We start from the raw sequence: 57,671 nt of genomic DNA on the forward strand, positions 1-57,671 counted from the left end.
TTCACTGTACAAGCGAACACACAAGCCCTCTTCGATTCGCCCAGCACGACCCGCTCTTTGTTCCGCTGAGGATTGTGAGATTTTTACTTGCTCAAGTTTGGTGATTCCAGTTTTAAGATCGAACTTTGCGACCCTTTCCAATCCCGAATCAACAACTAAGCGAATCCCCTCAATCGTCAAAGAAGTTTCCGCGATATTGGTGGCTAACACCACTTTTCGGCGACCTTGCTTTGACGGCGCAATGGCTCTCTGTTGCTGTTCAAAACTCAACTGGCCATACAACGGACACACATCAATATCACTAGCAAGTTGTCCAAGCTGTGATTCCACTTGTTTTATCGCCGAGACACCCGGTAAGAAAGCCAAAAGTGAGCCCGATTCTTTCTCCATCAGAGATTGAATCACCTTGGCCATTTTAGGTGCTAAATATTCATTCGAGCCTAGCGGCTGATAACGGAAATCGACAGGGAAAGTTCGGCCTTGTGATTCAACATACTTGGCATCAGGCAGCAAAGATTGCAGCGCGTGTTGATCCAATGTCGCTGACATCACGATCACCTTGAGATCATCTCGCAGCGCTTCTTGGATCTCTAAGCTAAACGCTAATGCGGTATCGGCATGAATGCTGCGTTCATGAAATTCATCAAAGATCACCATGTCCACACCTGTCAATTCAGGGTCGCTTTGGATCATTCTGGTCATGATCCCTTCAGTGACGATTTCCAAACGCGTTGCACTACTGGTTTTAGATTCACCACGAACTCTAAAACCAATGCTCTCTCCCACCTTCTCTCCCAATTGACTCGCTAGGTAAGTCGCAATATTCCTAGCCGCTAAGCGCCTTGGTTCGAGCATGATAATTTTCCCTTTAACAGCATTAGTCTTAACCAACTGCAGAGGGAAAAACGTTGACTTACCCGCACCGGGAGCGGCCTTTAGAATAAGTTGAGTATGTGTTTCTACGCCAGTGAGCAGATCTGGCATCACAGCTTCTATGGGCAGTTGTGGCAATGGGAGAACCTTGTGGTGTAATGTTGGCAACATTGTACATAAAAACCCACCTGTCTAAATAAGTAATATGCACTTCAATCCCCCTTTAGAGCCAGCGACTCTTATTAAACGCTATAAACGTTTTCTTGCTGATATCACACTGCCTGACGACAGTGAGCGCACGATCCATTGTGCGAACACGGGAGCCATGACTGGCTGCGCCACACCCGGTAATACGGTTTGGTATTCAACCTCAGATAATGCAAAGCGAAAATACCCAAACAGTTGGGAGATCTCAGAAACAGATAAAGGTCATCGAATTTGTGTAAATACTGCGCGAGCGAACCAACTGGCAGTGGAAGCAATTGAAAATAAGACTATAGTTGAACTCTTAGGCTATGACGCTTTACGAACTGAAGTGAAATATGGCAGTGAGAATAGTCGAATTGATATTCTGCTGGAAGACAGTGAAAAGCCACCTTGTTATATCGAAGTAAAAAGTGTCACTTTGCTTGATGAGCAACAAACATCAACTAAGCAAGGGACCTCAACCAAAGGACAAGGCTTTTTCCCTGATGCGGTCACCACCAGAGGCCAAAAACACCTGCGTGAACTCACAGAAATGGCAGAATCTGGAAATAGAGCCGTACTTTTATTCACTGTTTTACATTCAGGTATTGAAAAAGTATCTGCAGCACACCATATAGACGCCAAATATTCGTTATTACTAAAACAAGCACAAGACGCTGGGGTTGAAGTGCTTTGCTATAAAGCAGAGCTCAGCAGTACTCAAATACAACTAAAACAGGCTGTTGAATTTATCAATAGCTAGACAAAGATGATGAAGTAATCACTTTGACTACAAGTTTGGATAAGAGTATTTGCCAGAACCAGATCTTTCTGCTATAGATACCCGCCTTAAAATTAGCTGCTTTGCAGTTGACTAGGTGTAAATAGGAGATGCTGTATGCCAGAATCTAAGAAAAAAGCGCTAGGCATCCTAGCCATCGCAGGTGTTGAACCGTACCAAGAAAAGCCAGGTGAAGAGTACATGTCACCTGAGCAAACGGAACATTTTACAAAAATTTTAGCAGCTTGGCGCAACCAGCTCAGGGAAGAAGTTGATCGTACTGTGCACCACATGCAGGACGAAGCAGCGAATTTCCCAGACCCAGTTGACCGTGCTTCTCAAGAAGAAGAGTTCAGCCTAGAGTTACGTAACCGTGACCGTGAGCGTCGTCTTATCAAGAAGATTGAAAAGACACTAGATAAGATTGAAGAAGATGATTTTGGCTTCTGCGATTCTTGTGGTGTTGAGATCGGCATTCGTCGCCTTGAAGCTCGTCCAACAGCTGACCTTTGTATTGACTGTAAAACACTTGCAGAGATCAAAGAGAAACAAATGCAAGGTTAATTCTTGCTGATGTAAAAAAGGGAGCTTTCGCTCCCTTTTTTGTTTGTATTGAAAGCTATTTTCAACATGCGCTATCTCATTGTCATCAAATAGCTACCAATACCAACAAACGGTTACTGTTGTTCTATCTAGACTAGGTTTTCACTCATGAGTTATATCGGGCGCTTTGCACCATCACCGTCAGGTCCTCTTCATTTTGGCTCACTGGTTGCCGCACTTGGCAGCTACTTTCAAGCGAAATCAAACCAAGGAGAATGGTTGGTTCGTATGGAAGATCTTGATCCACCGAGAGAAATGGCTGGCGCCGCAGATCTCATCCTCAAAACTCTTGAGGCTTATCATCTATTTTGGGATGGTGAAGTGGTGTATCAAAGCCAGCGTCATGATTTGTACCAAGCTCAAATAGATGCATGGGTAGCCGATAACCAAGCCTACTATTGCCAATGCACTCGTAAACAGATCAAAGCCCTTGGCGGCTTTTATACTGGGACTTGCCGCCACGCTGCGTTAATGGATTCAGGTGACCAAGCCGTTCGCTTACGTATGGCGCACCCTATTGAATCGTTTACCGACATTCGCCATGGTGACATTCATATACCGAAAGCACTGGCTGAAGAAGATTTCATCATAAAGCGTAGAGATGGCTTATTCGCTTACAACTTGGCTGTCGTGCTCGATGATATCGACCAAGGCATCACAGAGGTTGTGCGAGGAGCGGATTTGATTGAACCAACAGGCCGTCAAATTAGTTTATATAAAACACTCAAACAAAAAACCGTCAGTTACTTGCACTTACCATTGGCAACCGATGGCTTGGGTAATAAACTGTCAAAACAAAATCATGCAACTGCGATAGATCTCGACAATCCGAAACCGACGCTAATTAATGCGATGCGATTCTTAGGTTTTGATATTACCGAAGCCCTTTTGAGTGCTTCAATTGACGAGATTTTGTTTTGGGGCTGCCAGCAATGGAGCATTGCTCAATTGCCTGATAGTTTACAAAAAGAACACCGTGATTAACCCGAGTTCAGAGCTAAATAGCAAAAACGACACATAAAAATGCCATAACCAACAACTGTGGTTAAGCAGACGATGTTCTCAAATGGCTCGCGCTAAGCTATTATTAGCCGCAATTAAACTCTGCACTACCACTTTGGACTAAGAGAAAAACAAAGTTGGCGATACCTACTTTGTTCTAAACTAATGAATACAAACGACAATACCCCAAGCGAACAACGCGGATTCCACGAATTAGCACTGAATATTTATACTCGTCAAGAGCACAATATTTCACGCAAGCAGATCAGCGACAACGCACTAAAAGTATTATATCGCCTAAATGGGGCGGGTTTTGATGCATTTTTAGTCGGTGGTGGTGTGCGCGACATCTTATTGGGTTCTCAACCAAAAGATTTTGATATCGCAACCAACGCTACGCCAGAACAGATCAAAAACCTGTTTAGAAACTGCCGCCTAATTGGCCGTCGTTTCCGCTTGGCACATATCATGTTTGGTCGCGACATCATCGAAGTTGCAACTTTCCGTGGTCACCACCAAGAGCCATCGAAAAACGTGTCTGCGCAATCTGATGAAGGCATGTTGCTACGCGATAACGTGTACGGCAATGTTGATGAAGATGCAGAGCGTCGTGACTTCACTATTAATGCGATGTACTACAACATTGCAGACTACAGCATCCACGATTACGCGGGTGGTGTGGAAGATTTAGAAGACAAGCTGATCCGCTTAATTGGCGATCCAGAAACTCGCTACCGTGAAGACCCAGTACGTATGCTTCGTGCTATGCGTTTCGCCGCTAAACTGGATTTCGATATTGAAGAAGATACTGCCGACCCAATCGAAGAGTTAGCACACCTTCTAAAAGATATTCCAGCTGCGCGCCTTTACGAAGAATCACTTAAGTTACTGCAATCAGGACACGGTTTAGAAACTTACCACTTAATGCGTGAGTACAATCTATTCCAACAGATGTTCCCAGCTGTGGCTGAGCACTTCACTGAAGGTTATGATTCTCATACCGAGCAGATGCTTGATTTAGTGCTCGATTCAACTGACCTTCGTATCGACGATGGCAAGCGAGTAAACCCAGCCTTCATGTTTGCTGCAATTCTTTGGTACCCAATGAATAAGCTAGCGGACAAGCTGGTCGCTGAACAAGGCATGGCGCACTACGATGCAATCATGGAAGCAAGTAACATCATCCTTGATCAGCAAGTAAAGTCGATTGCTATTCCTCGTCGTCACACCGCGACTATTCGTGAGATTTGGCAGCTACAAGTTCGACTTCCACGTCGCAACGGTAAACGTGCTGTACGCCTAATGGAACTGAACAAATTCCGTGCAGGCTACGATTTCCTAGAAATGCGTGGCGAAATCGAGGGTGGCGAAACCAAAGAGTTAGCAAAATGGTGGGAGCGTTATCAAACAGCTGGTCGCAATATGCGCCAAGCTATGGCTAATGACGTTGCCGCACCATCAAAATCAGGTCATCGTCGCCGTAAGACTTACCGTAATAAAAAAAGTAAGCAATCCGAATGATAACGGCTTATATTGCGGTCGGCAGCAACCTTGCCGACCCAGTTAGCCAAGCAAATTTGGCTATCGAAACACTAAAAAGCCTACCGCGATCAACGTTTATTGCGACCTCCAAGCTATATAGTAGCACTCCAATGGGGCCGCAAAATCAACCCGACTACATCAACGCGGTAGTGGCAATCCAAACCGAATTAACGCCAACTGAACTGCTTGATTGCACTCAAAAAATCGAGTTAGAGCAAGGGCGTGTCCGTAAAGACGAACGTTGGGGACCAAGAACCTTGGATCTCGACATTGTACTTTACGGCAATGAGGTGATCGATTCAGAGCGCTTAACCGTTCCTCATTATGGAATGAAAGAACGAGAGTTTGTACTCTACCCGCTTGCTGAAATCGCACCAAGTTTACAACTCCCTGATGGGACTGAGCTGAGCGAACTACTCAAAGTAGTCGATCAAAATGGGCTCAATGTTTGGCAACAATAGCCAAACGCATTAAGGAAACCCAATGAAAAAAGTAACCATTAACGACCTTATCAAGTGCAAACAAGAAGGCCGTAAATTCGCGACGTCGACAGCTTATGATGCGAGCTTTGCTCAATTATTCGAAAGCCAAGAGATCCCTGTATTACTTGTCGGTGATTCACTAGGCATGGTTTTACAAGGCCAAACTGACACGTTGCCAGTGACAGTTGACGAAATTGCTTACCACACTCGCTCAGTGCGTGCTGGTAGCCCAAACTGTCTTCTTATGGCTGACATGCCGTTCATGAGCTATGCCACACCTGAGCAAGCTTGTGAGAGCGCTGCAACCATAATGCGTGCTGGTGCAAACATGGTTAAAATCGAAGGCGGAAGCTGGTTGGTTGATACCGTGAAGATGCTAACAGAGCGCGCGGTTCCCGTTTGTGCTCACTTGGGGTTAACACCTCAATCAGTGAACATCTTTGGTGGTTACAAAGTTCAAGGCCGTGACGACGAACAAGCAGACAAAATGGTTGCTGATGCTCTAGCTCTGCAAAATGCTGGCGCTCAAATCGTATTACTTGAATGTGTTCCGGCATCATTAGCCAAACGCATTACTGAAGCTTGTGATGTACCAGTGATTGGTATTGGCGCAGGCAACGTTACCGATGGTCAGATCTTAGTGATGCATGACATGTTCGGTATCTCTGCGACTTATATGCCAAAGTTCTCTAAGAATTTCTTAGCGGAAACAGGCGATATGCGAAAAGCCGTCGCTCTATACAAAGAAGAAGTAGAGAGCGCGCGTTTCCCTGATGAAGCTCATACAATAGCTTAGGAGTTACTATGCAAACTTTTGCTGAAATAGCGGCTCTTCGCGAGCAGATTAAACAGTTTAAGCGTGATGGACGTACCGTTGCTTTTGTACCAACAATGGGAAACCTTCATGAAGGCCACCTGACGCTGGTAAAGAAAGCGCGTGAATTAGCAGACATTGTTGTGGTGAGCATTTTTGTTAACCCAATGCAGTTTGACCGTGCGGACGACCTGAACAATTACCCTCGAACGTTAGAAGCTGATTTAAGCAAACTAACAGGCGAAGGTGTTGAGCTTGTGTTTACTCCAACGCCAGAAGTGATGTACCCAGATGGACTAGACAAACAGACGTTTGTTGAAGTACCTGGTATTTCGCACATGCTTGAAGGGGCATCTCGCCCAGGCCACTTCCGTGGTGTGGCGACGATTGTTGCTAAGCTATTTAATATCGTTCAGCCAGACTTTGCATGCTTCGGCGAGAAAGACTTCCAACAGCTTGCGGTCATTAGTCATATGACGACGGATCTTGCTTTAGATATCCAAATTATCGGCGTACCAACCGTTCGTGAGATGGATGGACTTGCGATGAGCTCTCGCAATAGCAACCTGACTATCGACGAACGCCAGCGCGCACCTGTACTTGCTCGCACTATGCGTTGGATCAGTAGTGCTATTCGTGGCGGCCGTGACGATTACGCATCTGTCATTGAAGATGCAACTGACCAACTTCGTGCTGCAGACCTGCAACCTGATGAGATTTTCATTTGCGATGCTAAAACGCTGCAAGCCATCACTTCAGAATCGACTCAAGCGGTTATCTTGATGTCAGCTTTCTTAGGTAAGACTCGTCTTATCGACAACCAAGTTCTCGATTTGGTCACGGAAACGAAAGAAGAAGTGAAAGAAGAAACAGCGGAATAATCGCTCTCTTCTCTAAATGCGAAACAAAAGCACAAAACGCAGAACATAAAAAAGGTCGATGTAATATCGACCTTTTTCTTTGCCTTTCATTCCAAGACTTACAAGGAAGACATTAGCTACGTAAGCCGATGCCCTTCGTCACTAGGTAGTGTGCAACGCCATACAGCGCTACGATAAACACACCCAATACAGTAAACGACGTTACAATACCAACATCAGACACTCCCAAGAAGCCATATCTGAATGCGTTAACCATGTACACAATTGGGTTCAGTTTCGACACACCTTGCCAAAATTCAGGCAATAGACTGATCGAGTAAAACACACCCCCAAGGTATGTTAGCGGTGTCAGAATAAACGTTGGGATAATAGAAATATCGTCGAACGTGCGTGCAAATACCGCGTTGATTAAGCCACCCAGAGCGAACACAATCGACGTTAGAAATACCGTCGCAATAATCACGCCCCAATGATCAACTTGCAGGTCAACAAAGAAAAGCGATACGAAGGTTACAATCGTACCCACTAACAAGCCACGCACTACACCGCCCATCACGAAACCAGCAATAATCACATAGTTAGGAACTGGCGCTACAAGCAGCTCTTCAATGTTCTTCTGGAATTTGGCACTAAAAAACGACGAAGCGACGTTAGAGTACGAGTTGGTGATCACCGACATCATAATCAAACCCGGCACAATGTATTCCATGTAGCTAAAACCGTTCATTTCACCAATACGAGCACCAATCAGGTTGCCGAAGATGATGAAGTAAAGTGTCATAGTGATCGCAGGTGGAACCAGTGTTTGCACCCAAATTCGAGTGAATCTGTTCACCTCTTTGGTCAACAAACTACAAAAGGCTGTCCAATATAATTTATGCATATTACTTGCTCCCCTCACGCACGATGCTCACAAATAGCTCTTCTAGACGGTTCGCTTTATTACGCATAGAAAGGACTTTTATCTGTTGCTCTGTCAGTTGAGCAAAGATAGCGTTTAAACCTAAGTTCTTGTCGATTTCGATCTCTAGCGAGCCATTGACCATTACTTGGCTATTGACGCCATCAAGCTTAGGCTCTGCAGTGCCCTCTTCAAGATCAAGAACAAACGTCTCAGCACTTAACTTACCCAGCAGCGCTTTCATGGTCGTATTCTCAATCAACTCGCCACGGTTAATAATACCGATATTGCGACACAGCATTTCCGCTTCTTCTAGGTAGTGCGTAGTCAAGATAATGGTAATGCCCTGCTTCTCGTTGATCTCTTTCAGGAATTCCCACATAGAACGACGCAACTCAATATCAACACCCGCTGTTGGCTCATCAAGGATCAGCAAATGAGGTTCATGCATCAGTGCACGAGCGATCATCAAACGACGCTTCATACCACCAGACAAGTTACGCGCACGTTCGCCACGCTTTTCCCACAAATCGAGTTGAGATAGGTACTTTTTCGCGCGTTCTTTAGCAAGAGTTTTAGTCACGCCGTAATAACCCGCTTGTTGTAGCACAATCTGCTCAACGGTTTCGAAAGGGTTAAAGTTAAATTCTTGCGGTACTAAGCCTAAGTTCTGTTTCGCTAACTCCAGATCGGTATCAATGTCGTAACCGAACACCTTAACCTTGCCTGATGTTTTGTTAACCAGAGAAGAAATAACGCCAATGGTCGTAGATTTACCCGCACCATTTGGACCAAGAAGCGCGTAAAAGTCGCCCTTTTTTACTTGTAAACTGATGCCTTTGAGAGCCTCAAAGCCCCCAGCATAAGTTTTTCTTAATTGCTCAATTTCTAATGCATACATAGAGATAGACTGCCATTTGCGATAGGTAGATGTTGATGACCGAGTCTGAGGAAGAGAGTGAAACTTAAAACGAGCTAGTTGAACCTAACCCAAAACTTGTTTACTCGGCCATTTTGCAAGCAAGTTTATCGTTGATTAACGATTAATACAAATGCCGAGTGAGAGTTTCTTTCGAAAGCGAACAAGGATATCAGCTATGTGAAGACCAATTCAGTGTTCAGTAAACATAAAAATGCCGTTAAGTTATTCACTTAACGGCATTAATCACAAATATTAGATTTGGCGTCTATAACTGATTCATGTCAGATTATTGCTGAAAATTAAACTGACTCAAATTGATGTTCATCTCTATCAACATAGCTTGTTGCAGCTGTCAGGGCTTCATATCTGAATCGATAGGTGTTGGATTCCGGCACAAGATCAAGCACGTGGAATTTCTCTAGCTGCTGACGGGTATTCTCGTTTGGACACAACAGATAAACCTCACATTCAGCATCGAGGGCATCTTTGATTGCGTTTTCTAGCGCGAGGCCGACCGTCACATCAATCATTGGCACATCCGTCAGATCTAAGATCATCGCTTCGTAATCAGAGATACTTGAGTGCTGACGCGATATCGCCTTCGAAACACTAAAAATCATCGGTCCAGAAAGATAGAAGAACAACACCTTACCGTTAGCGGTATCTAACAACTGACGTTCGCTGTCCGTCAGCGGGATATCGTCTTCGTCATCACCGTCACTGATGGACTTTACTTGTCTGGCTTGTTCACGGCTCAAGCGTTCAATAATCAGGATGTTCGATATAAAGACACCAAGACCAACTGCAATTATCAAATCAACAAATACAGTAAGGAGCATCACGCCATACATCACACCCATGCCTGCATAACTCACCTTGTGAGCACGCTGAATAAAACTCCAATCAAGAATATTGAAGCCGACATACATGGCGATACCCGCAAGCACAGCCATTGGGATCGGTTCGGTCAAACCACCCGCGACTAATACCACCAGCGCTAAAACTAGCGCTCGAATAACACCAGAAAGCGGTGAACGAGCACCTACTTGGATATTCGTCACAGTGCCCATGGTAGCACCTGCGCCCGGCAGAGCGCCGAACAAGCCAGAAATCATATTGGCGATGCCCTGTCCGCGAAGTTCCTTATCAGAGTCATGCTCTTTACGGGTTAATGAGTCCCCTATCACCGCGGTAAGCAGCGTATCAATACAACCTAACGTACCCAGCACCAAGGCATCGATTACCATGGTTGTGAACAACTCTGGGCTAATCGTTGGAATCACTAAAGAAGGTAAGCCAGCCGGGATTTCACCAATACGACGGATAGAATCCGTATCGAAGATAATGACCGATAATAAGGTCACAGCAACTAGGGCAACCAATTGTGCTGGGACATACTTGCGGTATTTAGTCGGAAAACCAAAAAGGATACCGAGCGTTAATACACCTAAAAACAGCTCGCTGAACTTCAGATTTGCCAGCGTATCGGGAAGCCCAGAAAGCGTCCCCATCACCCCACCCGATGGTGCTGCGTGTCCTAACAATGGAGACAGTTGCAAGATAATCAGAATAACGCCAATACCTGACATAAAGCCGGAGATCACGCTATATGGCATCAAAGTAACGTATTTACCGAGCTTTAATGTCCCAAGTAATATCTGAAATGCACCCGCCATCATCACCACGGTAAAGGTCATTGCCATTCCAGTTTCAGGATATTTAGCGACCATGCTGGTCATCACCGCCGTCATGATCACCGTCATTGGTCCGGTCGGCTCTGAGATCAAACTGCTGGAACCGCCAAATAGTGCAGCAAACAGGCCAACCATAATGGCGCCCCATAAGCCCGCTTCCGCACCCGCTCCAGAAGCAACACCAAATGCTAACGCTAAAGGCAGTGAGATGATGGCTGTAGTGACACCGCCAAACATATCTCCTTTGAGATTGATATCCGCAAAACGACTTCCAAACAAAACACACCTTCCTGATGATGAAATGACAAACCTTATTACTTTAACAAATGAGTCTGTAACACAGAAAGTGTTAATTCAATCACATTATTCATGTCTTATAACCAGATACTAGCTTCTACGCTAAGTTAATGATTTTAACAGCTAGAACACGTCAGATGAGTGCGAGTTGACACAGTTTTTACGAGATTGAATTTGTAACATTGTGTATAGTTATAACTCTTAATTAAGGGACGTAAGACGCAAAATGCCAGAGATTAAACAGCTTTTTGAAAACAACTCTAAATGGTCTGAAGAAATTCGTTCTCAAAGACCAGAGTATTTTACAACGCTTGAAGAGGGTCAAAACCCTGGTTTCCTATGGATCGGCTGCTCTGATAGCCGAGTACCGGCCGAGCGTCTCACTGGTTTGTATTCTGGCGAACTGTTTGTTCATCGAAATGTAGCAAACCAAGTGGTTCATACCGACCTAAACTGCCTGTCTGTTGTGCAGTACGCCGTTGACGTACTCAAAGTTAAACACATCATTGTATGCGGTCACTATGGCTGTGGTGGTGTTAATGCAGCGATTGATAACCCTAAACTTGGCCTTATCAACAACTGGCTACTCCACATTCGCGATAACTACCTTAAGTACCGCAAGCAAATTGAATCTCTACCTCGTGAACAATGGGGTGACAAGTTGTGCGAAATTAACGTTGCAGAGCAAGTCTACAACCTTGGTAACTCAACCATCATGCAAAGCGCATGGGAACGGGGACAAGATATTGAAATCCACGGCGTAGTTTATGGTATTGGTAACGGCAAGCTACAAGACCTTGGCGTTCGTTGTTCAAGTAATGACACGTTAGAAAATAGTCACTTAGATGCGCTTGATAAAATCCTATCGTCTCCAATTCTTGGTTAATTATTAAGGTTTAAATCTTATCGTTTAATCACTAGATATAAGAAAGGCTCGCATTGTGCGAGCCTTTTTGTTTGTCAGTCTTAACAGAGTAATAATTACTCTTGAGGTACAACTTTACCGATGTATGGTAGGTGACGATACTTTTGCGCGTAGTCGATGCCCACACCAACAACGAATTCGTCAGGAATTTCAAAACCAATCCACTTAGTATCGACAATCACTTCACGGCGAGAAGGCTTGTCTAAAAGAGTACAAATCTCGATAGATTTAGGACCACGTAGGCTTAGAATCTCTTTCACTTTAGTCAGAGTGTTACCTGTATCGATAATGTCTTCTACAAGTAGAACGTCTTTACCTTGGATGTCGTCATCAAGGTCTTTCAAAATACGAACGTCACGCGAGCTTTCCATGCCGTTGCCGTAGCTAGATGCGGTCATGAAATCAACTTGGTGAGTTAAATCGATAGCACGAGCAAGATCGGCCATAAAGACAAAAGATCCACGTAATAAGCCAACTAGAACTAGATCTTCACTACCGTTGTAATGTTCCGTGATCTGTTTACCTAGTTCATTCACTCGATCCTGAACTTCTTGCTCGGAGATCATGACTTCAACTGTATGCTTCATACTGCTCTCATTTTATTTGGTGATTGCGACAAGTGTAGACAGTTTGTCATTGGTGCCGCTCAATTTTGTGAGTAAGTCTAGCATTGCTCAAATACCCACACCACCTTCTGGTTCGAATTTACTCATACATTCTCAACGAAGTGTGCGCTGATGCCTTGTTCAATAGTCGCTTCCTTTCACATCAATCCTGATCACGCTTTATGGATCAAGTTTGATGTAACTGCCTATAAAATAAGCTCAAAGGATTGACCATTCGCATATGCACCATTACACTCATCTTGGCTTAAATAATAATAAAATCATTAATATAAAAATTCGTTGGCAAGGAAAATAAAATGGACTCAATCTCTAAGAGACCTAGAACTAGGCTTTCACCCCTAAAAAGAAAACTGCAATTGATGGAGATCGCTCTTGAAGTTTTCTCTCGTCGCGGCATTGGCCGTGGCGGTCATGCAGACATAGCAGACATTGCTCAAGTATCAGTTGCAACTGTATTTAACTACTTCCCAACCCGTGAAGACTTGGTTGATGAAGTACTTAATCACGTAGTTCGCCAATTCTCTAACTTCCTTTCAGACAATATCGACTTAGATATTCACGCAAAAGAAAACCTACATAATATTGCGACTGAAATGGTGACGTTAGTGGCTCAAGATAGCCATTGGTTGAACGTATGGTTTGAATGGAGCGCTTCGACTCGTGATGAAGTGTGGCCTCTGTTTGTAACCACTAACCGCACTAACCAGATGTTAGTACAAAACATGTTTAGTAAAGCGATTGAACGCGGCGAAGTTTGCGACGATCACGACCCTAAACATCTTGCGAACCTATTCCACGGCATTTGTTACTCGCTATTCATCCAAGCGAAACGTGTAGATACACAAGAAGAACTTTCGACCTTAACGGATAGCTACTTGAACATGCTATGCATTTATAAGTAGATTCGAGATTCGAGATTCGAGATTCGAGTAAATAACTTAAGGGTTGGCCTAATCGGTCAACCCTTTTTTTGTCGTGTGTAATCGCTCTTCGCATCCCGAGCGCAGCGTACTCGCATCTCGGAGTGAAACGTTCCTGTTCCTTACTTCAGACATAAAAAAGCCGCTGACGAATCAGCGGCTTTTAAAAACATTAGCGAGTGGCTAAAGAAAAATTACTTCTTCTTTTTTACTGCTTTTTTGTTTGGAAGGTCAGTGATTGAACCTTCGAATACTTCCGCAGCAAGACCAACAGACTCGTGTAGAGTTGGGTGAGCGTGGATAGTAAGTGCGATATCTTCTGCATCACAACCCATTTCGATTGCTAGGCCGATTTCGCCAAGAAGTTCACCACCGTTAGTACCAACAACAGCACCACCGATTACGCGATGAGTCTCTTTATCAAAGATCATCTTAGTCATACCGTCAGCACAGTCAGAAGCGATTGCACGACCAGAAGCAGCCCAAGGGAAAGTAGCAACTTCGTAGTTCAGGCCTTCCGCTTTCGCTTCTTTCTCAGTCTTACCTACCCAAGCAACTTCTGGCTCAGTGTACGCAATTGATGGGATTACTTTAGGATCGAAGTAGTGCTTCTTACCAGAGATAACTTCAGCAGCTACGTGACCTTCATGCACACCTTTGTGAGCAAGCATTGGTTGACCAACAACGTCACCGATCGCGTGGATGTGAGGAACGTTAGTACGCATTTGCTTATCAACATTGATGAAACCGCGCTCATCAACTTCGATACCTGCTTTTTCAGCGTCGATAAGTGCACCGTTTGGAACACGACCGATAGCAACAAGAACAGCATCGTAACGCTCAGCTTCAGCTGGCGCTTTCTTGCCTTCCATTGAAACGTAGATACCGTCTTCTTTCGCTTCGACTGCCGTCACTTTAGTTTCAAGCATTAGCTTGAACTTGTTCTTAATGCGTTTAGTGAAGACTTTAACGATGTCTTTATCCGCAGCAGGGATAACTTGATCGAACATCTCAACAACTTCAACTTTAGAACCTAGAGAGTGGTAAACCGTACCCATCTCAAGACCGATGATACCGCCGCCCATGATAAGCAGTTTTTCTGGTACTTCGTTTAGTTCTAGTGCATCCGTAGAATCCCAAATACGTGGGTCTTCATGTGGGATGAAAGGAAGTTTGATTGGGCGAGAGCCCGCTGCAATGATTGCATTATCAAAGTTAATTGTTGTCGTTTCTTCGCCAACAACTTCGATGCTGTTAGGACCAGTAAACTTACCGAAACCGTTAACAACAGTAACATTACGCATCTTAGCCATACCGCCAAGACCGCCAGTCAGTTGATCAACTACTTTGTCTTTCCAGATACGAACTTTGTTGATGTCCGTTTGTGGCTCGCCGAATACAACGCCGTGCTCTGCCATCGCTTTTGCTTCTTCAATTACTTTAGATACGTGAAGAAGTGCTTTTGATGGAATACAACCAACGTTTAGACATACACCACCAAGAGTGCTGTAACGTTCAACTAGTACTGTTTCTAGACCTAAATCCGCACAACGGAATGCCGCTGAGTAGCCAGCAGGACCTGAACCAAGTACAACAACTTGGGCTTTAATTTCTTTGCTCATTGTGACCTCTTGTAGTCATTATCCCTAACAGGCTGAGTAGATGTTCTTAAAATTATTGGGCTTTCAAACAGGAAACATTTTACAGAGATGTTAACAGTGTGAAAGTAGCTTTAAGTTAGCCTGTGAGCTAGACAACAATTCCCCCGCAGTTTATGAGAAATGCCGGAAACTGTTCTCTAAAAATAGTCTTTATATAAAGAATTAAGGTGACCCGAAAGTCACCTTAATAATTACTTTCTCAATTACAGTACTAGACGACGAATGTCAGATAGTGCGCTGTTTAGGAAAGTAATGAAGCGTGCACCTTCAGCACCATCGATCACGCGGTGATCGTATGATAGAGACAGTGGAAGCTGTAGACGTGGTTGGAACTCTTTACCATTCCAAACTGGCTTAATCTCAGACTTAGATACACCTAGGATACCTACTTCTGGAGCATTTACGATTGGAGTAAACGCAGTACCGCCAATACCACCAAGGCTAGAGATTGTGAAACAACCGCCTTGCATGTCTGCCGCTGTTAGCTTACCAGAGCGTGCTTTCTTAGAAACAACCATTAGTTCTTCAGACAGCTCGTAAATGCCTTTCTTGTTCACGTCTTTGAAAACAGGAACAACTAGGCCGTTTGGTGTATCAACTGCGATACCCACGTTTACGTACTTCTTAAGAATGATGCTTTCGCCATCGTCAGAAAGAGACGAGTTGAATGCAGGGAATGCTTCTAGCGCTTTAGCAACAGCTTTCATGATGAACACAAGTGGAGTGATCTTCATGCCAGTGTCTTTCTTCGCTTCGATTGCATTCTGTTCTTTACGGAATGCTTCTAGCTCAGTGATATCTGCGTTATCCCACTGTGTAACGTGCGGGATCATTACCCAGTTACGGTGCAGGTTAGCGCCAGAGATCTTCTTAATCTTAGAAAGCTTCTGAACTTCAGTTTCGCCGAACTTGCTGAAGTCAACTTTTGGCCACGGTAGTAGACCAAGAGCAGAACCGTCGCCGCCTTTGCCAGATGCTGCTGCACCAGACTCTAGACGCTTAAGTGCATCTTTAACGTAAGACTGAACGTCTTCTTTAAGGATACGGCTCTTACGACCAGTACCTTTAACCTTAGAAAGGTTAACGCCAAATTCGCGAGCAAGACGACGAACAACTGGAGAAGCGTGCGCGTAGTCACCGTTCTCTTGGAAGTCGCCAGCTGCTGGAGCTACTGCTTCTGCTTTAGGTGCAGGTGCTGCTGCCGGAGCTGCTGCTTGTGCTGGAGCCGCTACTGCTACTGGAGCTGCGCCTTCAACCACGAAAGTCATGATTGAAGAGCCTGTTGACACTTTGTCACCAGCTGCAATCTTGATTTCTTTTACTGTACCAGCGAATGGTGCAGGCACTTCCATTGAAGCTTTGTCGCCTTCAACAGTAATTAGAGATTGCTCTTCTTCTACTGTATCGCCAACCGCTACCATGATTTCAGTAACTTCTACTTCGTCGCCACCGATATCAGGAACGTTCACTTCTTTCTCAGCAGATGCTGCTGGAGCCGCTGCAACTGGTGCCGCCGCTGGAGCAGGAGCTGCTGCAACTGGAGCGCCAGAACCTGCCACTTCAAATACCATCACTAGAGAACCAGTAGATACTGAGTCACCAGAAGCGATCTTGATTTCTTTAACTATACCAGCGAATGGTGCAGGTACTTCCATTGAAGCCTTGTCACCTTCAACAGTAAGAAGAGATTGCTCTTCTTCTACTGCGTCGCCGATAGCTACCATGATTTCAGTTACTTCAACTTCATCACCGCCGATATCAGGAACGTGAACTTCTTTAAGCTCAGCCGCCGCTGCAGGAGCAGCTGCAACAGGTGCCGCCGCTTCAACTGCTGGCGCAGCCGGTGCTGCTGCAGCACCTTCCGCTTCGAAGATCATGATAAGAGAACCAGTAGAAACAGAATCACCTTCTGAAATCTTGATTTCTTTAACGATACCCGCTTGAGACGCAGGAACTTCCATTGAAGCTTTGTCGCCTTCAACAGTGATCAGTGACTGCTCTTCTTCAACCTTGTCGCCAACGTTTACAAGAATCTCAGTTACTTCAACCTCGTCAGCACCGATGTCTGGTACATTAATTTCGATTGTCATTGTATTTACCTACCTTAATGCCAGTCTTATGCGTATTGCGGGTTAGTTTTTTCAGTGTCGATATCGAACTTAGCAATTGCTTCAGCAACAACAGACTTCTCGATATCACCACGTTTAGCCAGTTCAGTTAGAGCTGCAACTACGATGTAGCCAGCGTTAACTTCGAAGTGACGACGTAGGTTTGCACGGCTGTCAGAGCGGCCGAAACCATCTGTACCAAGTACTTTGTAAGACTCAGTTGGCATGTACGCACGTACTTGCTCAGCGTAGTTCTTCATGTAGTCAGTCACTGCAATTGCAGGTTCTTTACCAAGAACAGTTGTGATGTACGGTACTTTCTCTTCAGCTTCTGGGTGAAGCATGTTGTCACGCTCTACCGCTTGGCCGTCACGAGTTAGTTCGTTGAACGACGTTACAGAGAATACGTCAGATGCTACGCCATACTCTTCGCTTAGAATTTCAGCGGCTTTACGCGCTTCGTTCATGATAGTACCAGAGCTCATTAGTTGAACTTTGCCCTTAGCACCAGCGTGAGATTCAAGCTTGTAGATACCCTTACGAATGCCTTCTTCAGCGCCTTCTGGCATTGCTGGCATTGCGTAGTTCTCGTTCATTACTGTTAGGTAGTAGTAAACGTTCTCTTGGTTCTCACCGTACATGCGACGGATACCGTCTTGCATGATAACCGCTAGCTCGTAAGCAAACGTTGGGTCGTAAGAGATACAGTTAGGGATCGTGTTCGCTTGAATGTGCGAGTGACCATCTTCGTGCTGTAGACCCTCACCATTCAGTGTTGTACGACCTGCAGTAGCACCTAGTAGGAAGCCACGAGCTTGTTGGTCGCCTGCTAACCAAGCCATGTCGCCAATACGTTGGAAACCGAACATTGAGTAGTAGATGTAGAACGGGATCATTGGTAGATCGTTTGTGCTGTATGAAGTTGCAGCGGCAACCCATGAAGCCATAGAACCTAGTTCGTTGATACCTTCTTGAAGAACTTGACCAGACGTTGCTTCTTTGTAGTAAGAAACGATGCCTTTATCTTCAGGTGTGTATTCTTGACCGTGTGGGTTGTAGATACCAACCTGACGGAATAGACCTTCCATACCGAATGTACGAGCTTCATCACAGATGATAGGAACGATGTTCTTACCAATGTTCTTATCTTTAAGAAGGATGTTTAGCGTACGTACATAAGCCATAGTTGTAGAGATATCACGCTTCTGCTCACCTAGTAGAGGTGCGAATGCGTCTAGCTCAGGAACCTTGAACTCTTGAGTAAACTTAGGAAGACGTGCAGGTGTGTAACCGTGTAGAGCGTTACGACGAGCGTGCATGTATTCGTATTCAGCAGAACCTTCTTCCAGTTTTAGGTATGGAAGTTCAGCGATTTTCTCATCTGATAGTAGGTCTTCTAGGCCTAGGCGATCACGCAGGTGTTGAACATGAGTCATGTCCATTTTCTTAACACCGTGTGCAATGTTCTTACCTTCAGCTGCGTCACCCATGCCGTAACCTTTAACAGTCTTAGCTAGGATTACAGTTGGCTTACCGTTTGTTTCTTTTGCATTGTTGAATGCAGCAAACAGTTTAGAAGAATCGTGACCACCACGCTTAAGAGCGAAGATTTCGTCATCAGTCATGTCTGCAACTAGTGCAGCTGTTTCTGGGTACTTACCAAAGAAGTGCTCACGTACGTATGCGCCATCTTTAGATTTGAATGTCTGGTAGTCACCATCGATAGTTTCGTTCATTAGTTGAAGAAGCTTACCAGTCGTGTCTTTAGCCAGTAGAGAATCCCAGTTGCTACCCCAGATAACTTTAACAACGTTCCAACCTGCGCCTTTGAATAGGCCTTCAAGTTCTTGAATGATGCTGCCGTTACCCATTACAGGGCCATCTAGACGCTGTAGGTTACAGTTGATTAGGAAACATAGGTTGTCTAGCTTCTCACGCGCAGCGAAAGAGATAGCACCACGTGATTCTGGCTCATCCATCTCACCGTCACCTAGGAACGCGTATACGCGTTGCGCTGAAGTTTCTTTCAGGCCACGGCCGTCTAGGTACTTAAGGAAGCGCGCTTGGTAGATCGCAGAGATTGGACCAAGACCCATAGATACAGTAGGGAACTGCCAGAACTCAGGCATCAGTTTCGGGTGCGGGTAAGAAGGGATACCTTTACCATCAACTTCTTGACGGAAGTTATCTAGCTGTTCTTCAGTTAGACGACCTTCAACGAATGCACGAGAGTAGATACCTGGAGAGATGTGACCTTGGTAATAAACTAGATCGCCACCGTCTGTCTCATTTGGAGCACGGAAGAAGTGGTTGAAACATACTTCGTAGAACGCTGCAGCTGACTGGTAAGAAGCCATGTGACCACCAAGGTCTAGGTCTTTCTTAGAAGCACGCAATACGATCATGATTGCGTTCCAGCGAATAATCGAACGAATACGACGCTCAAGAGTTACGTCACCAGGGTAAGCTGGCTCTTGTGCTGCTGGAATTGTGTTGATGTAGTTCGTGTTGATGCCTGTAGCCATATCAACACCATCTAAACGCGCTTTATCTAGAACTTGTTCTAGTAAAAACTGTGCACGTTCTACACCTTCTTCACGTACTACTGACTCAAGAGCTTCTAACCAATCTTGAGTTTCCAGAGCATCAACGTCATGCTTCATGTCAGACATGGCGATCTATCCTTTTTGTTAGTTGGATTCTACTAAACACGTAAAAAGCCGAAGTATTACGGCTATTTACCCTGTTGGATTCGACGTAAAGAACGTTCGCGGCGCGATTCTTCTTTGGTCAAATCCATCAATGTTTCTTCGATGTAAGCTAAATGAGAGTGTGACATTTCACGAGCCTGTTCTGGCTGTCCTGAAACGATCGCATCCACAATGTTAGCTCGATGTATACTCACTTTCTCCACAACGTCTTTACGACGATGCAACAGCTTTAAATTTTCTAAGACGTTTTGTTCGAGTAACGGAGCCAAGCTACGAACAATGTGCAATAACACCACATTGTGTGCTGCCTCTGTTAAAGCAATAAGAAAAGCCATCACCGCTGCAGATTCGGCTTCAATATCACCTTTATCTTGCGCACCGCGAATTTTTTCTTGGCATGCTTGAATTCGAGCAAAGTCTTCATCAGTGCCACGCAATGCCGCGAAGTAAGCCGAAATCCCTTCCATCGCATGACGCGATTCCAACAAGTCTAGTTGGGTTTCAGAATGGGAGGACAACAAATTAAGCAAAGGATCTGAAAAGCTTTTCCAGATATTTTCACTAACAAACGTACCTCCACCTTGACGGCGAGTAAGCAAGCGTTTTGCTTCTAAACGTTGTATCGCTTCTCGGATTGAAGGACGAGACACATCGAACTGTTTCGCCAGTTCGCGCTCAGGCGGCAGCTGCTGCCCTGGAGCCAGTGTTCCTTCCACTATCAACCTTTCTAACTCTTGTTCGATAACGTCCGAGAGTTTTGGCTGACGAATCCTTTGATAAGCCATAGTTTGTTGTTCTTCTTTTTCTTCGCTGACAATTGGTAATACCAATTTTAAGTTGGGCAGAAATTAACATAATTAAAACGCCACTGTCCAGTCTAAAGTTGACCTGCATCATAGAACGCAGTGTGAATTAACCACGATTTAACAAATGAAATTTAAAACAGCAACCAAATTGGTCTTACCATTTACAGGGGTAATACTTTTGGGGAGTATTCGTGCTAGAAAGTTTCAGGATAAAAATGAATTGTTTCAGAAAGATTAGCGCCACTTGATTAAAAATCGAACCAAGTGCACATTAGAGGCAGAAATCCTGTTCATAAGTCTTAACATTAGAGCGTTTGATAAGCTCGTCACACTCTCGATTTATTGATGCTCACCGCCCGACCACTTCCTTTACAAAAGCACAACAAAAATTCACAAACAGTTATGCTCATCATTGATTATCTAGAGCCCTTCAATGAGCAAAGCCTTATTATGAATTCGAATTTATAAGCTCAGTTGACCTTGATATTTCTTCCAATCAAAAACCAAACCGGGGTCAGTTTTTCGTAGCGGGGCGATGTATTGATGGCCAGTGATACGCTGACGCGTAATCTGCGGGAACGTCGACATCAATGTATTCGTCAATTGAGTCAAAGATTGATATTGCTGCTCGGTATAAGCAACAAAGTCACTGCCTTCCAATTCAATGCCAATAGAGTAGTCATTACATCTTTCACGGCCAGCGAAGCTCGATTGACCCGCATGCCAAGCTCGATCTAAGAAAGAAACGAACTGCACCACTTCCCCATCGCGACGAATCAAGCAATGTGCCGAGACGCCCATTTGGTGAATCACCTTAAAAAATGGATGATCAGCGGGGTCGAGTTTTCCCGTAAAAAACTGTTCGATGTAAGGCCCACCAAATTGACCCGGTGGTAAACTGATGTTGTGGACCACCAGCAAAGAGATATCGCCCCCCTTTGGCCTTACATCAAAATAAGGGGAAGGAACATGCCGAGCGTTGTCGTACCATCCGTTGGAGCTGATCGTCATCTTAGTCTCACTTTCTTTTCTGCTAGCATAATAAGATGTGACCTTGCCCATAGAGCAGTCGCGCTAGCCTCTTTAATTTGAAGTTAAGCAAGAGTATCATTCCATTCCCACTCCCTTTCAAGATTAGATTTGCGATGAAAAACACACATAACAGCCACCAACGCCTTGATTACTTAAAAGAGCAACTGCCGCTAGAGATCACTCGCTCAGTGGCTGAGACCATCAAAGAAGATCTAGGCGGAACGTTAGATCCAGCGGCTGATATCACGGCAAGTCTAATCCCAGCAGACGCAATCAACAGCGCAACCATCATTACGCGTGAGCACGGTGTGTTCTGCGGTAAAGCTTGGGCTGATGAAGTGTTTAAACAGTTGGGTGGTGAAGTCACTATCGAGTGGAACGTAGAAGATGGCGACAAAGTTGAACCAAACCAAACGCTTTGCTCATTAACGGGTCCAGCTCGTGCACTGTTAACCGGTGAGCGTAATGCAATGAACTTTATTCAAACGCTATCGGGTTGTGCGACTACAACAGCGATCTACGCAGACAAAGTTAAGCACACAGAATGCCGCCTGTTAGACACGCGTAAAACAATTCCAGGCCTTCGCAGCGCACTAAAATACGCTGTTGCTTGTGGTGGCGGTTTCAACCACCGTATTGGCGTTTTTGATGCTTACCTAATCAAAGAAAACCACATCATCGCATGTGGTGGTATTGAGAAAGCGATCTCGACAGCAAAAGAGCTTAATCCAGGTAAACCTGTAGAAGTAGAAACAGAGAGCCTAGCAGAGCTAGAGCAAGCGATCAGTGCTGGCGCAGACATCATTATGCTAGACAACTTCACCACAGACATGATGCGTGAAGCGGTTAAGATCAACGCTGGCCGTGCAGCATTAGAAAACTCAGGTAACGTTACTTTAGACACGATCGCAGAATTCGCTGAAACGGGCGTTGATTACATCTCTGTTGGTGCACTCACTAAGCACTTAAAAGCGATGGATTTATCAATGAGATTCAAAGCTTAATCTATTGAAATATAAATAACTTATTCATAAAGGCACTGTTAACTACCGTGCCTTTTTTATTGCCTAATTTATCAGTATTTCAATCACTTATTTAAGTTGATCGCATAAATTTGCGTGCCATATGAAACACCACACTAATAAATACGAAACCACTCGCGACCACACTTGAATACCATTCCACTTGCCTATTCCGACTTCTATTCTCTCAATCAACCAGTGCCTGCACTGAAACAAACTAAATAATGGAATAGAACAATGAATAACAAAAGTAAAAGAACAAATCAGAAAGGTTTCACGCTGATTGAATTGATGATTGTAGTGGCGATTATTGGCGCTCTATCAGCGATCGCGATACCCGCATACAAAGATTACGTAGCAAAAAGTGAAGTTGCAGCAGCAGTAGCAACTATGAAAGCTTTACTCACGCCGGCAGAACTAACCTATCAAGAAAAAGGGAAATTAGCAGCTAACACTGATTTAGGTGATTTGGGCATCTCCGCAGGTTCTAATGTATTAGGAACTATTAGTGTACCAACCGACAACGATATTAAATTCTTGTTCGGTTCAAAAAGTGCGATATCCAACGCCTACATCACATACTCTAGAACCGACACTGGCTGGACATGTGCTGTAGTCTCTGGTGGCGTAAGTAGCTTACCAACAATTGATAGTTGCTCATAAGTGCTAACCAACCTCCCAACCGTTCTTCGTCAGGCAGGATTCCTTAGCCTGAGTCAAGAGCAAACCGTTGCGGAACATGTACATGCTTCAGGTGTCTCTACGCCTGAAGCTTTGCTCGTTCTAGACATCTTCACCGGCGAGAGTCTCGCACATAACATTCAGACCATCTTCGGCTTGCAGTTGGTACGACTCGCCAATACAGACTATGAAGCTTTATGCGAACAATTAGGGCTTCGCGAACTGATCACCAAGTATCGCGCTATTCCAATTTCAGTTTCTAGCTCAAATCTTACACTCGCCTCGGCCGACCCAACCGACTTACAGGCTGAAGACGATTTCCGCTTTGCCACGGGATTACAGATCGAATTAGTTGTCGCTAACTACTCTGAACTAGAAGGCGCAATACGAAAGCTGTATGGACGCTCTATTTCTGGGCAAGACTCCAAGCGTAAAGAGATCACCCAAGATGAACTCGCCAACCTAGTTGAAGTCTCTGACGATGAGATGACTTCAATTGAAGACCTCAGCCAAGACGACTCCCCTGTCAGCCGTTTTATCAATCAAATACTGGTTGATGCGGTGCGTAAAGGCGCTTCCGATATCCACTTCGAACCTTATGAAGAAAACTATCGTGTCCGCTTACGTTGCGATGGCATCCTTGTTGAAATACAACAGCCCGCTTCCCACCTAAGTCGCCGTTTATCGGCTCGTTTAAAGATCCTCGCCAAACTTGATATCGCCGAACGCCGCTTGCCTCAAGATGGTCGTATTAAATTGCGGTTAAACGATCAACTCTCGATCGATATGCGAGTATCGACGCTACCGACATTGTGGGGAGAAAAGATCGTACTGCGCCTTCTAGACAGCAGCGCTGCCAATTTAGATATCGATAAGTTAGGTTACAGCGAAGATCAAAAAGCACTCTATCTCAATGCATTGAAACGCCCGCAAGGGATGATCTTAATGACAGGCCCAACAGGCAGTGGTAAAACCGTTTCTCTCTACACAGGCCTTCGAGTGCTTAACACCACTGAGCGCAACATCTCAACAGCCGAAGATCCGGTCGAGATCAATCTATATGGTATCAATCAAGTTCAAGTCGCACCCAAAATCGGTTTTGGGTTTGCTGAAGCATTGCGATCATTTTTACGACAAGACCCCGATGTGGTAATGGTCGGGGAGATCCGCGATTTAGAAACCGCAGAGATCGCGATCAAAGCATCGCAAACCGGACACCTAGTGCTTTCAACCCTCCACACCAACTCCGCCGCAGAAACCGTGACTCGACTCGCTCATATGGGCATTGAACCCTTTAATCTTGCTTCATCATTAAGCCTGATTATCGCCCAACGACTGGCAAGACGACTATGCAACCACTGTAAAGCCGCTGACGACTCTCCGGACATATTTCTGCGTCACTCTATCCCTAACAATCAAACGATCTACAAAGCCAATCCTCAGGGGTGTAATGAGTGTAATCAGGGATACTCTGGGCGAGTGGGCATCTATGAAGTTATGCCGTTTAGCGACCAACTGAAAAGCAGCCTGATCGACAAACCGAATGCGTTAACTATTGAAAACTTGGCGCGCCGAGAAGGCATGCGAACACTGCAAGAATCAGGACTAGATAAATTGCTGGAAGGCACCACCAGCTACCAAGAACTACAACGTGTTCTGTACCTATAATTCACGGAGCGAAAATGAGTAGTAAAAACAAACAATCACAACTAAAAAACTACCATTGGAAGGGAATAAACAGCTCCGGAAAGAAAGTATCAGGGCAGACCTTAGCCTTAACGGAATTAGAGGTACGAGAAAAGCTCAAAGACCAGCATATCCAAATAAAGAAAATCAAAAAGAAGAGCATCTCAGCACTGACTCGTTTAACGCACCGAGTTAAGGCCAAAGACATAACAGTACTGACTCGACAGCTCGCGACGATGTTGGCAACCGGTGTCCCTATCGTGCAGGCCATCAAGTTAGTCTCAGACAACCATCGCAAAGCTGAAATGAAGTCTATCTTGTCGCACATCTGTAAAGGCGTGGAAGCAGGCACTCCGATTTCAAAAGCCATGCGCACCGCAAGCCGTCACTTTGATGAACTGTATACCGACTTAGTTGCGACGGGAGAACTCTCAGGAAACCTAGCGCAAGTGTTTGAACGTTTAGCGACATACCGTGAAAAGAGTGAGCAACTAAAGTCTAAGGTTATAAAGGCTCTCATCTACCCAGCAATGGTTGTAGCGGTCGCCCTTACCGTTTCCTATTTAATGCTGACCATGGTCATCCCTGAATTTGAATCTATGTTTTCTGGTTTCGGCGCAGACTTACCTTGGTTCACTCAACAAGTGCTTTATCTTTCCCATTGGATGCAGGCCTACAGTTTCTATACTGCTATCGGTATTGGTTTATTAATTCTATCTATTCAGCAATTACGTCAAAGATCTTACTCGATTCGACTTTCAACCAGTCGTCTTGGTTTACGCTTTCCTATCTTGGGTGCTGTCATCACTAAGGCATCAATTGCAAAGTTCAGCCGGACGCTCTCAACCAGTTTTAGTTCTGGGATTCCCATCTTAACGAGCCTAAAAACCACAGCGAAAACGGCGGGTAATCTGCATTATGAAGCGGCAATCATCGAGGTTCACCGTGAGACTGCCGCAGGCATGCCGATGTACATTGCAATGCGCAATACCAACGCCTTTCCTGAGATGGTTTTACAGATGGTGATGATTGGAGAAGAGTCAGGAAACCTCGATGATATGCTCAATAAAATCGCTTCCATTTACGAGTTCGAAGTAGACAACACCGTCGATAATCTAGGTAAAATTCTCGAACCGCTGATTATTGTCTTTTTGGGTACGGTTGTTGGTGGCCTTGTTGTCGCGATGTACTTACCGATCTTTAATCTTATGAGTGTGTTAGGATAGCCAAAAGCAACTAAACACCCATGAGTAGCCAATCTCTACTCATATAGATCAAGTGGTAAAAGGACACTATGGAAGTATTTCACTACTATCCTTGGCTATTCCCCGTATTAGCTTTCATTTTTAGCCTTCTTATCGGCAGTTTTCTCAACGTCGTCATACACCGTTTACCGATTATGATGGAACGAGAATGGCAGCAAGAGTGCTCGGAGTATTTCTCTCAATATAAAATTCCAGCGCCAGAGGGAAAGTTTAATCTCAGCATTCCTCGCTCTACCTGCCCAAAATGCAAAACCCAATTAAGGGTAATCGACAATATTCCGGTATTAAGCTGGTTGTTCTTAAAAGGCAAATGCCATAGCTGTGCTAACCCAATCAGTGCTCGCTACCCTTTGGTCGAACTGCTTACCGCAATCCTTTGTACCGTAGTCGCTAGCCATTTTGGTTTCAGTTATTACGCCAACGCTCTGATCTTTTTCACGTTTGCGTTGATTACCGCAACCTTTATCGATCTCGATACCATGCTGCTCCCTGATCAAATCACCTTACCTTTAGTTTGGTCTGGTATCGCTTTAGCTCTGTTTAACGTCAGTCCAGTATCGCTTCAAGATTCAGTGATTGGTGCAATGGCTGGCTACCTAGCCTTGTGGTCGGTTTATTGGCTGTTCAAGCTACTAACAGGCAAAGAAGGCATGGGTTATGGTGATTTCAAACTTCTGGCTGCGCTTGGTGCATGGCTTGGCTGGCAACACCTACCAATGATCATTCTTTTGTCGTCGCTGGTCGGTTTGGTTTTCGGCTTGATTCAACTTCGCTTGAAACAACAAGGCATAGATAAAGCCTTCCCATTTGGCCCATACCTCGCGATTGCTGGTTGGGTAAGCCTATTGTGGGGCAATGACATCATGGGTTGGTATTTCACTTCTGTGCTAGGGATTTAATCATGGCAATCATTATCGGATTAAGTGGTGGGATCGCCAGTGGCAAAACCACGGTAGCCAACCTATTCCATGAGCATTTCAATATTGATATTGTCGATGCTGATATCGTGGCACGCGAAGTGGTGGCATTGGGCAGTGAAGGTCTAAAACAGATTGCTACTCATTTTGGTGAAGAGGTATTGCTTGAAGATGGAGCGCTAAACCGAGCTAAACTGCGCGAAGTGATCTTCACTGATCCCACAGAAAAACAATGGCTCAATGAACTGCTTCACCCAATGATCCGCGACAAAATTGACAGTGACCTGTCTAAAGTCACATCCCCTTATGCTTTATTAGTCGCACCGCTATTGGTTGAAAACCAAATGCAAGGTATGGCCGATCGCGTTTTAATCGTTGATGTGCCAACAGAAGTGCAAATAGAACGCACAATGAGTCGTGACAATGTTTCAAAAGAACAGGTTACAGCAATTTTAAAATCACAAGCTTCAAGAGAACAGCGCTTGGCGGTTGCAGATGACGTGATTAAAAACCATACTAAAAACCAAGAACTTTTGCCTCAAATCACAGATTTACATCAAAAGTATCTGGCAATCAGTACAGTAGATGGGTCAGAATAGAACTATGTTGAATGAAGGTTTGCTTGATGATCACCCATAAATTTGAACATCCTCTAAATGAGAAAACAAGAATCTACTTAAGAGTTGAATCACTCTTGAGGCAGCTCCACCTGTCTTCTACATTTTCTGATGCTCAACAGTATCAACTCTTTTTCCGTTCAATCTTTGATCTGATTGAAATATTCGAACAGATCCAGCTTAAGAGTGAACTGGCGAAAGACATTGAGAAACAGCGTGTAACCTACAAGAGTTGGTTAGATGTTGAAGGTGTCGATCAAGAGATGTTAACGTCATTACTTAATGATATTGGCAACATCTATCGCGAACTGATGCAGGCCGAACGTTTTGGGCAATCCCTAAAAGAAGACCGCTTCCTGAGTGCGATTCGTCAACGCTTTAATTTACCCGGTGGTTCGTGCTGCTTTGATTTACCCGCACTGCATTATTGGCTGCACCTGCCTCTCGATAAAAAAATGAGAGATGCCAAAACATGGATGGACAGCCTACAACCGCTGTATGAAGCGCTGACACTGTGGTTAAAGCTCACCAGAGAGACTGGTCACTTTAAAGAGCAAATTGCTCGTGCTGGCTTCTTCCAGAGTGATGCTGATGAAGCAAACATCCTTCGCCTTTCTATTCCAATGCAATACGGCGCCTACCCGATGATCTCAGGTCATAAGAACCGTTTTGCAGTTAAGTTCATGAGCTTTGAAACAGGCCAAGCCTGTACTCAAGATATCGAATTTGAATTGGCGATCTGCACCTAATTAATTTCCTTTTATAGTTTGGCTTGAGTCCTCACTCGAGCCTAAACTCAGTATTATTACACCTTCAAATTAAGAATCACTATGTCGAAAAAAATCACCATCGTAAAATGCCCTCAATGTAATACCGACGTTGAATGGGGCGAACAAAGCCCACATCGCCCGTTTTGCAGCAAGCAATGTCAGATGATTGATTTCGGTGAATGGGCAGACGAAGAGAACAGCATCGCTGGCGCACCAGACATGTCAGATAGCGATGGTTGGTCGGAAGACCCGCATTAATCGAGTAACGAGTAACGAGTAACGAGTAACGAGTAACGAGTAACGAGTAACGAGTAACGAGTAACGAGTAACGAGTAACGAGTAACGAGTAAATTTTGAAGGGTTGACGTTTTGCGTCAATCCTTTTTTATTGCCGGTAAATGGTATAAGTAGAGATTCCTTACTCCTTCCTTCGTCAGTCTAGGGAATGACGGTTATTGTCCCTACGGGATTCTATTAGCCACAGCTTTCCTACTGAACCTCCACCTCAATAAGTCTTCATCATCCAATGCCAGATTCCGGTTAACCATTCGTCATTATCAAGAGTGAGGAACGAACGAGTTGGGAATCTAATGGTTTCGAACTAAATCATATACCTAGCTCTGAGGCAGATTTCCGACGATATGCTCACGCATGACACTCTTCTCGATATCCGCCCCAAGAGCGAGAAACGAGCGAGTTGGGGATCTCTTACCTGTAAAACTCTAAATAGCAGGTACAAAAAAGCGGAGCCAAATGGCTCCGCTTTTATCGATAGAATGCAAAAAGAATTACTTCTTAGTAAGCTTCTCTTTAATACGAGCTGACTTACCAGAACGCTCACGTAGGTAGTACAACTTGGCACGACGTACTGCACCACGGCGTTTAACTTCGATGCTATCAACCATTGGAGAGTGAGTTTGGAACGCACGCTCTACGCCTTCACCGTTCGAGATCTTACGAACTGTGAATGCAGAGTGTAGACCACGGTTACGAATAGCGATTACAACGCCTTCGAAAGCCTGTAGACGCTCACGGTCACCTTCTTTTACCTTAACCTTAACTACAACAGTGTCACCTGGTGCGAATTTAGGAAGGTCTGATTTTAGTTGCTCTTCTTCAAGAGCCTTGATGATGTTGCTCATTTGTATAAATTCCTAGAATAAACTGATACTAAATTTAATAGGTTACTGCTTGCTTTTCGTTAAGAGCGTTGCTCTTTAATGAATTCAGCCAGTAATTGTTCCTGTTCGTCAGTCAGAGCTAGGTTTTCCAGGAGTTCTGGTCTTCTTAGCCAAGTTCGGCCCAACGATTGTTTCAATCGCCAGCGACGAATGTCCTTATGGTTTCCAGACTTGAGTACCAAAGGTACATCTTTATCGTCTAGCACCTCAGGGCGCGTATAATGGGGACAATCTAGCAAACCATTTGCAAAAGAATCTTCTTCTGCTGATGCGAAATCTCCAAGTACACCCGGAACAAACCGAGAGACTGAATCAATCAACGTCATGGCTGGCAGTTCACCACCCGTCATCACAAAATCTCCAATCGACCATTCTTCGTCGACTTCAGATTGAATGATGCGCTCATCTACCCCTTCATAGCGACCACAAATAAGAAGCAAGTTCTCGTTTGTTGCCAGCTCTTCAACACCTTGCTGGTCGAGTTTACGACCTTGAGGTGAAAGGTAGATAACCTTCGTCTTTCCCGGTGCTGCCTGTTTGGCTGTTTGGATAGCGTCGCGCAAAGGCTGAACCATCATTAACATGCCAGGACCACCACCGTAAGGTCTGTCATCAACAGTGCGATGTTTATCATGAGTGAAATCACGAGGATTCCATGTCTCAATAGATAAAAGACCTTTTTTAACCGCTTGACCTGTTACTCCAAAATCAGTAACAGAACGGAACATTTCAGGAAAAAGGCTAATAATGCCAACCCACATGTGTTCTCTCGCTCTGTAATTTGGAGTTAGAATCCAGGATCCCAGTCAACTTCGATCCGGCGAGCTTCGCGATCAACTTTCTTGATCACTTGCTCTTCAAGGTACGGGATTAACCGTTCCTTTTGGCCAAAAGCATCTTTAAGATTTGCTTTGATTACTAGAACATCGTTCGAGCCAGTTTCTAATAGGTCAGTGACCTCACCAAGGTTGTAACCTTTAGTGGTAAAAACTTGCATACCGAACAATTCGCGCCAGTAGAATTCATCTTCTGACAATTCAGGTAATGAAGCAGGGTCAATAGCAATTTCAAAGTTGGTCATCAGTTGCGCGTCTTCACGTACATCTAATCCCGCTAGCTTACATACATAGCCTTGGCCATGACGTTTCCAGCTTTCAACTTTATACTCAACCCACTCGCCCTTTAGCTTTAAATACCAAGGACTGTAATCAAATATGCTTTCAGCATTGTCTGTGTAGGAGAACACTTTAAGCCAGCCACGAATACCATAGGTAGACCCAAGTTTACCCATAACAATTCTTTCGTTTTGCTCGCTCATCGTTTCTTTACCCTTCATCGACATAAGCTATTTCTCTTTTTAAAAAAGAATTAAGCCGCTTTTTGAGCGTCTTTAACTAGCTTAGCTACGCGGTCAGATAGAGATGCGCCTTGACCAACCCAGTGGTTAACACGATCTAGGTCTAGACGTAGACCTTCTTCTTGACCTTGAGCAGTAGGGTTAAAGAAACCTACTTTCTCGATGAAACGGCCAGTTACAGAGTTACGGCTATCCGCAACTACGATTTGATAAAATGGGCGCTTCTTTGCACCGTGACGTGCCAAACGAATGGTTACCATGTCGTCCTCTTTGCTTTCTTAATAAAATAATTAACCCCAAGTATAAGTAAATAGCTTGGGGTCTCGTGCCAAATTAAAGCCCCGGAATTTTACTCTTATTCCGGTGCAATGCAAGGGCTTTAGCTATTTTTTCACCAACATAGCCGCCGTACACTTTCTGTGACACGGCTAACACTATGAAAAGTAACGTAGCTAAAGCTTACATTTGTAGATTATCGACCAAACGGGTTAAAACCACCACCCATTCCGCCCATACCTCCACCGCCGCCCATCATGCCCTGCATGTTGCGCATCATGCCTTTCATTCCACCCTTCTGCATTTTCTTCATCATCTTCTGCATTTGAGTGAACTGCTTCAGCATACGGTTTACATCTTGTACTTGAGTGCCAGAACCTGCAGCAATACGCTTCTTGCGTGAGCCTTTTATTAGGTCAGGACGCTGACGCTCTTTCATTGTCATAGAGTTGATGATCGCTTCCATTTGCTTGAACATCTTGTCATCAACTTTATCTTTTACGTTATCCGGTAGCTGAGACATGCCTGGAAGCTTATCCATCATGCCCATCATTCCGCCCATGTTCTGCATTTGTCCTAGCTGTTCACGGAAGTCTTCAAGGTCAAAGCCTTTCTTCTCTTTGAACTTCTTAGCCAGTTTCTCTGCTTTCTCGGTATCAACGTTTTTCTGTAGGTCTTCAATAAGAGACAGTACGTCGCCCATACCAAGGATACGAGAAGCAACACGATCTGGGTGGAACGGTTCTAGTGCGTCAGTTTTCTCACCAACACCCAAGAATTTAATCGGTTTACCTGTGATATGACGAACAGACAGTGCAGCACCACCACGCGCATCACCGTCCACTTTCGTTAAGATAACACCGGTAAGTGGTAGCGTATCGCCAAAGGCTTTTGCAGTGTTCGCAGCATCTTGACCTGTCATTGCATCAACAACAAACAGTGTCTCTACTGGGTTAATTGCAGTATGAAGCTCTTTGATCTCGCCCATCATCTCTTCATCGATAGCCAAACGACCGGCAGTATCGACAATTAGCACGTCGTAGAATTTCTTCTTCGCATGGTCGATTGCAGCGTTTGCAATATCAAGAGGCTTTTGGTCAGCTGAAGATGGGAAGAAGTCGACACCAACATCGCTTGCTAAGGTTTCAAGCTGTTTGATCGCCGCTGGACGGTAAACGTCGGCAGACACAACCAAAACTTTCTTCTTATCACGCTCAGTCAGGAGCTTAGATAACTTACCTACCGAGGTGGTTTTACCCGCACCTTGTAGACCCGCCATTAAGATTACTGCTGGCGGTTGTGCTGCTAGGTCAAGAGCCTCGTTAGACTCGCCCATCACAGCTTCAAGTTCAGCTTGAACGATCTTAATGAATTCTTGGCCAGGTGTTAGAGATTTAGAGACCTCAACACCCACAGCGCCTTCTTTTACGCGCTTAACAAAATCACGGACAACTGGCAGTGCAACGTCGGCTTCAAGTAGCGCCATACGTACTTCACGCAGCGTCTCTTTAATATTGTCTTCGGTCAGGCGACCTTTACCGCTGATATTCTTCAGCGTTTTGGATAGACGATCCGTTAAATTATCAAACATAGTTTTCTCTTCGCTCAATCCTGCGACTATTACTGTGAGTATACATTAGCGTGGATTAGAGTCATACCCGTTGTAGAGCGTTAATCATCCACGCTTGTGATGTGAGACATTGTTCCCTTGGAATTGAGTGAGGTTCACCATAGCCCCAAAGAGCGATGCAAGGTATAATTCGTCAATTAGTAATCATTTAAATGGATACCATGGACAGTCTTATTGCGATCGCAGCAGCCTTTCTTTATACAATGGCGATTTCCACGATCATTCCAGGTCTCGTGCACCAAACAGGAATCCGTGTAAAAACGGTGTTTATCAGCGCATTACTTGCTTTAGCTTTCCATGCTTGGTTGCTTGGCGATTTAATCTTTAATGCCAGTGGCCAAAACCTCAGTATCTTGAACGTTGCTTCATTGATCAGTTTAATCATCTCTTTGGTCATGAGCGGTGCTATGCTCAAAACCCGATTGTGGTTCATCTTGCCCGTCGTTTATAGCTTCGCTGCGCTTAACTTGATGGCTGCCACTTTTCTTCCGAGCACTTTCATCAAACATCTAGAGAATGACCCAAAACTGCTTGTGCACATCTCTTTGGCGCTCTTCTCATACGCGACACTGACTATCGGCGCGCTATACGCTCTGCAACTCGCGTGGCTCGATCACAAACTTAAAAAGAAAAAAGCGTTAGTAATAAACCCTAACCTACCTCCATTAATGATGGTGGAAAGACAACTTTTCAAGATCATTCTTATCGGTAATGGTTTATTAACCGGTACCTTGCTGACTGGCCTTATCTTCGTACAAGATATGTTTGCTCAAGGAAAGGCGCACAAAGCTGTGTTGTCTTTTATTGCTTGGGTTATCTACTCCATCCTTCTTTGGGGTCATTATCAAAAAGGTTGGCGTGGACAGAAAGTCACTTGGTTCGCCCTTGCGGGTGCCAGCATGCTCACACTAGCCTACTTCGGTAGCCGCTTCGTTCAGGAAATCATCCTGAATTAGTCTGTAAAATAAAGGCAAGGTCTCACACACCTTGCCTTTAAAATATTGAGTCCGTTAGATTCAATTGACATCTCGACCATGTTCGGTCATAAATTAATCAAGATACACAAATAGGAAAAGAATAGTTTTGGACGACATATCAACGGGTATCTTATTTGCGCTACTCGCGTGTCTCATCGTAATTTCAGGTTATTTCTCTGGTTCTGAAACGGGCATGATGTCCCTGAACCGCTACCGTTTAAAGCACTTAGCCAGTACGGGCCATAAAGGTGCCAAACGCGTAGAAAAACTTCTGAGTCGCCCAGACAGATTGATCGGCCTCATTCTCATCGGCAACAATCTCGTCAACATTCTTGCATCTGCGATCGCTACGATTCTTGGTATGCGTATCTATGGGGATATCGGTGTTGCAATCGCAACCGGAGCCCTGACCCTAGTGATCCTCGTATTTGCTGAGGTTACCCCAAAAACCATCGCCTCACTTTTCCCAGAACGAGTGTCTTACGCCAGCAGTATTCTATTAATGATACTGATGAAGGTGCTGTCGCCACTGGTTATCTTGGTTAACTTTATTACTAACGGCTTCATTCGTATCTTAGGTGTCAAAGCCAGCCATGATGCGACCGACCATTTGAGTTCCGAAGAGCTAAGAACGGTAGTAAATGAAGCGGGAACCCTGATACCTCAGCGTCACCAAGATATGTTGGTGTCGATTCTAGATTTAGAGCACGTCACCGTGAACGACATCATGGTGCCACGTAATGAGATCACCGGCATCGACATCAATGATGATTGGAAGTCTATCGTCCGTCAGCTCACACACTCTCCTCATGGTCGTGTAGTTCTGTATCGTGACCAAATAGATGAAGTGGTTGGTATGCTGAGGCTGCGTGAAGCTTATCGCTTGATGCTTGAAAAGAATGAATTCAATAAAGAGACATTGTTGCGTGCCGCAGATGAAATCTACTTTATTCCTGAAGCGACGCCACTCAACATTCAACTGCTTAAATTCCAACGCAACAAACAACGTATTGGTTTGATCGTCGATGAATATGGCGATATCAATGGTTTGGTTACGCTAGAAGATATTCTTGAAGAGATCGTGGGCGAATTTACGACCTCTATCGCACCGAGCTTATCTGAAGAGATCACGCCGCAAAGCGATGGTAGCTTCTTGATTGAAGGCAGCGCTAATATCCGAGATATCAACAAAGGTTTGCAATGGACATTGCCTACTGACGGTCCAAGAACACTCAATGGCCTGATATTAGAACATCTAGAGGATATCCCAGAAAGTCACCTTAGTGTTGAGGTTGCCAGCCATCCGATGGAAATCGTTGAACTCGAAGAAAACCGCATCAAGCTAGTACGTGTATTTCCACAGGTCGCTAACGGATAATCACTACTCGACGAAAAACAAAAGGCCCGGTTCATTGAACCGGGCCTTTTAGTATCTAACTCGCCCTATCTAGGGTGGCTATCAATGACTAGTCGATTTTAAGCTCTTGAAGCATCGACTCTGGCAGTGCGAGTTCATCATTTTTGTTTACAGAGATACCAGCAGCGATGATCGCGTTGGCGATATCTTTCGCTTCATCCAAAGAGTGCATTGCCGCAGTACCACATTGGTATTCGTTCAGCTCAGGGATCTTATTTTGATTCTCAACTTTCAGCACATCTTGCATAGCCGCTAACCAACCGTCTGCCACTTGCTGCTCTGAAGGCGTACCAATCAAGCTCATGTAGAAACCAGTACGGCACCCCATCGGTGAAATATCAATGATTTCCACATCTGAACCATTCAGTTGATTACGCATAAATCCTGCGTACAGGTGCTCTAGAGTATGGATACCTTTTTCAGATAGGATATCTTTATTTGGTGCCGTAAAACGCAGGTCAAATACCGTGATGGTATCCCCTTTTGGGGTTTGCATTGTTTTAGCTACACGAACGGCAGGGGCGTTCATGCGCGTATGATCAACAGTGAAACTATCTAATAAAGGCATTGCTATTCTCCGTGACGGTTGGCTTTAGAAAAACCAACTTCTATTGTCTTCTAGTTCTTTACGGCACTGTTTCAGCTGCCATCCATAATCTTTTGCTTGCTGCTCGACTTTGCGCGCCACCTTAATCAACGATGGTTTGCTATTGTATGACTTGCGCTTATAACCACCACGACCTTCATGATAAGCCAAGTACTGGTTATATGGGTCCCATAGTGAAACCCCTAACTGACGACGCGTTTCGCTGGTGTACCAACCGATGAACATCAGTGCATCATCAAAACTGGTTCTTGAGCCACCGTTATTCGTCGCCTTTTGGAAGTCTTCCCAAGCAGGGTCTTGAGCTTGCGCATAACCGTAGGCACTGCTCACACGGCCCCACGGAATAAAGCCAAGAATGTAATCTTTAGGCGGGCGCGCATCATGACGATAGCTACTCTCTTGTTTCACAAAAGCCATCGCTACGTTGATCGGCGTGCCCCACTCTTCTTGCATATCGAGTGCATCTTCATACCACGAAGGGTGCTCTCTGAAGATGCTGCACAAGTTATCTTGCTGCTTTGGCGGTGGCGTTGCACATCCAACCAATAGGCTAGAGACAACACCAACAGTCACTACAGGCAACCATTTTCCACTTACGCGTTTAGGCTTGCCTAATAAGGCTTGCTTCCTTTCCACCAAAGTCTCGCTATGCTTTTAAATACGAAAAATAATCCGTTAAGAAGCTATCAAAATCTTGAGTGCTTGCTTCTTCACTTTGTTGTTGAGCGATCATTGAGCGCTGAACTTCCGCTTCCATCAACTCAGCTGAGTAAACTTTATATTGATGCGCTTTGTGTTGTTGAGCGTAGGTTTTTCCTAGCGCGCAGCCAACTTTACCCAAACCACCTAATCTCTTGGTCTCTTCAAGTAGCTGACCAGAAATCGTTAATTCTGGGTTATCGATCCAAGCTTCAAGCGTATCACACGTTTCTTGGTATGCACGGCCGCCTTGTTCAGCGTCCATCATCTCAGCAATAGAGCGTAGGTCTTTAAAGACGCGCTTCGCCCAGTCTTGTAGAGACAGTCTTTCGCCATGACAACCAATTTTGAGCTCTAAACCAACCTGACGACCTTCTAAGATCACCTTGTTCCAGTTATCGCGCCAGCATTCAAGTTCGCAGTTATCCATCTCAGCAGAGTCGGTTAACACACTCCAAGTTAGGAATAAATCTAAGAAGCGAACTTGTTGCTCATTGATACCAATTGAGCTGAATGGGTTTACGTCTAGAGAGCGAACCTCGATGTACTCGACACCAGCACGAGCTAGTGCTTCAGATGGCTTCTCACCACTTTTAGCAACACGCTTAGGACGAATTGGCGCATAAAGCTCGTTCTCGATTTGAAGAACATTACTATTCAACTGACGGTATTCACCATCAACTTTAGTACCGATTTCGGCAAACTCTTCCGATGGAGTACGAATCGCTTGGTTCAATCCCTCTAGGTACTGGTCTAGGCTATTAAAGCCGATTTTCAATACACTTTGAGCACTGTTGGTGTAACCAAGATCGCTCAGACGTAGTGCCGTTGCTTTTGGTAGATACAGCGTCTCACCAATCTTTTCAAAAGGTAGCTTTGTCTCTCTTCCTTTGATGAAAGAAGGACATAGTGCAGGTGAAGCACCGAAGAAATAAGGAATTAACCAACCAAAACGGTAGTAATTACGAATCAAACCAAAGTAAGCATCGGACTTAGATTCACAACGTGCTTCTTCGGTTTGCTCTCCAAACAGGCTATCCCAAAAACTATCCGGGAAAGAGAAGTTGAAGTGAACACCTGAAATAATCTGCATCAGGCTGCCGTAACGACGTTTTAGGCCTTCACGATATAGCGTCTTCATCTTGCCGTTGTTAGAGGTGCCGTATTGCGCTAACTGAATGTAATCTTCACTGCCTACATAACAAGGCATAGAAAGCGGCCACATCTTTTCGCCATCTAACTTGGTTTGTGTGAAGTGATGGATATCAGATAACTGATTCAAAAGCGTCGGAACGTCGTTAGAAACAGGCGTAATAAACTCCAGTAGCGACTCAGAAAAATCGGTCGTTACCCATCCGTTCATCAACGCAGATCCCAAAGCCTTTGGGTGCGGCCCAGTCGCAAGATGCCCATCTTCCGTGTAGCGTAACGTTTCCCTTTCAACACCACGACCAAATTGAGAGAAGGTCTTAGGGTTGGTTGCAACTTGCTTTAGTCGCGCAGCAAAATCAGTCAAAATTCAGTTCACTTATCTTATATCGTTCTGATTAGAACTATCATAAATTAGGTCGGAGGAGAAAAATAGAGTCTTTTCCCTCCCCCTTTAATGTGTACTCTAACGAATGATTTCAAGCTCTTCTATTGGAATATCTAACTTTTCTAGTTGAGGACGAAGCGAAGCCGCGTCGCCAACAACTATTATTTGATAATCATTCGGGTCAAACCATTTCTTAGATAGCTCGTTTAACGTCTCTTTTGAGACCGTTTCAACTATCTGATTACGTTGTTGCAGGTAATCTTCGTCAAGGCTCAGCGCAACAATATTACTTAACAACCCAGCCTTTTGACTTGGTGTTTCGTATTTAAGCGCATCTTGTTGACCGACGGCAAGGCGCATAAATTTCACCTCTTCGTCAGTTAATCCACTTTGACTAAATTCATTTAGCTCAGAGATAAACTCTTGAATCGATGGAACCGTCGCATTGGCTCTCACTTGAGCACTAAATACTACCGCACCAGTTTCACGCGTACTCGCGAAGTAACCGCTCGCACCGTAAGTGTAGGCTTTGTCCTCACGTAGATTCTGGTTGATACGGCTATTGAAGTTACCCGCTAAGTTAAAGTTAGCCAACTGGCTCAAATACAACTCACCCGTCGCATCAAAAGGTAGACCTTTACGCACCAGACGAACAATACTTTGTGGCGCACCTGGTTTATCTACTAAGTACAGATGCTGTCCTGAAAGCTCTTTGATGATCTGCGGGCGCGTTAGTGGTGCCGCATCGCCTTGCCACTGTTCAAAGAATTGTAGCTGTTTCCCCACCTCTTTCTTCGAGATGTCTCCCACAACAACAATATTGGCACCTTCTGGTGTGTAATGTTGACCATAGAATTTTTTTACATCATCTAAGGTCAGTTGCGATAGAGACGCTTTCGTACCATCGCTGGCTCGAGCAAAAATACTGTCACCAAATAGCACTTCACGGGTTGCTTGAGAAGCCATCCAGCTTGGTTGTTGATGCTGATAGACAACACCTTCAAGCATTTGCTTCTTCACGCGTTCGAAGTCTTGCTCATCAAACTTAGGCTCAAACAGAACCTCTTGTACGATCGCTAAGGTTTGAGGCAGGTTTTTCTCTAACGTTGAAATCGAGATATCCGTGGTATAACTTCCAGCGCTAATGCTGACACTGCTACCTAGCTTATCTAAGGTCGCCTGTAACTCTTCAACCGTTCGTTTCGTCGACCCTTCTTCCATCATAGAAGCCGTTAAGTTCGCTAAGCCTTCTTGCCCTTTACGAACATAGCGTTCGCCTGCAGGCAGTTGAATTTGTAGCTGTACTGTTGGCGTTTCACTGGTCACGGTACCAATCAAGTCAGTGCCATTCGCAAAGTGCATGCGATACAGCTCAGGCATGGTCGCTTCAACACCAAAGTTCACTTCTGGCATCACGCTGCGATCAAATGTGTTCGGTGCTTTTCTGAAATCAAGCTGATCCTCAGTGACCTTAGCGTATTCAGGTAACGTGCGATCTGGAGTGGTGAATGTAGCTTCACGAACCGCGAGATCGAGCTGCTTCTTAGGAACAACACTCAAGGTAACCTTATGCTTACCCTCAATAAATTCTTGGTAGGCTTTACTGACGCTTTCGGGTGTTACCGCTCGGATTTGATCGAGTTGCGATTCAATACGGTCAGGTTGACCATAGAAGGTCTGATTCGAAGCCAGTTGTGAAACTTTCCCTTTGACACTTTGCAGAGCGAAAACCGCATCCGCTTCAGCCATACCGGTGATTTGGTCTAAGCGCTCTTGTTCCACACCCTCTTTAGAGAACTGTTCTAAGGTATCCATCAACTCTTTGTTAAGAACCGTCAAATCCCCTTTTTTACCAGAGTCGCCCATCGCATAAACATACATGGTACAAGCCAATTCTGCACAGTCATGGAATGAACCTGCACTCACCGCTTTTTGCGTCTTAACCAAGTTTTGGTATAGGTAACTGTTGGTACCAGAACCTAAAACGTTAGACAGTGCATTTAACGAAGCTTGTGTTTCTTCACCACGATATGTTGTTGGCCAACCGACCAGTACCATCGGCTGACGAATATTATCTTTTAAGGTGATGTACTTATCTTCAGTCAGCACCGCAGGTTGTTTCTCAGCAGCCTTAACTTCAGGGCCTTGAGGGATTGGACCAAAGTACTTGTTAACCCACTCTAGTGTGTCATCAACATCGATATCACCACCGATAGTCAACACCGCATTATTTGGGCCATACCAGCGTAGGAAGAAGGCTTTAAGATCATTCACATCCACGCGGTCTAAGTCTTCAACATAACCGATTGGTTGCCACGAGTATGGGTGGCCTTCAGGATAAAGCGCTTCACCCATGCGTTCCCACATCAAGCCGTAAGGACGGTTTTCGTAGCTTTGAGCTCGCTCGTTCTTAACCGTGCCTCTTTGAACTTCAAATTTCTTCTGAGAAACCGCATCCAACAAGAAGCCCATGCGGTCTGATTCCAGCCACAGCATTTTCTCAAGTTGGTTAGATGGAACGGTTTCAAAGTAGTTGGTGCGGTCACGGTTGGTGGTGCCGTTTAACGAGCCACCAGCCTCGGTAATGATCTTGAAGTGCTGTTGGTCACCGACGTTTTCAGAACCTTGGAACATCATGTGCTCAAAGAAGTGAGCAAAGCCTGACTTACCAATCTGCTCACGAGCAGAACCTACGTGATAAGTGACATCAACATGCACCAGTGGATCGGAATCATCAGGAGAAAGAATAACGGTCAAGCCATTTTCAAGCTGATATTTCGCATACGGAATCACGACTTTATCTTTAGAAGGCTTAACTTCTTCTAATAAGGTGACACCTTCAGGTAGCGAAGAAAAGAAGGGTGTTGAGCTAGGTACATTGTAAGAACAGCCAGCGATGGCGATAAGAGAAAATGTACCAAGTAAAACCTTTTTCATAGGTTCTCCTTAGAAAAAACCGAAGTAGATAGCAGCAAGTAAGCTGTAGCGAGCGGCTTTGCCAATCGCTATCAAAATAACGCTAGGGATAAATTTCATTCTCAGCCAACCGGCAGCCAGACACAAAGGATCACCAATGATGGGTAACCAACTGAATAACAGTGTCCAGTAACCATAGCGGATCAGCCAAGCCATAGCCTTATGACCATGCTTTTCAGATTGAGTTCGATTAGGCAACCACAAACCAATCCAATAGTTGGTCAGGCCGCCTAAGGTATTACCAAGTGTCGCCAGAAGAATGATCGATGATGTCGAGAACTGATCTAAGCTCAATGCTGCAACCAGGCTTGCTTCTGAACCGCCGGGCAATAATGTGGCACTCAAGAAGCCACTAATGAAGAGTACCCACAGCGCCGAGTCAGAGAACCACAGCGCTATGTTTTCAAATAGAGAATTAAAAAACTCTAGCACTGCATATCAACCTTCTTGCATTTTAAGTAGTACCTTGCCTCTGGTATGCCCAGTTTCTACCTGTAGATGAGCTGATTGCGCTTCGTCTAATTGGTAGATACCTTGAATTTCTGTTTTGAGTAATCCGACACTGACCATATACAGCATAGTGTCCATTTTCTCTGGGTTTGGCTCAACCAGCATACCTGATGCAGTAAAGCCTAATAATGTTGCTTTTTCGCAGATCAATTCAGCAGATAAAGTTGGGACTGTCACGACTCTTGCGCCATCTTTTAGACACTTCAATGCATCGAGAGCGGTATCTCCACCGACCAAATCAATCAGCACATCGACATCGGATACTCTTTCTGATGCTGGTGCAAATTTATAGTTAATCGCATGAGCGCCTAGCGTTGCTAAGTAATCAAGATTCGCTTCACTACACGTTGTATAAACCTCGGCTTTCGCTGCCACGGCGATTTGAACCGCTAGATGACCAACGCCGCCAGCACCCGCTAAGATGAGTACACGATCGCCCTCTTTCACTTCCGCTTTATTGAGTGCCTGTGCTGCCGTTTGGCTGGCTAATGGTAATGCGGCTGCTGCTTCTAGAGTGACCGAATCGGGAACCATACTTAATGCCGCTTCTGGAACACATACATATTGGCTGTAACCGCCACCTTGCAATGGGAAGCCAATAAAGCCGGCTACGTTATCACCAACAGTAAAACGCTCTGCCTGTTCGCCTAGCGTGACAATTTGTCCTGAAATGTCGTAACCAGGTACCCAAGGAAGATTATCTTTGTTCTGTGCTGCGGCCCAACCAAGGCCAGCTCGGGTTTTGACATCAATCGGATTAATGCCCGAAAAGGAAACTTTGACCAGCACTTCTCCCGCCTTTGGCTTAGGAATAACGTTGGTTTGAATACTTAGGTTTTCGACGCCGCCGAATTGAGTAATCGCAATCTGTTTGTTTTCCATTTCCACATTTCCTTGATTGATAAAAGCCCTAGTGAGCAAACACCCTAATTGATAAAAAGAAAGGGATGCGAAAGCATCCCTTTGACTATAAACCATTTAATAAGGCGAAGTTAACCGCTCATTCGTAAATTGACGACCAATTAACGTAACGATACATGACCCAGCAGTTCATTAGCCGACTAGTGCTAATAGAATACCTGCGGCAACCGCACTACCAAGTACACCTGCCACGTTCGGGCCCATCGCATGCATCAACAAGAAGTTTTGAGGATTTGCCTCAAGACCAACCTTGTTTACAACACGAGCCGCCATAGGAACCGCTGATACACCAGCTGCGCCAATCAGTGGGTTGATGTCTTCTTTAGAGAAGCGATTAAGTAGCTTAGCCATTAATACGCCACCCGCCGTACCGATACTGAACGCCACGGCACCTAAACCTAGAATACCCAGTGTCTCTAAGTTCAAAAACGTATCCGCTTGAAGCTTAGAACCAACACCTAGACCTAGGAAAATAGTTACGACGTTAATCAGTTCGTTTTGAGCTGTTTTTGAAAGGCGATCAACTACACCCGCTTCACGCATTAAGTTACCCAAGCAGAACATACCCACTAAAGGTGTTGCTGAAGGTAGGAACAGAATCGTCATCAGCAGTACAGCAAGCGGGAAAAGGATCTTCTCGGCTTTACCGACGTGACGTAACTGCGCCATCTTAATCTTGCGTTCTTCAGGAGTCGTTAGCGCTTTCATGATTGGCGGCTGAATAATAGGAACCAACGCCATGTAGCTATAAGCCGCTACCGCAATGGCACCTAATAGGTCAGGAGATAACTTACTCGCCAAGAAGATCGCGGTTGGGCCATCGGCACCACCAATAATCGCAATTGACGAAGCATCGGCCATTGAGAATTCCATTCCTGGAACATAGTTCAGCAAGATCGCACCAAATAGCGTTGCGAAGATACCAAACTGAGCCGCAGCCCCTAACCATAACGTTTTAGGGTTAGCAATCAACGCACCGAAGTCCGTCATTGCACCAACACCCATAAAGATCAGCAGTGGGAAAATACCCGTTTCAATACCAATGTAGTAAACGTAGTAAAGCAAACCACCTGGATCAGTAAACCCAGCATTTGGAATGTTTGCTAATACGGCACCAAAACCAATCGGCAGTAGAAGTAACGGTTCAAATCCTTTGCGAATTGCCAAAAACAACAGTAAGCAACCGACCAACATCATACAGATCTGGCCGAACTCAAAGTTAGCAATACCTGTTTCAGACCATAAGGTCATCAATCCTTCCATGGGACTCCCTTACGCTAAGCTTAGTAGTGGAGCGCCTACAGTAACTGCATCGCCTTCTTTAACATTCAACTCTTGAACGATACCACCACGAGCAGCACGAACTTCGGTTTCCATCTTCATCGCTTCCAAGATCAGTAGCACATCACCTTCAGCCACTTCAGCACCCGGCTGAACGATAACTTTGAAGATGTTGCCCGCTAACGGAGCTGGAACGGCTTCTGCATCAGAAGCCGCAGCTGGTGCTGCTTGAGCCGCTTGTGCTGGTTTCGCTGATGGAGATACCGATGTCAGTTCACCTTGAGGGCCAACTTCAACATCATAAACTTGACCATCAACCTTCACGCTGTAGCTTTCAATACCGCCTGCAGCAGGTTGTGGTGCTGCAACAGGAGCTGCCGTTTCTGCAGTTGGTGCAGGTTCAAATGCTTCAGGGTTACGACGGTTCTTAAGGAACTTAAGACCTACTTGTGGGAAGAGTGCGTATGTCAGCACATCATCAACGGTATCTTCAGCGAGTGAAATGCCATCTGATTTCGCTTTTTCTAAAAGGTCAGTCGTTAACGTATCCATTTCAGACTTAAGTAAATCAGCAGGACGACACGTGATTGGCTCAGCACCATCTAATACTTTCGCTTGCAGTTCAGCATCAACCTCAGCAGGCGCTTGACCGTATTCGCCTTTCAGTAGACCCGCAGTTTCTTTAGTGATGCTTTTATAGCGTTCACCGGTTAAGACGTTGATAACTGCTTGAGTACCGACGATTTGAGAAGTAGGTGTTACCAAAGGAATGTAACCCAACTCTTTACGTACGCGCGGGATCTCCTCAAGCACTTCGTCCATACGATCGGCTGCGCCTTGCTCTTTAAGCTGACCTTCCATGTTGGTTAACATGCCGCCAGGAACTTGAGCAATCAAGATGCGAGAATCGACACCTTTTAGCTGACCTTCCCATTTCGCGTACTTTTTACGTACGTCACGGAAGTAAGCCGCGATGGGTTCGATCTGATCAAGCTTAAGATTGGTGTCGCGCTCTGTGCCTTCCAACATAGCAACAACCGTTTCGGTTGGTGTATGGCCGTAAGTACAGCTCATAGAAGAGATTGCGGTGTCTAGAATATCAATACCAGCTTCAACAGCTTTAACGGCTGTAGCGGTTGATAGACCCGTTGTCGCGTGGCTATGCAGCGCTAGAGGTACATCACAAGACGCTTTGATGCGAGTAATTAGCTCTTCCGCTTCATAAGGTTTTAATAAACCTGACATATCTTTGATACATAGTGAATGACAGCCTAGGTCTTCCAAGCGCTTAGCGAGATCAACCCACGTATCTGAGTTGTGTACTGGGCTGGTTGTATAAGACAACGTACCTTGAGCGTGGCCGCCAACATCGATCGTTGCTTTCACTGCCGTTTCAAAGTTACGAACATCATTCATCGCATCAAAAATACGGAATACGTCCATGCCGTTCTTGTGGGCACGTTCAACAAACTTTTCGACTACGTCATCCGCGTAGTGGCGGTAACCTAATAAATTTTGACCACGCAGTAGCATCTGCATTGGTGTGTTTGGCATCGCTTTTTTCAGCTCACGCAAACGCTCCCACGGATCTTCTCCAAGAAAACGAATACACGAATCAAACGTCGCGCCACCCCAAGTCTCTAAAGACCAGTAACCGACTTTATCCAGTTCTGCCGCAATAGGCAGCATATCTTCGATACGCATACGTGTAGCAAATAGTGACTGGTGCGCGTCACGAAGTACCACATCAGTGATAGCTAGTGGTTTAGACATGCTCATAAACTCCTTTTTAATCCTTTAAATGCTACTTAGCAGTAGACGCACGGTATTGGTGAACCGCGGCCGAAATTGCTGCCACTACCTGTGGACTAACAGCAGAAGGGTTTGATTGTGGTTTTTTAATTTTTTTAGGTGCTGCGATCGGTTCAGGTACTTCTTCTGGTACCAGTTTTGACATCAACCGAACGAGGTAAACTAGAATAGTTAGGAAAATAAAGACAACGGACATTCCCGTTATCATTAGAGTTGCTGCATCTCCTAGCAGGCTTCCAATATTAGTCATGTTGCTTCCTTTCTTCGTCATCCTGACATAGGTGCAGGATTTCAGCGAATAGTGATCCCGACCCATGGATTATCTCGATTGGTAAAAGTTTGTCAATTTTGTTTAAGGTTCTGTTACGGATAACGCACACATAAGGTTAATTATTCGCCTATCAGATCACATAAATCTGTCAAATGAGTCATTTTTAGATATTTAAACTGTGACTTAAACGGGGCTTTTCTGGGAAATGATATGAGAAAGGTGGAATAACAAAGAAGCAACCAAGAATTACTTTAAATACAACAAGTTAAAAACACATTAAATTTAACATTGTTGCAACAAACTTATAGCAGACATAAAAAAAGCCTCGTAAAAACGAGGCTTTCTCTAATAAAGTGGTGCGCCCTGGAGGATTCGAACCTCCGACCGCCTGGTTCGTAGCCAGGTACTCTATCCAGCTGAGCTAAGGGCGCAACGGTTTCGATATTGAGCATCAAGTTAAAACTAAACGTTCAAAATCAGGATTAATAAAAACCCTAAATAGTGGTGCGCCCTGGAGGATTCGAACCTCCGACCGCCTGGTTCGTAGCCAGGTACTCTATCCAGCTGAGCTAAGGGCGCAACGGTTTCGATATTGAGCATCAAGTTAAAACTAAACGTTCAACATCAGGATTAATGAAAACCCTAAATAGTGGTGCGCCCTGGAGGATTCGAACCTCCGACCGCCTGGTTCGTAGCCAGGTACTCTATCCAGCTGAGCTAAGGGCGCAACGGTTTCGATATTGAGTATAAAGTTAAAACTAAACATTCAGTATCAGGATTAATGAAAACCCTAAATAGTGGTGCGCCCTGGAGGATTCGAACCTCCGACCGCCTGGTTCGTAGCCAGGTACTCTATCCAGCTGAGCTAAGGGCGCAACGGTTTCGATATTGAGTATAAAGTTAAAACTAAACATTCAATATCAGGATTAATGAAAACCCTAAATAGTGGTGCGCCCTGGAGGATTCGAACCTCCGACCGCCTGGTTCGTAGCCAGGTACTCTATCCAGCTGAGCTAAGGGCGCAACGGTTTCGATATTGAGCATAAAGTAAAACTAAACATTCAACATCAGGATTAATGAAAACCCTAAATAGTGGTGCGCCCTGGAGGATTCGAACCTCCGACCGCCTGGTTCGTAGCCAGGTACTCTATCCAGCTGAGCTAAGGGCGCAACGGTTTCGATATTGAGCTGTTAGTTAAGGCAATAAAGCAGTTAAAACTAAACGTTCAACATCAGGGTTAATGAAAACCCTAAATAGTGGTGCGCCCTGGAGGATTCGAACCTCCGACCGCCTGGTTCGTAGCCAGGTACTCTATCCAGCTGAGCTAAGGGCGCACGGTATCTTCAAGTGAAGAAGTTGTGAAATATATCACATTCTTGTTTCTACGAAACAAAAAAAAGGCCATAGGCCTGTAATGAATGGCGGTGAGGGAGGGATTCGAACCCTCGATGCGGCTACAAACCACATACTCCCTTAGCAGGGGAGCGCCTTCGGCCACTCGGCCACCTCACCTAATTCATTATTCTTATCCATTACTTCTTAACAAAGTAATCTAAAGAATGGTGCGCCCTGGAGGATTCGAACCTCCGACCGCCTGGTTCGTAGCCAGGTACTCTATCCAGCTGAGCTAAGGGCGCACATTGTTACTTCTGTGTTTGCTTGCAAATTCAAACGTGCAAGAAATGGCGGTGAGGGAGGGATTCGAACCCTCGATGCGGCTACAAACCACATACTCCCTTAGCAGGGGAGCGCCTTCGGCCTCTCGGCCACCTCACCGTCTTGCGGAGGCACATATTACGTTTTACCGAAAATATGTCAAACACTTTATTGAAAAAAACCGGACAAAAACATTCAACCGTTTGCAATTTAATCAAAGCGCTTGCAAATTGAACTTATAACATCCAATTAGCGCTTTTTCCCTTAAAAATTAAGGTGAAAGATTGGCAATAATTAACAGCGGAAAACAATTATCTAATTTATCTCGCAGTAAGTGTCACTGCTGTTTGCACCATACTACGGGATGCTCTATTTCACCATAGGGTAAGTCAGTAAAACTTGAACTATGGCAAACAAATATCACGATGCTTCAATAAGAGTTAACTCAGGCGCGTAACTTTTCGATATCAAGCATTCAGCCCTGCATCTAGAACTAAGCCAATTATTGAACTAACCAATCACTAACTTGTGACTTTGCTCTCCCAAGATCAAAAAAGGCTAGCAACAATGCTAGCCCCTCTTCTACGCAAAAGTATTAGTAGTTGCCAGATGCAACGTTACCATTACCTTTTTCAGCTTGAATGCGCATGTAGATCTCTTCACGGTGAACAGATACTTCTTTAGGTGCGTTAACACCAATACGTACTTGGTTACCTTTAACGCCTAATACAGTAACTGTTACTTCATCACCAATCATCAGTGTTTCGCCAACACGGCGAGTCAAAATTAGCATTCTTTGCTCCTTGAGTAATCTCTAAATTTATCTAGCTACGAGAGCATTATCCAACAAAAGTTATATTTTCGTAAACTATCGATTGAGTTTATTTAACCAAAATGCACTTCTTTTTTAAGATAACCCTGTGTTTCACGCGCTACGATGTATGCATTGTGTAATATGTTAGCAGCCATATCGACTTGCGTTGGTGATATCACCAAAGTTAAAGACTGCTGCTGCAATAAGTGATGTTGTACATCAATTTCGCCTTCAGACAACAATCCATGTGAACTGACCACAATTTCTTGTGTTCGGCTTCCTACCACAGTTAACAAACTAACATATTCACTATTACGGATTTTTTCAGCAAAAACTAGTTTTAATTTAGCACTTATGTCCGGTTTGATAATGAGCGCTGCCCGTTCTGTTTCCTCGATCACACTACAGACTTCGATCCCTAACAACTGACAATGCGACATGAGAGATGGTAAATCTTGATTCAAACACTCGATGCGAACCATATCTCTTTCAATAGCTATCCCAGCAATATCATTCAAACAGTCATTACCCGCGATAAGAGTTCCCTCGCCTGCTTCAAAGCTCGAAAGCACTCTCAATGGTACATTGTGTCGCCACGCATGCTGAACACATGGAAGGTGCAAAACCTTAGCGCCTCTGCGAGCCATTTCTTCCATAGAAGGAAAGTCTAAGGTATCTAATTTCTTAGATTGCTTAACGACTCTAGGGTCGCAGGAATATACACCGTCAACATCGGTATATATCTGACACTCTTTCGCTTGAAGCGCGCCCGCTAATGCAACAGCAGTGGTATCTGAACCACCTCGCCCTAAGGTTGTGATATCACCTTTTGCGTTAACGCCTTGAAAACCTGCAACAATGACAATCTGGTCATCATCTAACAGCGCTTTAATAGGAGCGGTATCAATACGCTCAATCGTCGCATTATTATGATTAGAATCGGTGTGTATCTTGGCTTGATAGCCAGTCATCGATGTCGCTTCATAACCCAACTTGTGCAACGTCATCGCTAACAAAGCCATGGAAACTTGTTCTCCAGCTGTTAACAGCACATCCAACTCTCTAGCATTTGGCACGCTATCAACTTGTGAAGCTAAGTTAACTAACCGATTTGTTTCACCTGACATAGCAGAAACGACAACCAGGATCTGGTTCCCTTCATTTTTCGCTTCAATGATTTTTTCTGCTACATGATGGATTCGTTCTATTGAACCCACCGACGTTCCACCAAATTTCTGCACGATAAGAGGCATTTTCACCCTTCCTCACCTTCCCAAGACCAATGTCTATATATGACAAAAAAACACATACTCCGCGTCATGGCGAAGCAATAAAAAATTAACCAAGGAGTCTAACGTTACCATTAGACTTCTTGGTTAATCTCAATCAAACCTTTTTCAGACGTTCTTCCATTAGGCAAAATAAAAGATGCCCAATCAGTTGATTGGGCATCTTTGTATCAATTACTTAAGCTTAAAGACGCTCTTCTAGCCAAATACGTACTGATTTAAGCGCTTCAGGTAGTGCTTCAACGTCTGTACCACCCGCTTGAGCCATATCTGGACGACCGCCGCCTTTACCGCCAACTTGCTCAGCAACCATCTTAACGAGGTCACCGGCTTTTACTTTGCCGATAAGGTCTTTGGTTACGCCAGCAATTAAGCCAACTTTACCGTCTGCTACGTTCGCAATCAGGATGATGCCGCTACCCACTTGGTTTTTAGCATTATCAACCATAGTACGTAGGTTCTTGTTGTCTGCGCCTTCAATTGCAGCAACCAGAACTTTAGTGCCTGAGATGTCTTCCACTTTACCCATGATGTTTACGCCTTCAGCTGCAGCCATCTTTTCTTTAAGTAGTTGGATTTCTTTCTCTAGCGATTTCGCTTTCTTAGCTGATTCAGCCAATTTCTCTTCGTAAGCGTTATTCTGAGCATCAACTGCATCTAGAGCAGCTTCACCCGTTACCGCTTCAATACGACGAACACCCGCAGCAATACCACCTTCAGAAGTGATCTTGAATAGACCAATATCACCCGTGTTGCTCGCGTGGATACCACCACAAAGCTCAGTAGAGAAATCGCCCATAGACAGAACGCGAACTTCATCATCGTACTTCTCGCCAAACAGTGCCATTGCACCTTTTTCTTTCGCTGACTCGATGTCCATGATGTTCGTTTCAATCACATGATTCTTACGAACTTGTGCGTTAACTAGACGCTCTACTTCTTTAATCTGTGCTGGTGTTACCGCTTCAAGGTTAGAGAAGTCAAAACGTAGGTTGTCTGGCTTAACTAAAGAACCTTTCTGAGCAACGTGCTCACCTAGCACTTCGCGCAATGCAGAGTGAAGTAAGTGAGTTGCAGAGTGGTTTAGTGAGATAGCAGCACGACGCTCAGCATCAACGCGCGCTTCTACTTTATCGCCTTGAGCAAATACGCCTTCAACTAGCTCGCCGTGGTGTGCAAATGCATTACCTAGCTTCTGAGTGTCTTGTACTTTGAATAGACCCGACGCAGTGCTTAGCGTACCAGCGTCACCACATTGACCGCCTGACTCAGCGTAGAATGGTGTCTCTTCAAGGATGATGATTGCTTTGTCGCCAGCCGATAGTGAAGATACTTCTTCGCCGTCAACGAATAACGCAGAAATTTCACCCGCACCTTCAGTACCTGTGTAACCACAGAACTCAGTGTTAGTGTCTACTTTGATCGTTGCGTTGTAATCAGTACCAAACTGACCCGCTTCACGTGCACGCTTACGCTGTGCTTCCATCGCCTTCTCAAAACCTTCTTCATCGATAGTAAAGTCGCGTTCACGAGCTACATCGTTAGTAAGGTCAGCTGGGAAACCGTATGTATCGTAAAGTTTGAAGACTGTTTCACCGTCAAGCTCTTTGCCTTCAAGTGCGTCTAATGCGTCGTTAAGGATAACCATGCCACGCTCTAGCGTGCGACCAAAGTTCTCTTCTTCGATGCGAAGTACTTTTTCAACAAGCTCTTGCTGTTTCTTAAGCTCTTCAGCCGCAGAACCCATCACTTCAGCCAGTACACCCACAAGTTTGTGGAAGAACACGCCTTGTGCACCAATCTTGTTACCGTGACGAACTGCACGACGAATAATACGACGTAGAACGTAGCCACGACCTTCGTTTGAAGGCATTACACCATCAGCGATTAGGAATGAACAAGAACGGATGTGGTCAGCAATAACGCGCAGTGATTGGTTAGATAGGTCGTCGTGACCCACCACTTCTGCTGTCGCTTTGATTAGCTTTTGGAATACATCAATTTCGTAGTTAGAGTGAACGCCCTGCATGATTGCAGAGATACGCTCAATACCCATACCAGTATCTACAGCTGGCTTAGGTAGCGGTTCCATAGTGCCGTCAGCGTGACGGTTGAACTGCATGAATACGTTGTTCCAAATCTCGATGAAACGGTCACCATCTTCTTCAGGTGTACCAGGACGGCCGCCCCAGATGTGCTCACCGTGATCGTAGAAGATTTCAGTACATGGACCACAAGGACCGGTGTCACCCATTGTCCAGAAGTTATCAGATTCAAACTTCTTGCCGCCTTCTTTGTCGCCGATGCGAACAATCTTGTCAGCTGGGATGCCCACTTTCTTGTTCCAGATTTCGAATGCTTCGTCATCTGTCTCGTAAACCGTTACTAACAGGCGATCTTTTGGCAGACCGAGTGTTTCAGTCAGGAATTCCCAAGCAAACCCAATCGCTTCTTCTTTGAAGTAATCACCAAAGCTGAAGTTACCTAGCATTTCGAAGAATGTATGGTGACGAGCCGTGAAACCTACGTTTTCAAGGTCATTGTGTTTACCACCCGCACGTACACAACGCTGAGCCGTAGTTGCTCGAGTGTAGGCACGTTTTTCGGCGCCTAAGAAGCAATCTTTGAATTGGTTCATACCTGCGTTAGTAAATAGCAGGGTTGGATCGTTATGTGGAACTAACGATGAACTGTCTACGATTTGGTGTTCTTTGCTCTCAAAGAACTTAAGGAACGCGTTGCGAACCTCATCAGTGCTCATGTACATGCAGCTCTTCCTGAAAATAGTCGAGTTAGAATTTTGCCGTATTGTAGATCATGGTTAAGGCTTCGACTAGTTTTCTTGTAGAAAAGACACCCTTGGGCAGGATTTTAGTTGGAATTCGATAAAATGAAGAATATTCCACTAGCTCAGGCAGAGAACATACAAAGAAAATGGATGAGACAGGAAGAGAGTTGTTCTTAAAGACTAAGGTACACGGAGGGTAAATAACTGCAGTTAACGCTTGGTACAAATGTGATTGAACTCTTCACTATTACTGGATGAATACAAGTAAAGAAAATCACCGTCCAGCTCAATGTCATATTGTATAGTAAACCCTTTATACAAAGACTGATTACGATTAATCATGTCATCAGGGTGTTTATGTCTGAAGTTCACTTCATTGAAAACCATCTCTAGGTGGTTATCATTCAGCGTATATTTCCCCACAAATACAACTTCCGCAGTTTCAACTGCGCCCTGTTGATTCAGGGTTTGAATTCTATCGCTGACAAAAAAATCTTCATCAGAGCTAAATGAATACAGCATAAATTCATTCAATTCAGAGTATTGCGCATACGATGGTGTGACAAATCCCATTTGCTTGAAATTACATGCCCACTGACTCCCTCGCAAAGCGAGTGGAGGCGTGAGCAACACGATGGCGAGAATAATCGCCCCTATCGTTGAAACCGTAACAAAAATGGCTAACTTTACTTTTATCAAGGAAGAACACCGATATCTAATTCAACAATCTAGTTCAATAATCCAATTCACTCGTTGGACATTGTTCTACAAATAACTGAATTATAAGCGTAGACCGAATTGAGCTTGGGTTCTTAAAAACGAAATCAACTTGTTATCGTTGTGCGTAAAATAATGAAACCTTGGTGCCCAAAATTCACCAAGGTTTCAAATCATCATTAAGCCTTTAAAGCTTCAATGATAGCGCTGTAGTTTGGCTCTTCAGTCACTTCAGCAACCAATTCACTGTGTACAACAACATTGTTTGTATCCAGCAAAATAATTGCGCGAGCTGACAAACCAGACAGAGCATGCTCTTCAAATTGAGTACCAAATGCTTTTAATAGCTCTGGGTTCTGAATACTGATAGCTGCTCAACGCCTGTCACTGCTTCTTTCTCCTGGAAGCGAGCAAGTGCGAATGGCAGGTCTGTTGAAACTGTGTAGATATCTACAGAATCTGATTTCAGTTCCGACAACTCAGAGATCGCCTTAGTACTGCTTGAGCATACTGGCGTATCAACACTTGGGAACAAGTAAATCAGTTTAAACTCAGCCGTTTTGTCTGAGATAGTTAACGGAGCTAGCGATACTGTTGTCATCGAAGGTGTTGTCAGTACTTCGCCCTTTTGTGGGAAATCACCCGCTAGTGCAATCTTGTCGCCTAAAAATGTCACTGTGTTCATTATTTCTTCCTTTCAATGTAATTATAATATTGCCGTTCTAGCTGACTGTGTTGCCTTTATCTAAAGACATTCAAATCAAACATGAACATCTTTAATTTATATTTCACTTAGAGATTTAACCTCAAGAGTCAGCGTAAATGTCTGACAATCTTCAAATCCAAATCCAACGCTTAGACAATCTCAATTACTTTTCTAATTGAAGTTAGGATAGGCACGGCATCATCAAAACCAACAGAAAGTGAAAAATCGATCTCTTCATCGATATATTGTTGTGCGACCTTTACTAAGGTCACCTTATCGCCTTGCTCAAGGCTTTTATCAGTGTCGGTAAAAATCTTTATTAAAGACTTAACGACATCCAATTGAAAAGACTCAACGGAGGTCACTTCTTTATACTCTTCCAGCAGCGTCTTCACTAATTCCGAGTTTTTCTGTTTAATTTCGGGCATCCTATTTACCTATAAAACAACGATTAGTAATCGAGCTATCATCAAAACTCGAGGCGGCATAACGTTAGCAACCACCCTTGGCTTCCGCTACAAACCATTGCCAAATAAAAATATAACCAGATAACTAAATGTAATTTTTATATAACCAATGACGTTTTACAGTTACAGACTGGCCTCCTATGCTTAAAGTACCGCCCGCAAAATCCAACATGAAAACGTCATACAAACCCATGAATCACAAAAGTAATATCACTGACCAAATCGTTATCAATAATAAAATGAGGACGATCACACAGACGCTATCTGATACCACGATCAGCGTGCGCCCATTGCCGTTTAAGGTGCTTGTATATCTGTTAGAGCACCAAGGTCAGTGCATATCTCGAGAGGAATTATTTGAAGAGTGTTGGCAGGGTGTATTAGTAACCGACCAGTCCCTGACCAACACCATTAGTTACATTAGAAAGGTCATCAAAAATTTAAACACTGATGAGTTAAAGCTCAAAACAATAAGCAAGAAAGGGTACTCACTTTCAGTCACCCAAAATAAGCAACCTCAAGCATCAAGTGCCCCTCAAACTGAAAACCGAGATGTGTTAGAAGCAATGCCTGAGAACGATATTTTAGGTGATGCATTAGGAGTTGGGGTTGAAGTAGAAGTAGAGAAAAGTGCCTATCACCTACAACAGCCAATCAACGAAGAACAAGTCAATCCAAGGTTCCCTCATCAATTTGCGATAAGTTTATGCGCTCTATGGTTTGGCATCATTCTGGTCGCCTATTACTTTATCCACTACAACAATGAACAAGCGCCATTCCTCAATAAAGAGAACTACCAACCCTATCAATTCGGCAGTGCGACGCTTTATCTCAGTGACGATTCGCAGAAGATATCTTCAACTGAAATGAAGACCTATATAAATGGATTGGAACTGGCACAATGCAATGTGAAAAGTATCTACATTCGAGTGAGTAATTCAGCATACAGAGACAACATTGCTTCGATGTATGCCTTTGTCTTTACCAACAATAGAAAAAGCCAAAACATATTTAAGCAGAAGCTAGATAACATCAATATCTATCACTCCATCATTACACCGTTACTGAACTCTTTTTACTGTAAGGGTAAGCCTCAAAAGTGATTAGGGTTTAGGGGATGGAGAAGTGAAATCGCACGATACAACTCAAGGCTAAATCAGCCCCAACAAAAAAGCCCCACATAAAATATGCGAGGCTTTCTACTCTTTCAAAACGAATGTTTCTTTAAAACACCCGTTCTATAAACGTTAGCTTATAGCTCTTCGTTTTCTTCTTCTTTCTCTGCGCCTTTCTCTTCAAGAACAGCAGGAGTCAGTAGCAATTCACGAAGCTTAGTGTCAAGTTCCAGAGCGATCTCTGGGTTTTCACGTAGGTGCTTACAAGAGTTCGATTTACCTTGGCCGATCTTATCGCCTTTGTAGCTGTACCAAGCGCCCGCTTTCTCTACTAGCTTATTCTTAACACCTAAATCGATAAGCTCACCTTCGCGGTTGAAGCCTTTTCCGTAAAGGATTTGAGTTTCAGCTTGTTTGAATGGTGCAGCAATCTTGTTCTTAACAACCTTGATACGAGTCTCGTTACCAACAACTTCATCACCATCTTTGATTGCACCAGTACGGCGAATATCAAGACGAACAGATGCGTAGAACTTAAGTGCATTACCACCTGTTGTTGTTTCTGGGTTACCGAACATTACACCAATTTTCATACGAATTTGGTTAATGAAGATAGCCATACAGTTAGACTGCTTAAGGTTACCTGTTAGCTTACGCATTGCTTGAGAAAGCATACGTGCTTGAAGACCCATGTGGCTATCGCCCATTTCGCCTTCGATCTCAGCTTTAGGTGTTAGTGCAGCAACCGAGTCAATAACAAGAACATCGATAGCACCTGAACGAGCCAGTGCATCACAAATTTCTAGAGCTTGTTCACCCGTATCTGGTTGAGACACAAGCAAAGCGTCGATATCAACACCAAGCTTTTGAGCGTAGATAGGGTCAAGTGCGTGTTCCGCATCAACGAATGCACACGTTTTGCCCACTTTTTGCGCCGCTGCAATAAGCTCAAGCGTTAGCGTTGTTTTACCTGATGATTCTGGACCGTAAACTTCAACGATACGCCCCATCGGTAGGCCACCAGCACCTAGTGCGATATCTAGAGATAGAGAGCCTGTAGAAATAGTTTCTACGTCCATTGTACGGTTATCACCAAGACGCATGATCGAACCTTTACCAAATTGCTTTTCAATCTGACCAAGGGCTGCGGCTAACGCTTTTTGTTTATTCTCGTCCATTTCTATCTCCACATAATCGGTTGTCTCAACAAGCGACTTAGAATCTATTTCTAACCCACAAAGGGGTGACTAATTGGCTTTTATTATACTGTTGATTCATACAGTGTCTATACCTGTATGAAAATAATTTGTACAAATGTTACTTGTCTTCCATTGATAAGTAATCATAAATAACTTGCAGGGCATGATGCGTGGCTTGTTGGCGTACTTGTGATCTATCGCCTGTAAAAACATGCGTTCCTACTTTGTTCCATCCATTTGCAGCCTTCCAAGCAAAACACACCGTCCCTACCGGCTTATCTTCCGTGCCACCGCCAGGTCCAGCAATGCCGCTGATCGATACAGAAATAGTACCTTTTGAATGTTGCAGTGCCCCGTGAGCCATTTCTATAACCACCGGCTCACTCACGGCACCAAATTCAACTAAGGTTTCAAGCTGAACACCAATCATCTCTTGTTTTGCTTCATTACTGTAGGTCACGAAAGCACGGTCAAACCAAGCCGAGCTACCAGCAATATCGGTTACCGCGCTAGCAACGCCACCGCCAGTGCAAGATTCAGCCGTCACCAATACATGTTTATGTTTCGCAAGTAAGTGTCCGAGTTTTTCACTAAGAGCTTGAGTCGTCTGCATCTTTGGCTTCCCTTATCTAGATGTATATCATTTGGATTTGCATCTTTTCGCATGTGTCGCTTTTCGCACGAAACGCTTTCACGTATCCTAAGCCGCAATAGAAATAAACGAAAGAAGTTAACTGTGAAA

General features: G+C 44.5%; 54 protein-coding genes and 10 tRNA genes (2 of these 64 only partly in view). 21 read left to right on the top strand and 43 right to left on the bottom strand.

Going from position 1 to position 57,671, the window contains the following annotated elements; all coding sequences use genetic code 11:
• Positions 1-984 carry the 5' end (the start) of an ATP-dependent helicase HrpB gene (gene hrpB, locus AC3CKG_RS13520; protein ID WP_488529249.1) on the bottom strand. 1,455 nt of this gene lie to the left of the window's left edge, so only the first 984 of its 2,439 coding nucleotides appear in the window; its start codon is at positions 982-984; its stop codon lies off the left edge, out of view.
• Between the two features lie 94 nt (positions 985-1,078).
• Between hrpB and sfsA the strand changes: the two genes are divergently transcribed.
• From sfsA to panC, 7 genes are all read left to right on the top strand, one after another.
• On the top strand, positions 1,079-1,822 hold the full coding sequence (gene sfsA, locus AC3CKG_RS13525) for a DNA/RNA nuclease SfsA (protein ID WP_065102980.1): 744 nt from the start codon (positions 1,079-1,081) through the stop codon (positions 1,820-1,822).
• A gap of 135 nt (positions 1,823-1,957) precedes the next feature.
• Positions 1,958-2,404 carry an RNA polymerase-binding protein DksA gene (gene dksA / locus AC3CKG_RS13530; protein WP_017108728.1) on the top strand — a complete coding sequence of 149 codons (447 nt, stop codon included), beginning with the start codon at positions 1,958-1,960 and terminating at the stop codon, positions 2,402-2,404.
• 147 nt (positions 2,405-2,551) lie between these two features.
• The gene (gene gluQRS / locus AC3CKG_RS13535) at positions 2,552-3,427 is read left to right on the top strand and encodes a tRNA glutamyl-Q(34) synthetase GluQRS (RefSeq protein WP_488528477.1); all 876 of its coding nucleotides are present in this window, start codon (positions 2,552-2,554) and stop codon (positions 3,425-3,427) included.
• A 183-nt stretch (positions 3,428-3,610) separates the two neighbouring features.
• Positions 3,611-4,966, top strand: a complete 1,356-nt coding sequence (pcnB, locus tag AC3CKG_RS13540) for a polynucleotide adenylyltransferase PcnB (RefSeq protein ID WP_017106901.1) — start codon at positions 3,611-3,613, stop codon at positions 4,964-4,966.
• Positions 4,963-5,448: a 2-amino-4-hydroxy-6-hydroxymethyldihydropteridine diphosphokinase gene (gene folK, locus AC3CKG_RS13545; protein ID WP_488528478.1), complete on the top strand. Its 486-nt coding sequence runs from the start codon at positions 4,963-4,965 to the stop codon at positions 5,446-5,448. The genes pcnB and folK overlap by 4 nt, the downstream gene beginning before the upstream one ends.
• A gap of 22 nt (positions 5,449-5,470) precedes the next feature.
• On the top strand, positions 5,471-6,265 hold the full coding sequence (panB, locus tag AC3CKG_RS13550) for a 3-methyl-2-oxobutanoate hydroxymethyltransferase (protein WP_017106899.1): 795 nt from the start codon (positions 5,471-5,473) through the stop codon (positions 6,263-6,265).
• 8 nt (positions 6,266-6,273) lie between these two features.
• On the top strand, positions 6,274-7,164 hold the full coding sequence (gene panC, locus AC3CKG_RS13555; RefSeq protein WP_017106898.1) for a pantoate--beta-alanine ligase: 891 nt from the start codon (positions 6,274-6,276) through the stop codon (positions 7,162-7,164).
• 112 nt (positions 7,165-7,276) lie between these two features.
• Here the strand turns inward: panC and AC3CKG_RS13560 are convergent, their stop codons facing one another.
• The 3 genes from AC3CKG_RS13560 to AC3CKG_RS13570 all read right to left on the bottom strand — a co-directional run bounded on the left by AC3CKG_RS13560 (position 7,277) and on the right by AC3CKG_RS13570 (position 10,918).
• Positions 7,277-8,047, bottom strand: coding sequence for an ABC transporter permease (locus AC3CKG_RS13560; RefSeq protein ID WP_029223246.1), 771 nt, complete (start codon positions 8,045-8,047; stop codon positions 7,277-7,279).
• A gap of 1 nt (position 8,048) precedes the next feature.
• Positions 8,049-8,966 carry an ABC transporter ATP-binding protein gene (locus AC3CKG_RS13565; protein ID WP_488528479.1) on the bottom strand — a complete coding sequence of 306 codons (918 nt, stop codon included), beginning with the start codon at positions 8,964-8,966 and terminating at the stop codon, positions 8,049-8,051.
• Between the two features lie 320 nt (positions 8,967-9,286).
• The gene (locus AC3CKG_RS13570) at positions 9,287-10,918 is read right to left on the bottom strand and encodes a SulP family inorganic anion transporter (RefSeq protein WP_198593315.1); all 1,632 of its coding nucleotides are present in this window, start codon (positions 10,916-10,918) and stop codon (positions 9,287-9,289) included.
• 286 nt (positions 10,919-11,204) lie between these two features.
• On the opposite strand from AC3CKG_RS13570, the gene can reads away from it, so the two are divergent.
• Positions 11,205-11,864 carry a carbonate dehydratase gene (can, locus tag AC3CKG_RS13575; protein WP_017108722.1) on the top strand — a complete coding sequence of 220 codons (660 nt, stop codon included), beginning with the start codon at positions 11,205-11,207 and terminating at the stop codon, positions 11,862-11,864.
• Between the two features lie 95 nt (positions 11,865-11,959).
• Here the strand turns inward: can and hpt are convergent, their stop codons facing one another.
• Positions 11,960-12,490: a hypoxanthine phosphoribosyltransferase gene (gene hpt, locus AC3CKG_RS13580; RefSeq protein WP_010435974.1), complete on the bottom strand. Its 531-nt coding sequence runs from the start codon at positions 12,488-12,490 to the stop codon at positions 11,960-11,962.
• Positions 12,491-12,825: 335 nt separating this feature from the next.
• Between hpt and AC3CKG_RS13585 the strand changes: the two genes are divergently transcribed.
• On the top strand, positions 12,826-13,431 hold the full coding sequence (locus tag AC3CKG_RS13585; RefSeq protein ID WP_017108721.1) for a LuxR/HapR/OpaR family quorum-sensing transcriptional regulator: 606 nt from the start codon (positions 12,826-12,828) through the stop codon (positions 13,429-13,431).
• Between the two features lie 212 nt (positions 13,432-13,643).
• Here AC3CKG_RS13585 and lpdA read toward each other — a convergent pair whose 3' ends face one another.
• The 5 genes from lpdA to ampD form a co-directional block, all read right to left on the bottom strand.
• The gene (gene lpdA / locus AC3CKG_RS13590) at positions 13,644-15,071 is read right to left on the bottom strand and encodes a dihydrolipoyl dehydrogenase (RefSeq protein ID WP_017106891.1); all 1,428 of its coding nucleotides are present in this window, start codon (positions 15,069-15,071) and stop codon (positions 13,644-13,646) included.
• Positions 15,072-15,313: 242 nt separating this feature from the next.
• On the bottom strand, positions 15,314-17,200 hold the full coding sequence (aceF, locus tag AC3CKG_RS13595) for a pyruvate dehydrogenase complex dihydrolipoyllysine-residue acetyltransferase (protein WP_065110807.1): 1,887 nt from the start codon (positions 17,198-17,200) through the stop codon (positions 15,314-15,316).
• 26 nt (positions 17,201-17,226) lie between these two features.
• Positions 17,227-19,890, bottom strand: a complete 2,664-nt coding sequence (aceE, locus tag AC3CKG_RS13600) for a pyruvate dehydrogenase (acetyl-transferring), homodimeric type (protein ID WP_017108719.1) — start codon at positions 19,888-19,890, stop codon at positions 17,227-17,229.
• Positions 19,891-19,952: 62 nt separating this feature from the next.
• Positions 19,953-20,714: a pyruvate dehydrogenase complex transcriptional repressor PdhR gene (gene pdhR / locus AC3CKG_RS13605; protein WP_009847596.1), complete on the bottom strand. Its 762-nt coding sequence runs from the start codon at positions 20,712-20,714 to the stop codon at positions 19,953-19,955.
• 483 nt (positions 20,715-21,197) lie between these two features.
• Positions 21,198-21,797, bottom strand: a complete 600-nt coding sequence (ampD, locus tag AC3CKG_RS13610; RefSeq protein ID WP_488528480.1) for a 1,6-anhydro-N-acetylmuramyl-L-alanine amidase AmpD — start codon at positions 21,795-21,797, stop codon at positions 21,198-21,200.
• Between the two features lie 83 nt (positions 21,798-21,880).
• On the opposite strand from ampD, the gene nadC reads away from it, so the two are divergent.
• The 8 genes from nadC (at position 21,881) to yacG (ending at position 28,983) form a co-directional block, all read left to right on the top strand.
• Positions 21,881-22,771 carry a carboxylating nicotinate-nucleotide diphosphorylase gene (nadC, locus tag AC3CKG_RS13615; RefSeq protein WP_017079961.1) on the top strand — a complete coding sequence of 297 codons (891 nt, stop codon included), beginning with the start codon at positions 21,881-21,883 and terminating at the stop codon, positions 22,769-22,771.
• A 255-nt stretch (positions 22,772-23,026) separates the two neighbouring features.
• Complete coding sequence (locus AC3CKG_RS13620) at positions 23,027-23,452, top strand: pilin (protein WP_488528481.1); 426 nt, start codon at positions 23,027-23,029, stop codon at positions 23,450-23,452.
• Positions 23,453-25,138, top strand: a complete 1,686-nt coding sequence (gene pilB / locus AC3CKG_RS13625) for a type IV-A pilus assembly ATPase PilB (protein ID WP_488528482.1) — start codon at positions 23,453-23,455, stop codon at positions 25,136-25,138.
• Positions 25,139-25,152: 14 nt separating this feature from the next.
• Complete coding sequence (locus tag AC3CKG_RS13630; protein WP_488528483.1) at positions 25,153-26,382, top strand: type II secretion system F family protein; 1,230 nt, start codon at positions 25,153-25,155, stop codon at positions 26,380-26,382.
• 68 nt (positions 26,383-26,450) lie between these two features.
• Positions 26,451-27,320, top strand: a complete 870-nt coding sequence (locus tag AC3CKG_RS13635; RefSeq protein ID WP_488528484.1) for a prepilin peptidase — start codon at positions 26,451-26,453, stop codon at positions 27,318-27,320.
• Positions 27,321-27,322: 2 nt separating this feature from the next.
• Positions 27,323-27,937, top strand: coding sequence for a dephospho-CoA kinase (gene coaE / locus AC3CKG_RS13640; RefSeq protein ID WP_065110801.1), 615 nt, complete (start codon positions 27,323-27,325; stop codon positions 27,935-27,937).
• A gap of 26 nt (positions 27,938-27,963) precedes the next feature.
• Positions 27,964-28,704, top strand: a complete 741-nt coding sequence (zapD, locus tag AC3CKG_RS13645; RefSeq protein ID WP_076672270.1) for a cell division protein ZapD — start codon at positions 27,964-27,966, stop codon at positions 28,702-28,704.
• A gap of 81 nt (positions 28,705-28,785) precedes the next feature.
• Positions 28,786-28,983 carry a DNA gyrase inhibitor YacG gene (yacG, locus tag AC3CKG_RS13650; RefSeq protein WP_017056605.1) on the top strand — a complete coding sequence of 66 codons (198 nt, stop codon included), beginning with the start codon at positions 28,786-28,788 and terminating at the stop codon, positions 28,981-28,983.
• A gap of 530 nt (positions 28,984-29,513) precedes the next feature.
• On the opposite strand, the gene rplS is transcribed toward yacG, so the two are convergent.
• The 5 genes from rplS to ffh form a co-directional block, all read right to left on the bottom strand.
• On the bottom strand, positions 29,514-29,867 hold the full coding sequence (rplS, locus tag AC3CKG_RS13655; RefSeq protein ID WP_009847607.1) for a 50S ribosomal protein L19: 354 nt from the start codon (positions 29,865-29,867) through the stop codon (positions 29,514-29,516).
• A gap of 59 nt (positions 29,868-29,926) precedes the next feature.
• On the bottom strand, positions 29,927-30,667 hold the full coding sequence (gene trmD / locus AC3CKG_RS13660; protein WP_488528485.1) for a tRNA (guanosine(37)-N1)-methyltransferase TrmD: 741 nt from the start codon (positions 30,665-30,667) through the stop codon (positions 29,927-29,929).
• Between the two features lie 26 nt (positions 30,668-30,693).
• Complete coding sequence (gene rimM / locus AC3CKG_RS13665; protein WP_009847609.1) at positions 30,694-31,248, bottom strand: ribosome maturation factor RimM; 555 nt, start codon at positions 31,246-31,248, stop codon at positions 30,694-30,696.
• Between the two features lie 26 nt (positions 31,249-31,274).
• On the bottom strand, positions 31,275-31,523 hold the full coding sequence (rpsP, locus tag AC3CKG_RS13670; protein WP_004735508.1) for a 30S ribosomal protein S16: 249 nt from the start codon (positions 31,521-31,523) through the stop codon (positions 31,275-31,277).
• Positions 31,524-31,735: 212 nt separating this feature from the next.
• The gene (gene ffh / locus AC3CKG_RS13675) at positions 31,736-33,130 is read right to left on the bottom strand and encodes a signal recognition particle protein (protein ID WP_029223244.1); all 1,395 of its coding nucleotides are present in this window, start codon (positions 33,128-33,130) and stop codon (positions 31,736-31,738) included.
• Positions 33,131-33,330: 200 nt separating this feature from the next.
• Between ffh and AC3CKG_RS13680 the strand changes: the two genes are divergently transcribed.
• Both AC3CKG_RS13680 and AC3CKG_RS13685 read left to right on the top strand, forming a co-directional pair.
• Entirely contained in the window at positions 33,331-34,125 is a 795-nt protein-coding gene (locus AC3CKG_RS13680) for a cytochrome C assembly family protein (RefSeq protein WP_029223243.1), read from the top strand.
• 127 nt (positions 34,126-34,252) lie between these two features.
• A complete protein-coding gene (locus tag AC3CKG_RS13685; protein WP_017108711.1) occupies positions 34,253-35,524 on the top strand; it encodes an HlyC/CorC family transporter in 1,272 nt (423 codons plus the stop codon).
• 88 nt (positions 35,525-35,612) lie between these two features.
• On the opposite strand, the gene luxS is transcribed toward AC3CKG_RS13685, so the two are convergent.
• The 26 genes from luxS to AC3CKG_RS13815 all read right to left on the bottom strand — a co-directional run bounded on the left by luxS (position 35,613) and on the right by AC3CKG_RS13815 (position 54,576).
• Positions 35,613-36,131: an S-ribosylhomocysteine lyase gene (gene luxS, locus AC3CKG_RS13690; protein ID WP_017079953.1), complete on the bottom strand. Its 519-nt coding sequence runs from the start codon at positions 36,129-36,131 to the stop codon at positions 35,613-35,615.
• Between the two features lie 24 nt (positions 36,132-36,155).
• Entirely contained in the window at positions 36,156-36,806 is a 651-nt protein-coding gene (locus tag AC3CKG_RS13695; RefSeq protein ID WP_428781900.1) for a transglycosylase SLT domain-containing protein, read from the bottom strand.
• Positions 36,807-36,816: 10 nt separating this feature from the next.
• Positions 36,817-38,385, bottom strand: coding sequence for a glutamate--cysteine ligase (gshA, locus tag AC3CKG_RS13700; protein WP_029223242.1), 1,569 nt, complete (start codon positions 38,383-38,385; stop codon positions 36,817-36,819).
• Positions 38,386-38,484: 99 nt separating this feature from the next.
• Complete coding sequence (locus tag AC3CKG_RS13705; RefSeq protein WP_488528486.1) at positions 38,485-41,343, bottom strand: M16 family metallopeptidase; 2,859 nt, start codon at positions 41,341-41,343, stop codon at positions 38,485-38,487.
• Positions 41,344-41,352: 9 nt separating this feature from the next.
• Complete coding sequence (locus AC3CKG_RS13710) at positions 41,353-41,814, bottom strand: YqaA family protein (protein WP_488528487.1); 462 nt, start codon at positions 41,812-41,814, stop codon at positions 41,353-41,355.
• Between the two features lie 6 nt (positions 41,815-41,820).
• Positions 41,821-42,774: an NADP-dependent oxidoreductase gene (locus tag AC3CKG_RS13715; RefSeq protein ID WP_488528488.1), complete on the bottom strand. Its 954-nt coding sequence runs from the start codon at positions 42,772-42,774 to the stop codon at positions 41,821-41,823.
• Positions 42,775-42,945: 171 nt separating this feature from the next.
• Positions 42,946-44,076 (bottom strand): sodium ion-translocating decarboxylase subunit beta, encoded by a 1,131-nt coding sequence (locus tag AC3CKG_RS13720; protein WP_004735495.1) that lies wholly within the window; start codon positions 44,074-44,076, stop codon positions 42,946-42,948.
• Between the two features lie 9 nt (positions 44,077-44,085).
• Positions 44,086-45,867, bottom strand: a complete 1,782-nt coding sequence (gene oadA, locus AC3CKG_RS13725; protein WP_102441797.1) for a sodium-extruding oxaloacetate decarboxylase subunit alpha — start codon at positions 45,865-45,867, stop codon at positions 44,086-44,088.
• Between the two features lie 31 nt (positions 45,868-45,898).
• Positions 45,899-46,156: an oxaloacetate decarboxylase subunit gamma gene (locus AC3CKG_RS13730; RefSeq protein ID WP_488528489.1), complete on the bottom strand. Its 258-nt coding sequence runs from the start codon at positions 46,154-46,156 to the stop codon at positions 45,899-45,901.
• Positions 46,157-46,531: 375 nt separating this feature from the next.
• A tRNA-Arg gene (locus AC3CKG_RS13735) sits at positions 46,532-46,608 on the bottom strand.
• 71 nt (positions 46,609-46,679) lie between these two features.
• Positions 46,680-46,756, bottom strand: a tRNA-Arg gene (locus AC3CKG_RS13740).
• Between the two features lie 71 nt (positions 46,757-46,827).
• Positions 46,828-46,904, bottom strand: a tRNA-Arg gene (locus tag AC3CKG_RS13745).
• Positions 46,905-46,975: 71 nt separating this feature from the next.
• A tRNA-Arg gene (locus AC3CKG_RS13750) sits at positions 46,976-47,052 on the bottom strand.
• A 71-nt stretch (positions 47,053-47,123) separates the two neighbouring features.
• Positions 47,124-47,200, bottom strand: a tRNA-Arg gene (locus AC3CKG_RS13755).
• Positions 47,201-47,270: 70 nt separating this feature from the next.
• Positions 47,271-47,347: transfer RNA gene (locus AC3CKG_RS13760), tRNA-Arg, on the bottom strand.
• Positions 47,348-47,435: 88 nt separating this feature from the next.
• A tRNA-Arg gene (locus AC3CKG_RS13765) sits at positions 47,436-47,512 on the bottom strand.
• An 85-nt stretch (positions 47,513-47,597) separates the two neighbouring features.
• Positions 47,598-47,690: transfer RNA gene (locus AC3CKG_RS13770), tRNA-Ser, on the bottom strand.
• A 48-nt stretch (positions 47,691-47,738) separates the two neighbouring features.
• A tRNA-Arg gene (locus tag AC3CKG_RS13775) sits at positions 47,739-47,815 on the bottom strand.
• Between the two features lie 46 nt (positions 47,816-47,861).
• Positions 47,862-47,954, bottom strand: a tRNA-Ser gene (locus AC3CKG_RS13780).
• Positions 47,955-48,429: 475 nt separating this feature from the next.
• On the bottom strand, positions 48,430-48,627 hold the full coding sequence (gene csrA / locus AC3CKG_RS13785) for a carbon storage regulator CsrA (RefSeq protein ID WP_004415691.1): 198 nt from the start codon (positions 48,625-48,627) through the stop codon (positions 48,430-48,432).
• Positions 48,628-48,719: 92 nt separating this feature from the next.
• Positions 48,720-49,901, bottom strand: a complete 1,182-nt coding sequence (locus AC3CKG_RS13790; RefSeq protein WP_102327133.1) for an aspartate kinase — start codon at positions 49,899-49,901, stop codon at positions 48,720-48,722.
• 220 nt (positions 49,902-50,121) lie between these two features.
• Complete coding sequence (alaS, locus tag AC3CKG_RS13795; protein ID WP_488528490.1) at positions 50,122-52,704, bottom strand: alanine--tRNA ligase; 2,583 nt, start codon at positions 52,702-52,704, stop codon at positions 50,122-50,124.
• 231 nt (positions 52,705-52,935) lie between these two features.
• Positions 52,936-53,424 carry a hypothetical protein gene (locus AC3CKG_RS13800; protein WP_102279351.1) on the bottom strand — a complete coding sequence of 163 codons (489 nt, stop codon included), beginning with the start codon at positions 53,422-53,424 and terminating at the stop codon, positions 52,936-52,938.
• A gap of 197 nt (positions 53,425-53,621) precedes the next feature.
• The gene (locus AC3CKG_RS13805; protein ID WP_488528491.1) at positions 53,622-53,741 is read right to left on the bottom strand and encodes a hypothetical protein; all 120 of its coding nucleotides are present in this window, start codon (positions 53,739-53,741) and stop codon (positions 53,622-53,624) included.
• Positions 53,742-53,782: 41 nt separating this feature from the next.
• Entirely contained in the window at positions 53,783-54,127 is a 345-nt protein-coding gene (locus tag AC3CKG_RS13810) for a redoxin family protein (protein WP_488528492.1), read from the bottom strand.
• 170 nt (positions 54,128-54,297) lie between these two features.
• Positions 54,298-54,576 (bottom strand): hypothetical protein, encoded by a 279-nt coding sequence (locus AC3CKG_RS13815; protein WP_488528493.1) that lies wholly within the window; start codon positions 54,574-54,576, stop codon positions 54,298-54,300.
• A 230-nt stretch (positions 54,577-54,806) separates the two neighbouring features.
• Between AC3CKG_RS13815 and AC3CKG_RS13820 the strand changes: the two genes are divergently transcribed.
• Positions 54,807-55,718: a winged helix-turn-helix domain-containing protein gene (locus AC3CKG_RS13820; protein ID WP_488528494.1), complete on the top strand. Its 912-nt coding sequence runs from the start codon at positions 54,807-54,809 to the stop codon at positions 55,716-55,718.
• 149 nt (positions 55,719-55,867) lie between these two features.
• On the opposite strand, the gene recA is transcribed toward AC3CKG_RS13820, so the two are convergent.
• Both recA and pncC read right to left on the bottom strand, forming a co-directional pair.
• Complete coding sequence (recA, locus tag AC3CKG_RS13825; protein ID WP_029223240.1) at positions 55,868-56,908, bottom strand: recombinase RecA; 1,041 nt, start codon at positions 56,906-56,908, stop codon at positions 55,868-55,870.
• Between the two features lie 139 nt (positions 56,909-57,047).
• Positions 57,048-57,542: a nicotinamide-nucleotide amidase gene (pncC, locus tag AC3CKG_RS13830; RefSeq protein ID WP_488528495.1), complete on the bottom strand. Its 495-nt coding sequence runs from the start codon at positions 57,540-57,542 to the stop codon at positions 57,048-57,050.
• Positions 57,543-57,665: 123 nt separating this feature from the next.
• On the opposite strand from pncC, the gene mutS reads away from it, so the two are divergent.
• A protein-coding gene (gene mutS, locus AC3CKG_RS13835) for a DNA mismatch repair protein MutS (RefSeq protein ID WP_065110788.1) crosses the window boundary here: on the top strand, positions 57,666-57,671 show its start. 2,556 nt of this gene lie beyond the right edge of the window; the window shows 6 of its 2,562 coding nt (coding positions 1-6); the start codon lies at positions 57,666-57,668; its stop codon lies beyond the right edge, outside the window.

This window comes from Vibrio sp. QJM3NY_15 (assembly GCF_057785995.1).

Coding starts and splice junctions, on each gene's coding strand:
- ampD (WP_488528480.1), bottom strand. CDS start 21,797: ATGGGCAAGGTCACATCTTATTATGCTAGCAGAAAAGAAAGTGAGACT.
- AC3CKG_RS13730 (WP_488528489.1), bottom strand. CDS start 46,156: ATGACTAATATTGGAAGCCTGCTAGGAGATGCAGCAACTCTAATGATA.
- can (WP_017108722.1), top strand. CDS start 11,205: ATGCCAGAGATTAAACAGCTTTTTGAAAACAACTCTAAATGGTCTGAA.
- rpsP (WP_004735508.1), bottom strand. CDS start 31,523: ATGGTAACCATTCGTTTGGCACGTCACGGTGCAAAGAAGCGCCCATTT.
- csrA (WP_004415691.1), bottom strand. CDS start 48,627: ATGCTAATTTTGACTCGCCGTGTTGGCGAAACACTGATGATTGGTGAT.
- gluQRS (WP_488528477.1), top strand. CDS start 2,552: ATGAGTTATATCGGGCGCTTTGCACCATCACCGTCAGGTCCTCTTCAT.
- AC3CKG_RS13720 (WP_004735495.1), bottom strand. CDS start 44,076: ATGGAAGGATTGATGACCTTATGGTCTGAAACAGGTATTGCTAACTTT.
- AC3CKG_RS13715 (WP_488528488.1), bottom strand. CDS start 42,774: ATGGAAAACAAACAGATTGCGATTACTCAATTCGGCGGCGTCGAAAAC.
- hpt (WP_010435974.1), bottom strand. CDS start 12,490: ATGAAGCATACAGTTGAAGTCATGATCTCCGAGCAAGAAGTTCAGGAT.
- recA (WP_029223240.1), bottom strand. CDS start 56,908: ATGGACGAGAATAAACAAAAAGCGTTAGCCGCAGCCCTTGGTCAGATT.
- AC3CKG_RS13635 (WP_488528484.1), top strand. CDS start 26,451: ATGGAAGTATTTCACTACTATCCTTGGCTATTCCCCGTATTAGCTTTC.
- ffh (WP_029223244.1), bottom strand. CDS start 33,130: ATGTTTGATAATTTAACGGATCGTCTATCCAAAACGCTGAAGAATATC.
- AC3CKG_RS13620 (WP_488528481.1), top strand. CDS start 23,027: ATGAATAACAAAAGTAAAAGAACAAATCAGAAAGGTTTCACGCTGATT.
- aceE (WP_017108719.1), bottom strand. CDS start 19,890: ATGTCTGACATGAAGCATGACGTTGATGCTCTGGAAACTCAAGATTGG.
- pncC (WP_488528495.1), bottom strand. CDS start 57,542: ATGCAGACGACTCAAGCTCTTAGTGAAAAACTCGGACACTTACTTGCG.
- folK (WP_488528478.1), top strand. CDS start 4,963: ATGATAACGGCTTATATTGCGGTCGGCAGCAACCTTGCCGACCCAGTT.
- dksA (WP_017108728.1), top strand. CDS start 1,958: ATGCCAGAATCTAAGAAAAAAGCGCTAGGCATCCTAGCCATCGCAGGT.
- zapD (WP_076672270.1), top strand. CDS start 27,964: ATGATCACCCATAAATTTGAACATCCTCTAAATGAGAAAACAAGAATC.
- alaS (WP_488528490.1), bottom strand. CDS start 52,704: ATGTACATGAGCACTGATGAGGTTCGCAACGCGTTCCTTAAGTTCTTT.
- panC (WP_017106898.1), top strand. CDS start 6,274: ATGCAAACTTTTGCTGAAATAGCGGCTCTTCGCGAGCAGATTAAACAG.
- coaE (WP_065110801.1), top strand. CDS start 27,323: ATGGCAATCATTATCGGATTAAGTGGTGGGATCGCCAGTGGCAAAACC.
- oadA (WP_102441797.1), bottom strand. CDS start 45,867: ATGTCTAAACCACTAGCTATCACTGATGTGGTACTTCGTGACGCGCAC.
- sfsA (WP_065102980.1), top strand. CDS start 1,079: ATGCACTTCAATCCCCCTTTAGAGCCAGCGACTCTTATTAAACGCTAT.
- AC3CKG_RS13705 (WP_488528486.1), bottom strand. CDS start 41,343: ATGAAAAAGGTTTTACTTGGTACATTTTCTCTTATCGCCATCGCTGGC.
- aceF (WP_065110807.1), bottom strand. CDS start 17,200: ATGACAATCGAAATTAATGTACCAGACATCGGTGCTGACGAGGTTGAA.
- luxS (WP_017079953.1), bottom strand. CDS start 36,131: ATGCCTTTATTAGATAGTTTCACTGTTGATCATACGCGCATGAACGCC.
- AC3CKG_RS13585 (WP_017108721.1), top strand. CDS start 12,826: ATGGACTCAATCTCTAAGAGACCTAGAACTAGGCTTTCACCCCTAAAA.
- pcnB (WP_017106901.1), top strand. CDS start 3,611: ATGAATACAAACGACAATACCCCAAGCGAACAACGCGGATTCCACGAA.
- AC3CKG_RS13680 (WP_029223243.1), top strand. CDS start 33,331: ATGGACAGTCTTATTGCGATCGCAGCAGCCTTTCTTTATACAATGGCG.
- AC3CKG_RS13630 (WP_488528483.1), top strand. CDS start 25,153: ATGAGTAGTAAAAACAAACAATCACAACTAAAAAACTACCATTGGAAG.
- lpdA (WP_017106891.1), bottom strand. CDS start 15,071: ATGAGCAAAGAAATTAAAGCCCAAGTTGTTGTACTTGGTTCAGGTCCT.
- rplS (WP_009847607.1), bottom strand. CDS start 29,867: ATGAGCAACATCATCAAGGCTCTTGAAGAAGAGCAACTAAAATCAGAC.
- AC3CKG_RS13820 (WP_488528494.1), top strand. CDS start 54,807: ATGAATCACAAAAGTAATATCACTGACCAAATCGTTATCAATAATAAA.
- AC3CKG_RS13790 (WP_102327133.1), bottom strand. CDS start 49,901: ATGCCTCTTATCGTGCAGAAATTTGGTGGAACGTCGGTGGGTTCAATA.
- rimM (WP_009847609.1), bottom strand. CDS start 31,248: ATGTCGATGAAGGGTAAAGAAACGATGAGCGAGCAAAACGAAAGAATT.
- trmD (WP_488528485.1), bottom strand. CDS start 30,667: ATGTGGGTTGGCATTATTAGCCTTTTTCCTGAAATGTTCCGTTCTGTT.
- AC3CKG_RS13815 (WP_488528493.1), bottom strand. CDS start 54,576: ATGCCCGAAATTAAACAGAAAAACTCGGAATTAGTGAAGACGCTGCTG.
- AC3CKG_RS13565 (WP_488528479.1), bottom strand. CDS start 8,966: ATGTATGCATTAGAAATTGAGCAATTAAGAAAAACTTATGCTGGGGGC.
- panB (WP_017106899.1), top strand. CDS start 5,471: ATGAAAAAAGTAACCATTAACGACCTTATCAAGTGCAAACAAGAAGGC.
- AC3CKG_RS13560 (WP_029223246.1), bottom strand. CDS start 8,047: ATGCATAAATTATATTGGACAGCCTTTTGTAGTTTGTTGACCAAAGAG.
- yacG (WP_017056605.1), top strand. CDS start 28,786: ATGTCGAAAAAAATCACCATCGTAAAATGCCCTCAATGTAATACCGAC.
- AC3CKG_RS13810 (WP_488528492.1), bottom strand. CDS start 54,127: ATGAACACAGTGACATTTTTAGGCGACAAGATTGCACTAGCGGGTGAT.
- nadC (WP_017079961.1), top strand. CDS start 21,881: ATGAAAAACACACATAACAGCCACCAACGCCTTGATTACTTAAAAGAG.
- AC3CKG_RS13570 (WP_198593315.1), bottom strand. CDS start 10,918: ATGTTTGGCGGTGTCACTACAGCCATCATCTCACTGCCTTTAGCGTTA.
- pdhR (WP_009847596.1), bottom strand. CDS start 20,714: ATGGCTTATCAAAGGATTCGTCAGCCAAAACTCTCGGACGTTATCGAA.